Below are 44,634 nucleotides of genomic sequence, written 5' to 3' on the forward strand. Positions count from 1 at the left end.
TCGCACAGCCAGAGGTCGAAATCCTCGGCCAGCCGTTGCAGCAAGGGCGTATAGACCCGCCCGCAATAACCGTTGCCATGGAGGAAATGCAGCAGCGGCTTGCCCGAAGGCGGCGAATGCCAGCCGCGCAAGGTGAACCCGGCGGAACAGGCGTGGGACCAGGATTCGAGGTACATGCGGCGGCTCACTGTCGGCTGGCCGGCCAGTTTACTGCCAGGAGCGACCCGGTGCCGAGCGCCGCACACACAAAAAAGAGGGCACCCCGAGACGCCCCCAACGCTCAACTCCTGAATAAACCACAACTCTCGGATAAAACGCTCGAGCAAGGCGTTCAAGCGCTCGGGTTGATCCAGCGGCGTGGCATGCCCAGAATCGGCCACCACAGCCAGCTCGGCATGGCGGGGCGGGGCGAGCGGCGCTTGACGGAATCGGAATCCGGGTTTCACTTCAGTGCGTCCCGCCTGGGCAACTCCCTCCAGGTTCAGGAAGACGAAACGGAAAAAACCAACAACAAGACGGAGCACTGCCATGACTACTGTCACCCCGAGTGTCCGCTGGCTGGGCTTGCTCGCCCTGCTGGCCTGCCTGTTCGCGAGCCCGAGTTGGGCCGACTCGCCCTGCAGCGAGCGCAAGAAGACCTGGTTCCTGCCCGGCAAGATCAGCTGCAGTCATCAGTCAACCTGGATTGCCTCAGGCGCGCTGAGCAGCCGCCAGGTGATCTATCAGACGCCGGCCGGTACTCCACCCGCAGGCGGTTGGCCGGTGGCCATCCTCTATCAGGGCTCGTTCTTCGCGCTGGACGATTTCGTCTATTACAGCAACGAGTGGCTGGGTAAGTTGTACAACGAGGGCAAGACGATCAAGACCCTGCTCGACCACGGCTACGCGGTAATCGCCCCGAGCGCCCCGGCCGACCTGTTCTGGCAGACCAATATCCCCGGCCTGTCGGGGGAGCTGTACCCAACCAGCACGGACTTCACCTTTCTGAGCAACCTGTTCCAGGCCATCGACAACGGCCATTTCGGCCCGCTCAACGGCCAGCGCAAGTACGCCACCGGGATTTCCAGCGGCGGCTACAACAGCAGCCGCATGGCGGTGTCCTTCCCCGGCCAGTTCAAGGCCCTGGTGGTGCATTCCGGCTCCTACGCCAGCTGCAGCGGGCCGCTCTGCTCGGTGCCGGACAACCTGCCGGCCGATCACCCGCCGACCTACTTCATCCATGGCTTCGTCGACACGGTAGTGCCCTGGTGGAGCATGGATATGTACTACGACCGCCTGCTCCAGCAGGGCATCGCCACCGGCCGCTACACCGAGCCCCTGGGCAACCACGAATGGTTCGACGCCTCGCCGGGCAAGGTGCTCGCCTGGTTCAACGCCCATCCCTGAGCAAGCGGATCGGCAAGGCTGGCTGCTAGATCCGGCAGGCGGCCATGCCCTGCCGCAGCGACTCGACCACCTGGGGCTGATCGAAGATCAGTTCCAGCCGCGAGTCCTTGCGCCACTCGCTGTTCTGCCAGTGCAAAGGCTGGCCATCCAGGGCATTGGCCGCGAGCCAGCCGGCGTTGGTCTGCAGCACCAGCTTGGCGCGGCGCCAGGGCAAGCCGGCGAGCCACTGCTGCACCCGCATCAGTTCGAAACACTGGCTCGGGTGCCAGCGCCAGCCGATGCTCCAGCCTTCGGGCTGGGCCTGAATCTGGCAGATCGGCTCGGCAGGCGTGCGCCAGATCTGCGGCAGGGCTGCGGCGGCGCTGCTGGGCAGATCGTCCAGATCGGGCCCCGCCTCGGCACGGGCGGCAAAACCGGGCAGCTGCGCCAGCGTCAGTGCGCCCTGGCTGGTCCACAATAACGGACGCGTCGGCAGTTGCGCCTGAATCCGCGCCTTCGCCCCATCGTCCAGCGTCTCGGCCTTGTTCAGCAGCAGCAAGCCGGCGCTGCCCAGGGTGGCCTGCAGGCTGTCGGGCAAGCCTGCGCCGAGGGCCAGGGCCGCGGCATCCAGCACCAGCACCGGGTCCTGTACGGCCAGCACGCCGGCCCAGGGCGGCTCGCCCAGTTGCGCCAATAGTTGCAGCGGATGGCCCAGGCCGGACGGTTCGATCAGCAGGCGATCCGGCCTGGCCTTGCGCAGCAGCCGGCTCAAGCCGACCTGAAAGGGCACGCCATTGACGCAGCACAGACAACCGCCGGCCACCTCGCCCATGGCCACGCCGTCGGCGTCGCTGGTCAGCAGGGCGGCGTCCAGGCCGATCTGGCCGAACTCGTTGATCAGCACCGCCCAGCGTTCGTCGGCCGGGCGCTGGGCCAGCAGGTGGCGGATCAGGCTGGTCTTGCCGGCGCCCAAGGGGCCGGCGATCAGGTGGGTGGGGATATTCTTCAGCATGGGCCTATGGTGCAGGTTTGCCTGCCGGGAGAGAACCCCGAGCAGGGCGCAGACTGAATAAAAGCCGCATGCTAGAGTCGGCAGACTGTTTTATTGGCCATGTAACCGCTCCTACAGAATCCGGCCATTGCCTGTTTATCGAGGTGTTTAACGATGCGTGTGGTTCTGCTGCTTGGCTTGTACCTGTTATCCGGCCTGGCCTGGGGCGAGGCCTGCGTGGTGCATAGCCAGGCCGAGCGCCTGGACGTCAAGGTCTGCCAGCAGAACCGCAGCATCCCGCCCAACCTGTTTCGCAGCGGCTTCTGCCAGCCGCAACTGCAGGGCCAGAAGGTCGAAGTCGCCTTCGTCGAGCAATGCCCGCTCGGCGCCTACGGCGTCTGTCGCAACGCCCGGGTCGGCGGCACGCCCTATCAGCAGGACATTCACTACTATGGCGTGGCCAGCGACGCCGCCTACCTCAAGCCGTTCTGCGAACGGCAGAGTAGAGGCGTGTGGATGGCGCGCTGACAACTCGGCTGCCCCCTCGCCATCACGCCAACCAATCCAGGGTCAGCAACAGGCGTCGCGCGCCTGGTGGCGGTTGCGGCGAGCGGTGAATCAGCCCGCCACCCTCGTTACCGATCCATTTCTCGCCCTTGGCCAGCAGCACATGGCCGGCCGCGACGCGTTCGATCCGGGCCTCATCCGCGGGCTCTGCTGCCGGGTCGCCGAGGCGCTGACGCGCCATCACGCCCTCGCGCAGCCACTGGCTGCCGACCCCGGCATAGCTGCTGATCAGGCGTAGCGGCACATGGTCGACGTGAAAGCGCGGGCACATGGCCTTGTCCAGCACGCGCAGGCGCAGGCCGATGCGCCTGGCGTCGAGCAGGCAGGCGAAGGCACTGACCAGCCAGGCCACATCGGCGACAAAGGCCGCGTGGCCGGGCAACCCGCCATAGCCCTGGAGCAGGTCGCCAAGATCCACCGGGCTCTCCGCGTGCGCCAACTCCAGCACCCTGGACTCGGCCAGCGGTTCCCCCCCGGGCCAGTAACTGCTCGGCGAACGCATCGATCGCTGGCGGCAACTGGCGTTGCCAGAGGGCCAGATTGACCTCATCACGCAACACCTCGCCGAGCACCTCGATCTGCCCACCAACGACCTGCTGCAACGGCTGCCGCATTATTGGCGCAAGCATCAGGCCGCCTCCTCCTCGACCCAAGGGCCGAAGGGATCGGGCAGCGCCCGCCAGGCATCCACGCCCAGGGCCATTTCCGCATCATCCAACAGGCAGGCATCCAGCTCGGCGCTCAGCTTGGCGAAGTCGATGTTCTGGCCGATGAACACCAGCTCCTGGCGGCAGTCGCCGACCTCGGCGCTCCAGTGCTGCATGATCGCCTGCAGGTCTTCGTCATCGCTCGGCCACTGGCTTTTCGGCACGAAACGCCACCAGCGCCCGGCGAAACCATGGCGCATCAGGCCACCGGCCTGGGACCAGCTGCCGGCTTCCTGGTACTTGCTGGCCAGCCAGAAGAAGCCCTTGGAGCGCAGCAGGCGGCCATTGCTCCATTCGCGGTTGATGAAATTGAAGAAACGCTCGGGATGCAACGGCCGCCGTGCCCGGTAGGCGCTGGAGGCGATGCCGTACTCCTCGGTCTCGGGGATGTGCTCGCCGCGCAGCTCCTTGAGCCAGCCCGGCGCCTGGGCCGCACGCTCGAAGTCGAAGCGCCCGGTATCGAGGATCTTGGCCAGCGGCACCGCGCCCATGGCCATCGGCAGAATCTCGGCGTGGGTGTTGAGGCCGCGGAGGATGGCGATCAGCTCCTCGCGCTCATGGCTGCCGATCAGGTCGATCTTGCTCACCAGCAGCACATCGGCGAACTCCACCTGCTCGATCAGCAGGTCGGTGATGCTGCGCTCGTCCTCTTCGCCGAGGGTTTCGCCACGGCTGGCCAGACTCTCGGCCTCGTGGAAATCCCTGAGGAAGTTGACCCCGTCGACCACCGTGACCAGGGTGTCCAGGCGGGCCAGATCGGCCAGGCTCTGCCCCTGCTCATCGCGAAAGGTGAAGGTTTCCGCCACCGGCAGCGGCTCGGAGATGCCGGTGGATTCGATCAGCAGGTAGTCGAAGCGGCCATCGCGGGCCAGGCGACCGACCTCTTCCAGCAGGTCTTCGCGCAGGGTGCAGCAGATGCAGCCGTTGCTCATCTCGATGAGTTTTTCTTCGGCGCGGTTGAGGCTGACATCGCGCTGAACCTCGCCGCCATCGATATTGATCTCGCTCATATCGTTGACGATTACCGCGACCTTGAGGCCCTCGCGGTTCTTCAAAATGTAATTGAGCAGGGTGCTCTTGCCGGCACCGAGAAAGCCGGACAGCACGGTTACGGGAAGTCGTTCAGTCATTGCGTTGATCTCCATCATTGTTCAGCGTGGCGCAGATGCTTTTCGCGTTGTTCCTGGCGTTCCTTGGCTTCGACGCACAGGCTGGCGGTTGGCCGCAGCAGCAGGCGCTTGAGGCCGATGGCCTCGCCGGTTTCCCGGCACCAGCCGTATTCGCCGCGGGCCAGGCGATCCAGGGCCTCGTCGATCTTGTCGAGCAGCTTCTTTTCCCGCTCCAGCTGGCGCAGTTGCCACTGCCGCTGTTCTTCGGCGCTGCCGATATCGGCCGGGTCGCTGCTGGTTTCGCGCTCGCGCAGGGTCTCGAACTCCTCGGCGATGCGCGCCTGCAGGTCACTGCGCTGGCCCAGCAGCAGCTCGCGGAAAAATCGCTGCTGGGCATCGTTCATATAGTCATCGGCCGGCTGGGCAAGCAGCTCGGCTTGGGTAAGCAAGGTCAAGGTCATGATTCAAATTCACTGGAGTGGCGCTTTAATTGTTATAACATAACATTTATCGCCTCAGTCACCCCCTGGATTTCTGATGAACGCCCTGACTTTGCCGGATATCGCCGCCCAAGCGACTCTCTACCAACAAACCCTGGACTGGGTCGGCATGGGCGAAATCGCCCTGCCGCTGCTGTTTGCCGGGCAACGGATCAACGCCCGCGCCGATGCCGGGGTCAGCCTGGATGACGGCGGCGCGCGCGGCATCCATATGTCGCGCCTGTACCTGGCCCTGCAGGTCCTGGAGACCGACAACCTCAGTCCGCCGCTGTTGCGCCAACTGCTGGGCGAGTTTCTCGACAGCCATAAAGGCCTGTCGCGACAGGCCCATATCAGCCTGCGCGGTGAGGCCTTGCTCAGCCGACCGGCTCTGGTCAGCCCGCTATCGGGCTGGAAGGCCTACCCCTTCGAAGTGCGTGCACGCCAGGATTCATGGGGGTTCCACGTGGAACTGCAGGCTCAGCTCGACTATTCCTCGACCTGCCCCTGCTCCGCCGCCCTGGCCCGTCAGCTGATCCAGCAGCGCTTTATCGAGGACTTCGCCGACCAGTCCCTCGAGCATCAGCAACTGCTGACCTGGCTCGGCTCGACCCAGGGTATTCTGGCCACGCCGCATAGCCAGCGCAGCACCGCCACCCTGCAGGTGCGCCTGAGCCCGCAGGCCGATGAACTGCCCTTGATCGAGCTGATCGACCGCGCCGAGCAGGCCCTCGGCACTGCGGTGCAGACCGCGGTCAAGCGCGCCGACGAGCAGGCCTTCGCCCTGGCCAACGGGCAGAACCTGATGTTCTGCGAAGACGCCGCGCGGCGCCTGCACAGCGCCCTGTTGCTGCAGCCCGGGCTGAGCGCCTTCCACCTGCGCGTGGTCCATGCGGAAAGCCTGCACGCCCACGATGCCGTGGCCACCAGCAGCTGGAACTGGAGCCCGGCATGATCCGCTGCCAGCACCTGCAATGGGGGCCGAGCGGCCAGCCGCTGACCCCGCCGCTGGATCTGCAACTGCCCAGCGGCAGCCTGACCGGGCTGATCGGCAGCAACGGTTGCGGCAAGAGCAGCCTGCTCAAGGTGATCGCCGGGCTGCAACAACCGCTACGCGGACGCCTCGAACTGGGCGTGCCGCGCCTCGGCGGCGTGGCCTATCTGGTGCAGCAGCAGGCCCTAGACCGGCAATTCCCGATCAGCCTGCAGAGCCTGGTCAGCGCCGGCTTCTGGCGCAGCCCACTGAACCGCCGCGAACGCCAGGCGCGCCTGTGCCAGGTACTGGACGATTGGGGCCTGTACGGTTTGCAGCGACAGTCGCTGCAGGCGCTCTCCGGCGGCGAACTGCAGCGCGCGCTGCTGGCCCGCCTGAGCCTGACCGAGGCCCGGGTGTTGCTGCTGGATGAGCCCGAAGCCGCCCTGGACGATCACGGCCAGGCCCTGCTCTGGCAGCATATCCAGCGCTGGCAAGCGGAGGGCCGCACCCAGCTGCTGGTCAGCCATGACCTCGCCAGCCTCGGCCGGCGCCTGGACCACCCCCTGCAAGTGTCGCGCAGCGGTTGCCGCTTCGCGCCGATCCGCCAGCTGATCGGCCAGCGCCCGCCCTTGGAACAGGTGGCCTAGGGTGGAACTGCTGTGGACACCCTTCGTCGAATTCGCCTTCATGCGCCGCGCCTTGCTCGGCGGCGTGGTGCTGGCGCTGAGCGCCGCGCCGCTGGGGGTATTTCTGATCCTGCGCCGCCTGAGCCTGATCGGCGATGCCATCGCCCACGGCATCCTGCCCGGAGCCGCCATCGGCTTCTGGCTGTTCGGGTTGAGCCTGCCGGCGCTGACCCTCGGCGGCCTGGTCGCCGGCCTGGGCATGGCCGGTCTGGCCGCCTGGATCACCCGCCACACCGGCCTGCGCGAGGATGCCAGCCTGGCGGCGATCTACCCGATTTCCCTGGCCAGCGGCGTACTGTTGCTGGGCCTGGCCGGTCGCAAACTCGATCTGCTGCACCTGCTGTTCGGCTCGGTGCTGGCCGTCGATCCGCACACGCTCAACGGCATGCTGCTGGTCTCGCTCGGCAGCCTGTTGGCCCTGGCGCTGATTTACCGTTGGTTGCTGCTCGACAGCCTCGACCCGCTGTTTCTCGCCAGCGTCAGCCGCTTCGGGCCGCTGGCCTACGGGCTGTTCCTGACCCTGGTGGTGCTCAACCTGGTGATCGGCTTCCAGGCCATAGGCGCACTGATGGTGGTCGGCCTGATGATGCTGCCGGCCGCCGCCGCGCGCTTCTGGAGCTGCCAGCTACCCAGCCTGCTGCTGCTCGCCGCACTGACCGGCGCGACCTGCGTCTGGCTCGGCCTGTTGCTGTCCTACTACGCCAACCTGCCCAGCGGGCCCTGCATCGTGTTGCTGGCCGGCCTGGCCTATGCCCTTTCCGTGCTGTTCGGCCCGCTCAACGGCCTGCTGCGCGCCCAACCCTTACATTCACCCTGAGGAAACACTCATGCGCACTTTGGTCGCCCTGTTCACCCTGCTCGCCTCGTTATCGCTGTCAGCGGCGGAAAAGCTCCAGGTCATTACCAGTTTCAGTATTTTGGCCGACATTACTCTGCAAATCGGCGGTGATCGCATAGAACTACGCAACCTGGTTGGCGCCGACGCCGACGCTCATGTCTATGCACCGAGCCCAGAGGACGCCAAGGCCGTGCAGGGCGCCGACCTGATCATCGCCAATGGCCTGGGCTTCGAGCCCTGGCTGGATCGGCTGATCGCCAGCAGCGAGGCCGCCGGCACGCGCATCGACGCCAGCGCCGGGGTGCTGCCGCTGATGCTCGATGAATACGGTCACCAGGTTGCCGACCCGCATGCCTGGCAGAACCTGGCCAATGCCGAGATCTATGTGCAGAACATCGCCAAGGCCCTGAGCAAAGCTAACCCGGCCCACGCCGCCTACTACGGAGAACGACGCGACGCCTACCTGACGCAAATCCGCGCCCTGCTCGGCGAAGCCAAGGCAGGCCTGGGTCAACTGCCGCAGGCCCAACGCAGCATCATCACCAGTCACGACGCCTTCGCTTATCTGGGCCAGGCCTATGGCCTGAATTTCATCGCGCCCCAGGGGCTGTCCACCGAAGACGAGCCCTCGGCAGCCGAAGTGGCCGCCTTGATCCGACAGATCCGCGCCGACGGCGTGCGTGCGGTGTTCGTCGAAAATATCCGCGACCCGCGGCTGATCCAGCAGATCGCCGCGGAAGGCGGCGCCAAGGTCGGCGGCACCCTCTACTCCGATGCCCTGGCCAGCGCAGGCCCGGCCAGCAGCTACCTGGGCATGTTCAAGCACAACCTCGACACCCTGCTGGCGGCGCTCAAACCATGAACCTGTGGCTGCAACTGGAGCACGCCGGACTGGGCGACAGTCGCCCGCTGAGCGAGGCGCTGGATGCCGTGCCCTGGAATGCCGACGGCCTGATCGCCGCCATCGCCCAGCAGCACGACAGCGGCGATCCGCGCCGACGAGGTCGACGAAACCGGTGATATGCAGCCCATCGTCATCGGCGCCAACTCCAATATCCAGGACGGCGTGGTGATCCACTCCAAATCCGGCGCGGCAGTCACCATCGGTGAACACAGCTCCATCGCCCACCGTTCGATCATCCACGGCCCCTGTGCAGTGGGTGACCGGGTGTTTATCGGCTTCAACAGCGTGCTGTTCAACTGCACGGTGGGCGACGGCTGCGTGGTGCGGCACAACGCGGTGGTCGACGGCTGCGACCTGCCGGCGGGCTTTCATGTCACCTCGACCCAGCGCATCGGCCCGCGCACCGACTTGAGCCAACTGCCCAAGGTCAGCGTCTCGGCCGCCAAATTTTCCGAGGACGTGGCACGTACCAATATCGATCTGGTGCGCGGTTACAAAGCCCTGCAGAACGAGTTCTGAACATGAGCAACGTACTGATCCGCAACGCCCGCCTGGTCAACGAAGGCCGCGAGTTCGACGCCGATGTCTGGGTGCATAACGGCCGCATCGAACAGATCGCCAGCAGCATCGAAGGGGTGAACGCCGCCAGCGAGATCGATGCCGCCGGGCAGTTTCTGCTGCCTGGCATGATCGACGACCAGGTGCATTTCCGTGACCCCGGCGCGCCGCACAAGGGCAGCATCGCCAGCGAGTCGCGGGCCGCGGTGGCCGGTGGCATCACCAGTTTCATGGACATGCCCAATACCAACCCGGCGACCCTGACCCTGGAAGCGCTGGTGGCCAAGGAAAGTCGCGCGGCCGCCTGCTCGGTGGCCAACTATGGTTTTCACTTCGGCGTCAGCCAGGGCAACCTGGACACGGTCGCCGCCCTCGACCCCAGGCGCGTGGCCGGGGTCAAAGTGTTTATGGGTGCGTCCACCGGCGACATGCTGGTGGACGATATGCCTTCGCTGGAACGGCTGTTCGCCAATTGCCCGACGATTCTGCTGACCCACTGCGAGTACAGCCCGCGCATCCGCGAACGCGAGGCCGAGTTCCAGCAACGCTATGGCGCTGAGATTCCGCCGGTCATGCATCCGCTGATCCGCGATGCCGAGGCCTGCTACCAATCCTCCAGTCTGGCGGTGGCCCTGGCCAGGCGCTGCAACACCCGCCTGCATGTGCTGCACCTGACCACGGCGCGCGAACTGGCGTTGTTCGGCGCCGGCCCGTTAGCGGGCAAACGCATCACCGCCGAGGTCTGTGCCCACCATCTACTGTTCGATGACGGCGACTACGCGGCGCTCGGCCACCTGATCAAATGCAACCCGGCGATCAAGACCCGTGCCGACCGCGATGCCCTGCGTCAGGCCCTGCTCTGTGGTCGCCTGGATGTGATTGGCAGCGATCACGCGCCGCACACATTGGCTGAGAAGTCGCGTCCGTACGGACTGGCGCCGGCAGGCCTGCCGCTGGTGCAGCACGCCCTGCCGGCCCTGTTGGAACTGGTCGCCGATGGCCTGCTGCCGCTGACCACCCTGGTGCAGAAAACCAGTCATGCCGTGGCCGAGCTGTTCGCCATCGAGGAACGCGGCTTCCTGCGCGAAGGCTACTGGGCCGACCTCACGCTGATCGAGCGCCTGACGCAGCCGCGCGCCGTGGAAGCCGATGCAATTCTCGCCCACTGCGGCTGGACACCTTTCCAGGGCCGCAGCTTCCGTCATGCGGTGCGCAGCACCATCGTCTCCGGCCAGTTGGCCTGGCACGACGGCCAGGTGCAGGACGATTGTCAGGGGTTGCCGCTGCGCTACCAGCGCGGCTGACCCTTTTTCTATGGCTATGTCTGAATTAACTGCTGCACAGATTTATCCGCGAAATTCGCGGCTGAAGCCGCTCCCAGAGTGGCCAGATCGGAGCATCAACAGACAACGTGGACATAGCCTTTTCTATTGGCCGTGATTAGAGAACACACATGCCCAGCATTACCCTGCCCGATGGCAGCCAGCGTCACTATTCCCAGCCCCTGAGCGTGGCCCAGGTGGCCGCCGATATCGGCCCCGGCCTGGCCAAGGCCGCGCTGGCCGGCCGGCTCGATGGCCAGCTAGTCGACACCAGCGCGCTGATCAATAAAGACGCCAGTCTTAGCCTGATCACCGCCCGCAACCCCGAGGGTCTGGAGCTGCTGCGCCACTCCTGCGCGCACCTGCTGGCCATGGCGGTCAAGCAGCTCTATCCGAGTGCCCAGGTGACCATAGGCCCGGTGATCGATGATGGCTTCTTCTACGATTTCGCCTTCGAGCGCTCCTTTACCCCCGACGACCTCGAACGCATCGAGACGCGCATGCAGGAGCTGGCCGTCGCCGATCTGCCGGTCAGTCGCCGCGAGCTTCCCCGCGACCAGGCCATCACTTACTTCGAAGAACTGGGCGAGCACTACAAGGCCGCACTGATCCGCGATATCCCCCAGGGCGAAGTGCTGTCGCTGTATCGCCAGGGCGATTTCGAAGACCTCTGCCGCGGCCCGCATATCCCGCGCACCGGCCATCTGCTGGCCTTCAAGCTGACCAAGGTGGCCGGCGCCTACTGGCGTGGCGATGCCAGGAATGCCGCCTTGCAGCGCATCTACGGCACCTGTTGGGCCACACCGAAGGAGCTCAAGGCCTACCTGACCCGCCTGGTGGAAGCCGGCAAGCGCGACCACCGCAAGCTCGGTGCCCAGCTCGACCTGTTCCACTTCGACGACTGCGCCCCCGGCTCGGTGTTCTGGCACCCCAAGGGCTGGACCCTGTTCCAGCAGTTGATCAACTACATGCGCCAGCAGCAGGACGCCGCCGGCTACGTCGAGGTCAACACCCCGGACGTGATGGACCGCAGCCTGTGGGAAACCTCCGGGCACTGGTTCAACTACCGCGAGGCCATGTTCACCACCAGCACCGAGGACGAGCGCGTCTTCGCCCTCAAACCGATGAACTGCCCCGGCGCGGTGGCGCTGTACGCCCGCGGCCTGAAGAGCTACCGCGACCTGCCGCTGCGCATGGCCGAGTTCGGCAAGGTGCACCGCTACGAGCCGTCCGGCGCGCTGCACGGCCTGCTGCGCGTGCGCCACTTCACCCAGGACGACGCGCACATTTTCTGCACCACCGCGCAGATGGAACAGGAATGCGCCGACACCATCGCCCTGGTGTTCGCCATCTACCGCGACTTCGGCTTCGAGCAAGTGGCGGTCAAGCTGTCCACCCGCCCGGCCAACCGTATCGGCAGCGATGCCACCTGGGATCAACTGGAAGGCGCGCTGTCCGGTGCCCTGCAGGGCATGGCCATCGACTACCAATTGAATCCCGGCGAAGGCGCGTTCTACGGGCCAAAACTGGAGTTTGTGCTGCGCGACGCCATCGGCCGCGACTGGCAGTGCGGCACCCTGCAGGTCGACCTCAACCTGCCGGAACGCTTCGCCATCGACTACGTCAACGAACAGGGCGAACGCGAGCGCCCGGTGATGCTGCACCGCGCCCTGTTCGGCTCGCTGGAACGCTTTACCGGCATTCTGATCGAGCAGTACAGCGGCCTGTTCCCGCTGTGGCTGGCGCCGCAGCAGGCCGCCGTGCTGACCATCTCCGCAGGGCAGAACGACTACGCCCGCCGGGTGCTGACCGCACTGAAACGCGCCGGCCTGCGCGCCAGCTTGGATCTGCGCAACGAGAAGATCGGTTACAAGATCCGCGAGGCCACCCTGCAGAAGGTGCCCTACCTGCTGGTGATCGGCGAGCAGGAAAAGGCCGAGGGCCACGTCACCCTGCGCAGCCGCGCCGGCGACAACCTCGGCAGCCTAAGCCTGGCCGAACTGGTCGAGCGCCTGGGCGAGGAAGCACGTATGCCCGGCCTGGAGCCGCCATGCTGATCCGCAAGCTGTTCAAGTTCGAGAGCGCGCATATAGTGCGCGGCTGCAGCAGCCGGCGCTGTTCGCACTCGCTGCACGGCCATTCCTACAAGATCGAACTGCTGCAGGCCCACGCCCTGGACCAGGGCCAGATGGTCTACGACTTCGGCCTGCTCAAGGGCGATGTGCGCGACCTGATCGACGCCTTCGACCATGCCCTGACCTTCTGGGACGCTGACGATGCCGACTACATCGCCAGCTGCCTGCGCTTCTCCGAGCGCTGGATCAGCCTGCCGGTCTCGCCCAGCGCCGAACAGTTCTCGCGGGTGATCTTCCGTCTGGTGGATGCGCTACTGCAGCTGACCGAGATGATCAACGGCGAACAGGACGTGCGCATGCACTCGGTGATCGTCCACGAAACCGACACCGGCTACGCCCAGTGCTTCCGCGAGGATGCCTATAACCCGCGCATGGGCGCATTCGAGCTGGCGCAAATCGAGTTTTCCACACAGGTCAAACGCGAATGGAACGACCCGCAACTGTTCGACAGGCTGCTGACCGCACTCAAGCCATGAGCCTGTAGCGGCGCTAGTCGCCGATTTACCTGCCCTCGCCTACCGGGTAACCTGCCGGCCTTCTCCCCGTGCAGGACTTACCTGATGTTCATCGGACAACTGGCCAAGCTCACCGCCTGCACGCCCAAGGCGATCCGCCATTACGAAAAAATCGGCCTGCTTCCCGCGCCACTGCGCCAAGGCAGCTACCGCTGCTACGACCAGCACCACGTGACCCTGGTGCGCATGATCCGCCAAGCCCAGGCCGTGGGCTTCAAACTGACGGAGATACTCCCGCTGATTACAGAAAAACTGCGTAGCCAGCGCTTCCCCCTCGAGGCGGCCACCCTCGGTATCGAACAAAAGCGCGTGCAACTACAAGCCGAAATCCAGGCCTTGCAACGCCTCGACCAGCAACTGCTGCAGCTCGAGCAGGACATCAAGCGTCTATTCGCACCCCATTAAGGTTGTTCAACCAGCGAGAGCTTGACCCTGTCCCCAGGGGCAAGGTTTAGCCTGTCTCCCGACAAGACAACCGACGCCGTACAGGGAGATCGCAATGGCCACTTTATGTTTGGTAACAGGGGCCAATGGCCATTTGGGCAACAATCTGCTGCGGGCATTGTTGGCGCAAGGCCAGCGGGTGCGCGCCGGGGTACGCGACCCGAACAATACCCAGCCGTTCGCCGGGCTGGATTGCGAACTGGTATACGCCGAGCTTGAGGACAAGGCCGCACTGCTCAAGGCGATGGAGGGCGTCGATGTGCTCTATCAGGTGGCGGCGGTGTTCAAACACTGGTCAGCGGACCCTGAAGCGGAAATAGTCCGCGCCAATGTCGAAGGTACCCGCAACGTGCTGGAAGCTGCGGCGCAGGCTGGCGTCAAGCGCGTGGTCTACGTCAGCTCGGTCGCCGCCGTCGGCCACAACGGCCAAGCCTTGCACGAAGGCAGCTGGAACCAGGACCTGAGCAACCCCTACTACCGTTCCAAGATCCTCGCCGAGCAACTGGCCTGGGAAATCGCCAAAGCCCATGGTCTGTGGATGGTGGCGGTGCTGCCTGCCGCCATGATCGGCCCCAACGCCTATCGCCTGACCGACACCATGGCTTTTATCGAGCGCATCTACAAAAAATCCGTGCCCATGGACCCCAACTTTCATTTCAATTTCGTTGATGTGCGCGACGTCGCCCTGGCCTGCGTCGCGGCCGCCAACCGGGGCGAAACCGGGCAGCGCTATATCCTGGCGAACCAGCACAGCTCCTCATTCAGCGACATAGTGGCAGCCGCCAATGCCGTTGCTCCTGGCTACAAGCTGCCACCGCGCGCGCCACAATGGTTACTGCTGAGCCTTGCCTGGGGCGCCGAACTGCTTGCCAGGCTGACCGGCACACCAGCGAGCCTGACCCGCAGCCAGGTGCGCACCTTCTATGGCATCAAACAGGAATACGACATCCGCAAAGCCTGTGCGCAATTGGCTTACCAGCCCAACTCCCCCTTTGCGGCCTTGCGGGAAACCTTCGCGTATTTACAACGGCGACCATCTGCTTGAGGCTGTGAGCGACACCCACCGCAGCCGAACCTCACAGCCCATGCCCAGTCATCCATCCTTCACCTTGCGCGCTTACCACGCCCAGGATCTGCAGGCGTTAGTCGAACTGTTCAGTGCCTCGGTGCATCGACTCGGCGCCGCTGACTATGACCAGGCGCAGCGCCAGGCCTGGGCACCGGCGCAAGCGGACATGCCCGCCTGGCAGACTCGCCTGGCGGGCCTGGAGCTGCTGATCGCCGAGGAAAACCGGCAACTCGCCGGTTTTATCGGCTTCACCCGCGATGGTCATATCGACCTGCTGTTCACCGCCCCGCAGCATGCCCGCCAAGGCGTGGCCACGGCGCTGTATGCGGCCGCGCAAATGCGCATGCAAGCCGCGGGGGTGACATCGGCCTATACCGAGGCCAGCCTGACGGCGCGGCCATTCTTCGCCCGCCAGGGCTTTTCTGTGGAGCAGGCACAGACGGTGGCGCGCGGCGCTGTTACCTTGCAGCGCTTCGCCATGCGCAAGCCACTGCGCCCCTGAATGGCTGCGCGACAGCCGGAGTAGCCATGACTTATCTGATCTGGACAGGACTTGCGCTGCTACTGCTGGCAGTCGCGGCGCTGGCCTACTGGACTTGGCGCAGTAACCGCCGCCTCAGGCAGCTGGATCAACGTGTCCGCCGGCAAGGCGAATTGCTCGAGCAAATCGACATCGTGCTGGAAAACCCTCACCTCAGCGAAGAGGAACAATTGATCAGAAGCGAAGCCCTGCTGACCAAGCTGCGGGAAAGCGGCGAGTCCTGAGCGGCAGCCTGGACGCAGATATCTGGGCTGCCAGCGGATGGCTGCGCGATGCGCCATCTACGCCTTAAGAGATATGGTCAAAGACCGGCCATGCGTGGCAGTGTGGGCTATCGCTTCGCTCATTTTTGCCGTACGGATGGACTGTCATGGATATTGCCGAATTCGCCGACCTGCTGGCCGCTTCCAAGGCCCAGCCTGAACCGCAACGCTTGCTGTTGGTGTTCGTTAGCGCCGAACTGCCTGAAGATGCCACCGAAGAGGAACGCCAGCGCTATGCCGAGAACCAGGGCGGCTCGCTCCGACCGGTGCTGTGCGTCGACAAACTGCCGGACGAACTGGTGGATTTTGCCGGGCTGCTGGCCGAGTCCAGCCGTACCGGCGTGGCCTGGGATCTGGTGTTTGCCGCCGGTCTGGCCGGGCGCGCGGGCATGGTGCCGAGCAGCGACGAAGCCGAGCAACCGCTGAAGATGATGGTCGGGGCCATCGAATCCGGCAGCATCGGCAACTTCATCGCCTTCGACCGCGAGGGGCATGCGGTCAGTTTCTACTAGCAGGCGGGCCTGTGTAGGGCGCGCGGGGCCGCCTAGGCCGTGCACACCACCCACAACCGGGTGCCTGGTGCGCACGGCGCACCCTACGAGCCGGTGTCATCGAAACGATAATTCTGCGGCCGCACACCAACAGGCCGATCGAGTCGGACGTTCGCCTTGCTGCTGGCCGCGGATCTCGATGCCGGGGCTGCGCCTGGCGAACCAGCGACCCGCTGCGCAAGTAGCAACGACTTAGTGCCAAGGTCGCCTGGCTCGCCGCGCGCGCCCATGTGAACGTCCCTGTACTGGTAAACCAATACAGGGAGGTCCGGGTGAAAGACGCAGAATTGTGCCGCTGGTTGCTGGAGGTGAACGAACCCTGGGAGGTCAGCCGGGTCCGTGTCGATACCCACAGCCGCGAGGTGCATGCCTACCTGAGCAGCGGCAAGAGCTGGTTCGGTCGCTACCTCGGCGAACAGCCCCGCTCACGCTGGCGGCATACCAATATCGGCGCCTACAAGACCTACATCCACGCCAGCCTGCCGGAACAGGACGGCCAGGCGCCTCAAGCCTTCCTCGGTAAAGGCGCCAGCGACTTCACCCATGGCCTGGCCAGGCGAGTGATCCAGTGCCTGCAGGATGGCCTGCGCTATCGCCAGGTCTGCGCCCTGCTGGACATCGACATTCACCTCGCCTGGCAGATCAAGCATGCGATCGAATCCGGCCAGTTGGCCGCGACCGATACGGAGCTGCTGGCGCGCCTGCAACTGGACGACTCGGCGGGGCAAACCGCCAGCACCATTCCCGCCAGCGACGACCGGGCATGGCTGCGCCTGCTGGCGCCGGATTGCCCGCTCGAGATCCGTCTGTTGAGCCTGAAACTGCTGCTGGCCCGCGCCCGCCAGGATTTTGCCAGGGCGCATGACCCGGATATGCAGATCCTCAGGATCAATGAGCTGCGGCGCTTCTTCATCAAGCACGAAAAGCATCTGCAGCACGAGATCGCCCAACTGAACAACGACCGGCAGCAGGCCACGGAGGGTGACCAGCCATGAGCAACGGCACAGCGACAAGCGCACTGCTCGATCTGCGCCAGGCCGGCGCCTTGATCGAGCGCGGCGAAACCCTGGCCATCGCCGGCCATATCGACTGCCTGGCGACGCTGCCCAGGGGTAACTGGATCGGCGGCACCACCCCCTACTTCATGGCGAGCGAGGGTGGCACCTGTCGCCTCGACCGGGTGTTCGTCCAGCCGTTCGGCCAACCGGCCGGCGAGATCGTCTGCTATGACCGCGAGCGGCTGCCGCACATGCTCGAAGACGCCCCGGAAAATGGCTTCAGCATCGTCATTCTGCCGGCCGCCAGCGGCGTGCTCGAGGACTATGCCCGCGAGGCCCCCAACTACCCGGACATGTACATCAAGCCGATTGCCGGCTGGGTGGCGGGGGTGCACCTGGATCAGTTGGGCAGCGCCCAGGCCCAGGTGATCGACGGCCGCAGCGGGCGCTGTTACACCGACCAGGCCATCGTCCTGCACATCCCCCTGCCGCCCGAGCAGGCGGCGGTGGTGCATGCGGTGAACCTGTTCACCCCCGGCGCGGGACCGACGCTGAGCTTCGACGAGACCGGCTTTGCCGCCCGCGACTGCCTGATCGATGGCGTGCGCGGCAGCTTGCTCGAGCTGATCCGCGCGCGCGGCATCGACACCCGCCTGCCGCTGGTGGCCGACTACTGCGGCGCCATGATCAATGTCAGCATCCAGGCGCTGGAGCCCGAGCCGGGCCTGGTGTCCTTCTATGCGCCGGTGTTCGCCGGGGTCAACTACCGTTTCGCCGACGCTGTCGAGGACTACAGCGAGCGCTTCCTGCAGGCCATGCCCAGCGACGGCGGCCCCATCCTGTTCGGCTGCAACTGCATCCTCAACTACCTCTATTCGCAGTTGCAGGGACGCCAGACGGCGCGCCTCACCGGTCCCATCACCTTCGGCGAAGTCGCCTACCAGCTGCTCAACCAGACCGCGGTCTACCTGACGCTGGAGCCAAGCTGAACCAGCGACCTCGAACTGCCAGATCGCGACCCAGCAGCGAAACAGTCGTGCAGCCGCTGCAGGACACGTTATGGTAAGTGAGGGCCGACCCTTCACCCCAGCGGTGCGAAAAGTCGGTAGTCATGATCAACGTAGCGCGTCAGACCGAGCCTGGGCCAGTCCGGGTTCGGTCGTCGTCCGCCCGCTCTCAAGAGACCCGCATGCAGATCGAGTTGATCGAAATCCGCGACCACCTGAGTCGCTTCGCCCCTTTCGACGGGCTACCGGATGAGACCCTCGACGATATCGCCCAACAGGTCGAGGTCGGCTATTTCAAAGCCGGCAGCGATATCCTCTGTTACGGCGAGCCGATTCAGGATCTGCACTACATCCGCAGCGGCGCGGTGGAGATCTACCGGCGCAACGGCGAGTTGTATAACCGCCTGACCGAAGGCGACGTGTTTGGCCAGTTTGGCCTGCTGCGCGGCAAGAAAGTCCGGCTGCCGGCACGGGCGATCGAAGACAGCCTGATCTACTTCATCCCCGGCCCGCTGTTCGAGCAGCTGTGCGAGGCCCATGAAGCCTTTGCCGACTTCGTCGAGGCCGAAGGCCAGTCACGCCTGAAGTCGGTGGAGGAATCCCAGGGCAACGCCAGCGAGCTGATGAAGATCAAGGTGCGCAAGCTGATCACCAGGCGCACCGTCAGCGTGCCGCTGGGCACCTCGGTGCAGGATGCCGCACGGGTGATGACCGAGCATGGGGTGGCTTCCCTGGTGATCCTCGGGCCGCCATCCACCGCCGGAGCAACCCAAAACCAAGTGATGGCCGGCATCACCACCGACCGCGACCTGCGCACCCGGGTGCTGGCCGAGGGTCTGGCCCTGGACACCCCGGTCGACCGGGTGATGTCGCCCAACCCGATCACCATCCAGGCCGACGACTCGGTGTTCGAGGCCATGCTGTGCATGTTGCGCCACAACATCCACCACCTGCCGGTGGTGCACCGTCAGCGGCCGATCGGGGTGATCAACCTGTCGGACATCATCAAGTACGAATCGCAGAGCAGCCTGTACCTGGTCAACAGCATCTTCAACCGGCAGTCGGTGACGGAGTTGCAGGCCCTGCTGCCGGACCTGCGCGCCACCTTCCTGCGCATGGTCAACGAGCAGGCCACCGCGCACATGATCGGCAGCGCCATGTCGGGCATCGGCCGTAGCCTGACTCAGCGCCTGCTGGAACTGGCCGAGGCCGAACTGGGTCCACCACCGGTACCCTACTGCTTCATGGCCCTGGGCTCGATGGCGCGTGACGAGCAGCTGATCGTCACCGATCAGGACAATGCCCTGGTCCTCGACAACAACTTCGATCCGCGGGTCCACGACGACTATTTCCTCAAGCTGGCGACCTTCGTCAGCGACGGCCTGGCGGCCTGCGGCTTCAGCTACTGCAAGGGCGGGATCATGGCCACCAACCCCCAGTGGCGCCAGCCGCTGCGGGTGTGGAAGAGCTACTTCACCCGCTGGATCGAACAGCCCAATCCGGAAACCCTGCTCAACGCCTGCATCTTCTTCGACCTGGACAGCGTCTACGGCGAAACCGAGCTGGTCGAAAGCCTCAAGGATCTGCTCGCGCAGAAGGCCAGCCAGAGCCCGCTGTTTCTCGCTAGCCTGGCACGCAACGCGCTCAACCGCACCCCGCCGCTGGGCTTCTTCCGTACCTTCGTGATGGAGAAGGACGGCCAGCAGAACAACATCATCAACCTCAAGGGCCGCGGCACGGCGCCCCTGACCGACCTGATCCGCGTGCATGCCCTGGCCGCCGGCTCCAAGGCACAGAACTCGCTGGAGCGCCTGGACGCCATCGCCACCACCAAGCTGCTCACCGAGGAGGCCATCACCCAGCTGCGCTACGCCCTGGAGTTCCTCTCCATCGTGCGCATCCGCCATCAGGCCATGGACCTGCAGGAAGGCCGCGAGCCGGACAACTACATCGAGCCGGAAAAGGTCTCCGCCAGCGAACGGCACAACCTCAAGTCGGCCTTCCAGGTGCTGAGCAATGCGCAGAAGTTTCTGCGCTTCCGCTACCCCGGACAGCTGCAAAACCGACCGCTATGAGACGCCTGCGCACTGGCGCGCCAGCCGACTGGCCGGCGCTGTTCGCCCAGCTGGCGCAGAGCGCCCGCGACCCTCGACTGGCTCGCTTCTACCGGGCCGGCACGGTAAGCGCCGACACGCCCCTGGAGCAGGCACCGCTGCTGGCCCTGGATGTCGAGACCACCGGCCTGGACAGCCGCCGCGACTCGATCGTCAGCCTCGGCCTGGTGCCCTTCGACCTACGGCGCATTCGCTGCCGCGAAGCCAGCTATTGGGTGGTCAAACCGCTGTGCGAACTGAACAGCCAGTCGGTCACCTTCCACCACATCACCCACTCGGACATCCTCAGCGCACCGGCCCTGGACGCTGTGCTCGAGCCATTGCTGACGGCCATGGCCGGCAAGATCATGGTGGTGCATTACCGCAACATCGAACGCGGTTTTCTCGACCAGGCCGTGCGTCATCTACTCGGTGAAGGGCTGCATTTCCCGGTGATCGACACCATGCAGCTGGAAGCCCGGCTGCACCCGCGCCAGCGCCGACCCGGCTGGCTACGGCAGATGCTCGGCAAACAGTCGGTATCCATCCGCCTGGCCGACAGCCGCCTGCGCTACGGCCTGCCGCTGTACCAGGCGCACCACGCCCTGACCGACGCCCTGGCGACCGCGGAATTGCTGCAGGCACAGACCGCCACCCACTATCCGGCCACCACGCCGGTGGGCGACTTGTGGAATTGAGCGGCACTCCGCGCTAGCTGCGGGAGGGGCTTTAGCCGCGAACTCTTAGCCAGAGGGTCAAAAGCATCGCGGCTAAAGCCCCTCCCACAAAAAACGCGCCCGAAGGCGCGTTTTTTGTATTAGCCAGCGGCGGCGGTCAGCGTGGCTCGCTCAACAAGCCTTTGACGATCGACACACAGCCCACCAGCAACACGATGGTGAACGGCAGGCCGGTGGATACCGCCATGGCCTGCAGGGCCACCAGGCCACCGCCGAGCAGCAGGGCGATGGCCACCGCGCCTTCCATGATCGCCCAGAACGCCCGTTGCGGCACCGGCGCATTGACCTTGCCGCCCGCGGTGATGGTGTCGATCACCAGCGAACCGGAGTCCGACGAGGTGACGAAGAACACGATCACCAGCACGATGCCGATAAAGGAGCTGATCTCGCTCAACGGCAGCTGGCCGAGCATGGCGAACAACTTCAGCTCCAGGGCCGCCTCCTGCACCCCGGTGAAACCGTCGCCGAGCAGTTGGCCGATGGCGGTGCCACCAAAGGCGGTCATCCACAACACCGACACCAGCGACGGCACCAGCAGCACGGCGATGAGGAACTCGCGTACCGTGCGGCCACGGCTGACCCGGGCGATGAACATGCCGACAAAGGGCGACCAGCTGATCCACCAGGCCCAGTAGAAGGCGGTCCAGCCCTGGCTGAAGTTGGCGTCCTCGCGTCCGATGGGGTTGGACAGCTCGGGCAGATAGGCCAGGTAACTGCCCAGGTTGCTGAAGAAGCCGGTGACGATCGCCAGGGTCGGCCCCACCAGAATGATGAAGCCGAGCAACAGGATGGCCAGCACCATGTTGATTTCCGACAGGCGCTTGACCCCCTTGTCCAGGCCGGCCAGCACCGACATCAGGGCGATCGCGGTAATGCCGATAATCAGCAGCACCTTGCTGGTATCGTTCGCGGTAATACCGAACAGATGATCGAGGCCGGCAGCCGCCTGCTCGGCGCCCAGGCCCAGGGAGGTGGCCAGGCCGAACAGGGTGGCGAACACCGCGAGGATGTCGACCACATGCCCCGGCCAGCCCCACACCCGCTCGCCGAGCAGCGGGTAGAAGATCGAGCGGATGCTCAGCGGCAGGCCCTTGTTGAAGGAAAACAGCGCCAGGGCCAGGGCGACGATGGCGTAGATCGCCCAGGGATGCAGGCCCCAATGAAAGATGGTGGCCGCCATCGCCAGGCTCGCGGCCTCCTGCGCATTACCGGCGGCCGCGCCCAGCGGCGCCCAGTCGCTGCGCAGGCCATCTTCGCCGACGCTGACCCCGGCGATGGCCGAGTCCAGATGCGACATCGGCTCCCCCACGCCGTAGAACATCAGGCCGATGCCCATGCCGGCGGCGAACAGCATGGAAAACCAACCGGTATAGGAATAGTCGGGCGTCGCCTCCTTGCCGCCCAGGCGTACCTTGCCCAGCGGCGAAACAATCAGAAACAGGCACAGCAGCACGAAGATGTTGGCCGCGCCGATAAAGAACCAGGCCAGGTTGCTGGTCAGCCAGCCGCGAATGGCGCTGAACAGCGGTTCGACTTCGGCCTGCAGGGCCAGGGTCAGGATCACGAACAGGAGGATGGTCAGCGCGGAAATACTGAACACCTTGCCGTGGATATCCAGGTTGAAGAGGAACCTGCCCTTGATGTTGTCCTGACCGACCACATAGTCGGTATCGATCAGGTTGGCGGCCCCGCTCGGGGCCGGAATGCCACCCGGTATTTCCGCTTCTGGCTGTGGCGTCGTGTCATGCAAAGGGGTTTTTTCCATGTGGAGTGCTCCTTGAGGCATTTAACTCGCTGGCAAGCACAAGAAGGACGGTTTCGCCCGACTTACAACTCATCGCGCCCGAAAAACGTTTCGGGTAGCGGCTAAGGGTAACAGGCAAATCCCAGGTTTTCCGGCCACGGGGCGTCACTCGCAGGCCAAATGCCGCCATCTGCAGACTCGGAACTTGGCGAATGCACCGCTGTTGGTGCCACACTGCAGGGGTAACAGATTCGCCGCCAGCCCGGCTTCAGCGCACAGGAACCCGCATGTCCCTGGATTTCGGCATCCCCCATCTGCTCGCCTACCTGATCGCCGCGATCCATGCCCTCGGCATGCTCGCCGCCGTGCATGCGGTGCTGACCGTACGCACCGCCCAGGGTGCCCTGGCCTGGGCGATGTCGCTGTTCTTCATGCCCTACCTGACCCTGCTGCCTTACCTGGTGTTCGGCCGCAGCCGCTTCGATGCCTATATCAAGGCCCGGCGCCACGCCGACAGGCAGATGCACCAGGCCATGGCCGCGCTGAACTGGCGGCCCTGGGTCGACGAAGCCCTGAGCGCCAGCGCCTCGCCGATCTACCAGCAACTGCGCGCCCTGCCCCGGCTGGGCCGGATGCCCTGCCTGGCGAACAATCAGGTGCAGCTGCTGATCGATGGCGAGGCGGCCTTCGCCGCGATCTTCGCCGCCCTGGCCAGCGCACGCCGGGTGATCCTGCTGCAGTTCTTCATCGTCCGCGACGACCGGCTCGGCCGGCGCCTGCAAGACCTGCTGCTGCAGCGCGCGGCCGCCGGCGTGCAGGTTTTCGTGCTCTATGACGGCATCGGCAGCCACGCCCTGCCGCGCCATTTCAGCGAGAAAATGCGCGCCGGCGGCATCCAGGTCCATGCCTTCACCACCGGCGGCGGACTGCTCAACCGCTTCCAGCTGAATTTTCGCAACCACCGCAAGATAGTGGTGGTCGATGGCGAATGCGGCTTTCTCGGCGGGCTCAACGTCGGCGACGAATACCTCGGGCACAAACCGCCCCTGGCACCCTGGCGCGACACCCATGTCGAAGTGCGCGGGCCAGTGGTCGCCTGCCTGCAGGAGTCCTTCGCCGAAGACTGGTTCTGGGCCACCCGCCAATTGCCGCCGCTGTTGCTGCCCGAGGCCTACCCGGGCGACGGCATGCTCTGCCAACTGATCGCCAGCGGCCCGGCTGATCCGCAGGAAACCTGCGCGCTGCTGTTCGTCGAGGCGATTCATAGCGCCCGCGAGCGGCTGTGGATCAGCAGCCCCTATTTCATCCCCGACGAGGCGCTGTTCGCCGCCTTGCGCCTGGCCGTGCTGCGCGGCGTCGATGTACGCATCCTGCTGCCGGCGCGGCCCGACCACCGGGTGGTCTACGCCGCCTCCAGCCTGTACGCCTTCGAGGCCCTGCGCGCCGGAATCCGGGTGTTCCGCTACCAGCCGGGCTTCCTGCACCAGAAGGTCATGCTGGTCGATCGGGAGGTCGCCGGCATCGGCAGTGCCAACCTGGACAATCGCTCGTTCCGCCTGAACTTCGAGATCACCCTGCTGACCCTCGATCGGCGCTTCGCCGACGAGGTCGCCCACATGCTCGAGCAGGACTTCGAGCAATCGCGCGAACTGCTCGCCAGCGACTACAAGAACCTGCGCCGCCTGCAGCAACTGGCCATGCGCGTGGCCCGCCTGATCTCGCCGATCCTCTAGCAGCCAGCTGAAGCCCGGGACATGAGCTGCCGGCTGCGCTGCTCGCCAAGTACCCGCGAACGACGCTTCCTGATCCAGATCACCACCCCGGTCAGCGACAGCATGGCCACCGCCAGCCCCAGCAGCGACACCAGGATTCGCCCCGACAGGCCGAGGATGCGTCCGGAATGCAGCGGGAACTGCGCCTGCATGAAGATATCCCCGGCGCTGCCACTGCCCGGAATCAAGCTGCCCGCCAGCGCGCCGCTCTGGCCGTCGAGGTAGAGCCAGGGATTGCCCAGGCCGCCGTCGCCGTGGTCGTTTTCCGCGGTGTAGAAACCCACGCCGTAGACATCGAACTCCGGTGAGTAGAACAACCCGCCGGGCGGTTTATCGAGGCCCAGGCGTCGCGCCTCGGCTTGCGCCAAGTGCAGTGCGTCGGCCCGGCTGATGGCCGGCACAGGCTGCTGATCGAGGCTGACCGGGGTACGGCTGGCGAAGGGGCTGGGGGTCAGCGGCGAGAACAGTTCGACCAGCGGCCGGGTCACCTGCACATTGAGGTTCATCGATACCGAGGACACCGCCAGGATCAGCAGCAGGCCCCAGATCCACACGCCGCCGGAGCGGTGCAGGTCGAAGTTGAGCTTGTAGCCGCCCTGCTGCCAGCGAAAGGCGAACGACTTGCGCCAGGCGCGCCAGCTGGGGAAGGACAGCCACAGGGCGATGAAGCAATCCAGGGTCCAGACGATGGCGACTAGGCCGAACAACAGAATGCCCAGCTCGATGCCGAAACCATCGGGGATATGCAGGCTGTAGTGCAGCTTGTAGAGGAACGGCATGAGGTTCTCGCGGCTCAGCGACAGCGCGCCCCACAGGCGCCGGCCCTGCTCCTCGCCGGTCACCGGATCGAGGGCCAGCTGGTTGAAGTCCAACTCATAAGCCTTGCCGGTGGCCGGGTCGATGCGCGGGTTGACGCTGACACCGAAGGCATGGCCCGGCTCGGTATACAGCGGCATGAAACCGACCTGCACCCGCGGGTCACGCGCCTCCAGCTGGGCGGCCAGCGCCTGCGGCGTTTGCGCCGGCCCCTCGCTGCGGGATTCGAACAGCTGCGGATTGAGCCACTCGTCGATCTCGTGATCCCAGGAGATCACCGCCCCGGTCAGGCCGGAGACGAACAGGAACACCGCGATAAACAGGCCGAACCAGCGGTGCAGAACAACAAAGGTGGGACGCATGGGCTTTCTCGTGACGGTAGGCGGCTATGCCTGCCGCAGCCGCGGCAGGCGCCGGTTTGCTAGTAGTTCCAGCTGACGGTCATGCTGGCGTTGCGCGGGGCAGCGTAATAGGCCTGGGTCCAGTACAGGCTGCTCAGGTACTTCTCGTCGGTGAGGTTGTTGAGGTTGGCCGAGACCGTCCAGTTGCGGTCGATCTCGTAGCTGGCCATCAGGTTGACCACCGCGTAGGCGTCCTGCTCGGCGATGCCGTTGCGCACCTCGTCCTGCCAGTTCAGGCTGGCGCCGACCTTGAGCTGCTCCAGAGCCGGAATACGGTAGGTGCCGGCGGCCTTGAACAGGTGCTTGGGCGAGTAGGTCACCGCATGCTGGTCGTTGGCGTCGGTGATGTCGACGAAGGTGTAGCCGGCGTTGGCCTGCAGGCCGGGCAGCAGCTCGCCGGACACCTCCAGCTCGTAGCCCTCGCTGCTGATACCCTCGACCCCCCTGTAGAAGGTCTTGCCGGCATCAAAGCCGGCCGCTTCCGCCACGTTGTCCTGCTCGGTGCGGAACAGCGCCAGGGACAGGTTGACGCGCTCGTCCAGCAGCTCGCCCTTGATCCCCGCCTCGTAGTTGACCCCTTCCACCGGTGCCAGACGCGAACCGCTCCGGTCGGTCTCGGTCTGCGGATCGAAGATCTCGGTGTAGCTGGCGTAGACCGAGTACTGCTCGCTGAGATCGAAGACCAGGCCGGCATAGGGCACCACCTCGCCGCTGTACTTGGTGGTCTTGTCGCTGCCGTAGTTGCCGCCGCTGCTCTGCACATCGACCACCCGCGCCCCGCTGATCAGGCTCAGGCGGTCGCTCAGGCTCCAGCGCGCGGCGCCGTAGTAGCTCTGCATGCGGTCGGTGAAATCGCTGCCATTGCTGCCGGCATCGTTCAACGGCTTGCCGATATTGCCGTTCCACTGCTCCAGCGGCGGCAGGGCGGTGCCGGTGCTGGAGTCGTACCAGGAGATGTCCTCCAGCTCGGAACGCGACCAGCTGGCGCCGAGCACCGCGTCGTGCTGGCGACCAGCCAGGGCGAAGGCGCCGTTGAGCTGCAGGTCGCCGATCAGCTGGCGGTTCTCGTCCTGGTATTCGGACGGAAAGCTGAACAGCCCCAGGTCGGTGTCGCGATCCGGGGTGCCGTAGACGTAGAACAGCGAACCGTCGCCCTCTTTCTTCACATGGGTGACCACGGCCTTGGCCTGCCAGCCGTTGCCCAGGTCGTGGGCCAGTTCGGCGAAGCTGCGGTTCTCCTGGTTATCCCAGTAGGCCCAATCGGCGGCGGTACTGGTGGAGCGCGAGTAGTCGGTGGCCGAGCCATCGCTGTAGTTGAGCGGCAGGGCGCCCCACAGCGGCGAATTGGCATCGCTCTTCTGCAGGGTATGGCCGAGGGTGAACAGGGTGCTGTCGTTCAGGTCGAACTCCAGCACGCCGTGGAAGACGTTCTTCTCCCGCGCGTAACGGTCCAGGTAGGAGTTCTTGTTCTCGTGGGCGTAGACCACCCGGCCGCGGATGGTGCCTGCATCGGTCAGCGCGCCCGAGACGTCGGTGTCGATGCGGCGCTTGTCCCAGGAGCCCGCGGTCAGGTCGATGCGCGCCTGGGGTGCCAGCGTCGGGCGCTTGCGTACGAAGTTGATGGTAGCCGAGGGGTTGCCGGTGCCGGACATCAGGCCGTTGGCGCCGCGGATCACCTCGACCCGCTCGAACACCGCGGTGTCGAGGTCGCCCTCGACGTTGCCATAGACGAAGGGAATGCCGATGCCGTCGTACTGGAAGTTGGTGATGTCGAAGCCGCGGGCGCTGTAGTAGGTGCGGTCGGTCTCGACCTCCTGCACCTGAATGCCGGTGGCCATCTTCAGCGCATCGTTGACACTGTCGAGCTGGAAGTCATCGAGCTGGCCGCGGCTGATGGTGGAGATCGACTGCGGGGTCTGCCGCGGGGTCAGGTCCAGCTTGGTGGCGGCGCTGCTGGGCGTCGACTTGTAGCTGTCGGCCTCGGCCGCTTCGGCGTTGCCGACCACGGTCTGGGCATCGAGTTGTACCGCCGCGCCGTCGGCGGCCAGGGCATGGTTGAAACTACAAGCGGCGGCGATGGCCACGGCCAGGCGGGTCTTTCTGCACAACACAAGGACTCTCCCCAATGCGAATATCGAATGTCCTGCAGGGTCGTCCTTGCTTGCAGGAGGCGCTTACCAGCACGCGCGCATCGGCTGCCAAAGCACACCGATGCAAATGCTAATAATTAGCGATTGAATTTTCGCAACAGTTCGCCGCTCTCGTCAATGCAATTGCACTTCATTATCACTTGTTAATCATTGCCGATTGGCAGCCTCCAAAGAGTAGGAGCCAGCTTGCTGCGGTCCGGCGTCCTGGCGATTCGGCGGACCACAGATCAACGCGGTTGCAAGCCGCCACAATCGGCCGCAATCCAACGCGCATGGCTGTTCATGCTGCCGCTCTGACCGCCGTAGGTACCCTGCACCTGGGTGGTGAACTCCTTGTCGCTGAGAAAGCGCGTCTCGCCCTCGCCCTGGCCATCCGGGCAGCTGAAGCGGAACTTCCACAGCTCGGCACTACGCTCCGTGATCTCGTGACTGCAACCTGATTTGGGATCTTGCAGGGGGATGTCCTGGGCCTCGATCTGCGCCTCGCTCATGCAGATACGCACCCCCTGGTCACCCAGTTGCACACCCTGCTTGGCCATCATTTGCTCCATCATCTGGCGCTGTTCGGGCGGCAGGTTTTTCAACTGCTCCAGCATTTGTTGCATGTCCGGCAGTGCCTGGCCATCGACCTGCATAGCACTCGAGCTGATTTCCCACAGACCGGGCTGGATAGCCTGCGCGCCTGCCAGGGCCGGCAGCAGGCAGAGGGCCAAGGACAGGCCTTTCAATACTGAGATGCGCATGGCAAGACTCCATAGGTTCGCTATCGACCCTGCAAGCGTAGGTTGAGTTAGCGACGCTGGCCGGCGATTGATCAAAACCCGGTGCGCACGGCCTACCCTACGGGGTCACTTCTTCGCGATAGACCTGCAGCCCGCGGGCCCGGTAGTTGGCCAGGGCGCTGGGGTGATCGAGGCTGCAGGTGTGCACCCAGACCCTTGTGGTGCCCGGCCAGGCCCAGGCGGATTGCAAGGCATGGCTCAGCAACGGGCCGCCGAAGCCCCGGCCGAAAAAGGCCTCGACCAGGCCGAAGTAGAGGATTTCCACCGCGCCCCCGGCATCGCGCAGCAGCTCGTAGTAACCGGCGATCGCCCCCTGGTGATAGGCCACCCAGGTGCGATGATCGGCCTGCTCGACCAGCTCGCGCCACTGCGCATCGGACCAGCCGAGCTTGTCCGTCCAGCCCCAGGGCGTGCCGACCAGTTGGTAGAGAAAACGGTTGAGCTGGAACTGCTTGTGTCGGCATTCGACCACGCTCAAGTCGCCCGGCAGCGGTTTGCCAAGAATCTGCTCGGGGTGCTGCATGTCCAGGTAATAGGTGGTGGTGCTCATCGGTTTCCTGCTCTGTAATCACGAAAATCGGGAAACTGGCCCGCCAGACGAGCCAAGATAACCAACCCCGCACCATAAACAAGACTCTGTGCCAGGACTGGATTGCCCGTAGGGTGCGCCCTGCACACCAGCGCAGGTTGCGAAATATTGGTGCGCACGGCGCACCCTACGGGCAGGAATCCGCGCCTAACGAACAAAACCCCCACCGGCCTGCGCCAAATGGGGGTTCTCCTCTACGACGACCAGGGCTTGTGGCCTTGGGAGCAGACGCGGCCTTAACCGTCGTCCTGGCCTGGATCCACGGAGGATCCGGGGGAGCCCAGCTCACAGCTCCAGAGTTCCAACGCCGGCCGGGTCGCTTGTGGCGGGCCGAGCCAGTCGCTCATCGAGCGACAACGCTGGTTGAAACACAGTTGGTAATCCCCTGCTTCGGGGGTTCGCCCCAAGCGCAGTGGTTGCAGGGGCGCAAGCTGGCGTTGGTAATGCCAGCTGCCCTCACGCAGTTCGGCATCGGCAGGAATTTCCATGCCGGCACCAGACCCCTTGACCCGCGCCTCGCCGAGCAACAAGCCCTCTGGCGTAACGCGGTAATCCTCTTCCCAACGGATCTTTTCGATCGTGTGTTGCCAGGCCAGGGTAAACCCCGGCACCGGCAGCTCGGCCCACACCGCCCCGGCCAGGCCCATGCACAATCCGATCACGCCGTCGTCGCCTGGGCACGCCGGCCACGCCAGAAGTGCTGGGCGAGGAACAGCGCCGCCAGGGCGAAGCCGATCTCATCGCTCATCGGCGTGGCCAGGATCAGGCTGGCGCCAGCGGCGAAGCCCAGTGCCCGCTCCCACCAGGCCATCTTGCAGTGCAGGAAGCCGGTGAAAATCGCGCCCCAGATACCGATCGCCACGGCCGCCTTGAACAGCACATAAACGGTGGCCAGCCAGCTATCGCCTTGCAGCATCAGCGCCGGTTCATACACCGCCATGAAGGGGACGACGAAACCGGCGATGGCGATACGTATGGCCCACAAACTGATCTTCAATCCGGTTTCCTTGGCGATCGGCGCCGCCGCGAAACAGGCCAGCGCCACCGGCGGGGTGAGGTCGGCCATGATGCCGAAGTAGAAGACGAACATGTGCGAGACGATCAGCGGCACGCCCAGTTCCAGCAGCGCCGGCGCGGCAATCGAGCTGGTGATGATGTAGTTGGGAATGGTCGGGATGCCCATGCCCAGCACCAGGCAGGTGAGCATGGTGAGGATCAGCGAGAGGAACAGGTTGTCCTGGCCGATGGCGAGGATATAGCCGGCGAAGGTCGAGGCCACTCCGGTCAGCGAGACCACGCCGATGATCACCCCGACCAGGGCGCAGGCGATACCCACCGGCACCGCGTGGCGCGCGCCTTCGACCAGCGCATGCAGGCAGATCACCAGGGTGTCGCGCCCGCCCCGGATGAACCAGCAGATCGCCACCAGCAGCCCGACCACGGCGAACACCACGCCGATACCGAGCTGGAAGAAACCGGCGCAGAGCAGGCCGAGGGCGATCCAGAAGACCATGCGCAGCACGGTCGAGGAAACCCGCAGGATGATCGCCGAGCCGAGGATGACGATGGCGGTCAAGCACAGGCCGACCATCCCGGAAAACAGCGGCGTGCGCCCGGAGAACAGCAGGTAGATGAGGATGAACAGCGGGATCAACAGGTACCAGCGCTCCTTCACCGCCGCCCAGGGATTGGGGCACTGGTCTTTCGGCAGGCCTTTCAGGTTGGCCCGTTTGGCTTCCAGATGGACCATCCAGAACACCGAACTGAAGTACAGCAGTGCCGGAATCAGGGCGGCCTTGGCCACCTCGATGAAGGGCACATTGATGGTCTCGGCCATGATGAACGCCACGGCGCCCATGATCGGCGGCATGATCTGGCTGCCCATGCTCGAGGTGGCCTCGACGCCGCCGGCAAATGCCGGTTTGTAGCCGAAGCGCTTCATCAACGGAATGGTGAACTGGCCGGTGGTGACCACGTTGGCCACGCCCGAGCCGGTGATGGTGCCCATCAGCGCCGAGGACACCACCGAGACCTTGGCCGGGCCGCCGAGCTTGTGGCCGAACAGGCCCATGGCGAAGTCGGTGAACAGCTTGATCATGCCCGCCTGCTCGAGGAAGGAGCCGAACAGGATGAACAGGAAGATATAGGTGGCCGACACATAGGTCGGGGTGCCGTAGAAGCCCTCGGTGCCGAAGGCCAGCTGATTGACGATCTGGTCCAGGCCATAGCCGCGGTGGGCCAGATCCCCGGGCAGGTACTGGCCGAGCAGGCCGTAGGCGAGAAACAGCCCGCAGATCAGCGGCAGGGCGATGCCCATCACCCGCCGCGCCGCCTCGAACACCAGCACCATCAGCACCAGGCCGACCACCATGTCGGCGCTGGTCAGGTCGCCGGAGCGCTGGATCAGGTCCGCCTCGAACACCCACTGGTAGATGGCCGTGCCCATGCCGGCCAGGCCGAGCAGCCAGGCCAGCGGTTGCCAGGGCCTGTGCGTGCCGACCAGCGGAATGCTGAGAAATACCGTCAGCAGCAGGAAGCCGACGTGCACCGCCCGCAGGATCTGGCTGGACACCGGATGGAAGGCCGCCGTGGTGATCTGGAAGACCGAGAACAGCAGCGCCACGTAAAACAGCGCTTTCGGCCAATCGCCCGGACCCGCCGCAAGGCCGTGATTTTGTTCAGTCATGGAGCTTATGCCCTCATTACAACGTCGATAAGGTGCAAGAGTCGCCAACAAAACCTGCCGTGGTCCGTACGCTGGTTTTATTTGCAACTCTACCTACAGGATGGCGCATGGCTGGGGGATGGGTTAGCCGCGCGACGGCATAACCCATCGGGCCGCGGTGATGGGTAGCGCTGCGCTCAACCCATCCTACGGCCGCCAAGACCCAGGACTCAGAGTGCGCCGACTTCCTTGTAGAAGCGCTCGGCACCCGGATGCAGCGGGATCGGCAGGTTCTTCGCCGCACCTTCCAGCTTGATGTCCTTGGCCGCGGAATGGGCGTTGCCCAGGCGCTCGAGGTTGTCGAACATCAGTTTGGTCATCTGGTAGGCCACTTCCTCGGACACGCCGTCATGGCTGACCAGGATGTTCTGGATCGCCACTGTCGCGATCTCGGTATCCTGACCGTCGTAGGTGCCGGCGGGAATCACGGCCGGCAGATAGGCCGCGTTGTCGATCTTGCCGGTGACGTCGGCCGGAATGGCGACGAAGTTGATCGGCAGGGTGGCGGCCAGATCGCGGATCGCCGCCATGCCCAGCCCCGAGGATTGCAGGGTGGCATCCAGCTGACGGTTCTTGATCAGCTCGACCGACTCGGCGTACGGCAGGAACTCGACCTTGCCCATGTCTTCATAGCTCAGACCCGCCGCGGCGAAGATCGCCCGGGCATTCAGCTCGGTGCCGGACTTCGGCGCGCCGACCGAGATGCGCTTGCCCTTGAGGTCGGCCAGGGTGGTGATGCCGGATTCCTTGTTGGCGACGATCTGGATGTAGTTCGGGTAGGTGCCGGCGATGGCCCGCAGCTTCTTCAGCGGCGCCTTGAAGCCGGCGTCTTCCACGCCGTTCCAGGCGTCGGCCACCGAATCGCCGAGGGCCAGGGCCAGTTCGCCACGGCCGCTCTGCAGCAGGTTGAGGTTTTCCACCGAGGCCTTGGTCGCCTGCACCGAGGTTTTCGCATCGGCGATGCCATTGCTGTAGAGCTGCGACAGGCCCACACCGATCGGGTAGTAGACGCCGCTGGTGCCGCCGGTGAGGATGTTGATGAAGGTCGGCGCGGCAAATGCCGCGGTGCTGGCGGTCAGGGCCGCGGCAGCGGCGAGCAGGCTGAAACGCTTGGTCAATCGCATGGAGTTTCTCCGTCGTTGTTATGGCTTTATGCAGCGTTTTTTCACTGTAGACGATGCACGGCCGCCGCAGCGGATATGCAAGCCCGGGGTTCGATCAGACTGGACGAAAGTGGCGAATGCCCGCACCCGGCCGAGGCCTGGCACGCCAGAGGCGGCATAGCGGAGCTGGGCGAGACAGGCTCGCGGGGGACGTATGGCAGTGCATAGGCTCACCTCTGGTCTTTCTTATAATCGCCGACGCAAGCAACACGTCTGGCGTAACAGAGCTATAGCAGATGCCGTGCCAAGGGCTGAAACCACCGCAATAGAGCGGTTCATCCGGTAGATAGGCCGGTCATCGAGCGGGAAACCGCCGACATCTGCGCAGCGCTCGGCAAGAATCCGCTTATCGCATCCGGCAAACGGGCCGTAGGGTGCGCCGTGCGCACCAGGCTCCACGCCGATCAATTCCTATAAGGCGGCCCCGCGCACCCTACCCTCGTTATTCCTCGCCACCGGGCAGGTAGTCGGTGCGCTGCAGGCCGTGGCGCTGCATCTTCTCGTTGAGGGTGCGCCGCGGCAGCTGCAACAGCGCCATGACCTCGGCGATATTGCCCTGGCAGTGTTGCAAGGCGCGGTGCAGGCAGTGCGCCTCGAAGGTTTCCATCTGCTCGGCGAGCGATTGCACCGGCAACTCGCCCGCGCTGTCGAGCGGGGCACTCAGGCCCAGGGCATGGCGCTCGGCGGCGTTGATCAGCTCGCGCACATTGCCCGGCCAGTCGTGACCGAACAGCCGCGCCAGTTCGCTCGGCGACAGCGGCGGCATGTCCCGGCCGTGGCGCTCGGCGGCCTCGCGGGCGAAGTGCTCGAACAGCAGGGGAATGTCCTCGCGGCGTTCGCGCAACGGCGCAATGCGCAGGCTGGCGACGTTCAAGCGGTAGTACAGGTCCTCGCGGAAACGCCCGGCGCGCACCTCATCGAGCAGGTCCGGCTTGACCGCGCTGATCACCCGCAAGTCGACCTGGATGCTGCGGTTGGAACCGAGCCGCTCCAGGGTCCGCTCCTGCAGCACCCGCAGCAGCTTGACCTGCTGCGCCAGCGGCAGGCTTTCCACCTCGTCGAGGAACAGGGTGCCGCCGTCGGCGTGTTCGATGCGGCCGATGCGCTTGCCCTGGGCGCCGGTGAAGGCGCCGCTTTCGTGGCCGAACAGCTCGCTCTCGAACAGCTGTTCGGGGATCGCCGCGCAGTTGAGGGCGACGAAGGGCTTGCCGGCACGCGGACTGAAATCATGCAGGCAACGGGCGACCCGCTCCTTGCCGCTGCCGGTGTCGCCGCGAATCAGGATATTCACCGAGGTGCCGGCCAGTTCGAGGATCTGCCGGCGCAGGTTTTCCATCGGCCGCGAGACGCCGAGCAACTGCGCCTCGATATGGTCCTTGAGGGCGAACTGCTGGCGCAGCTGGCGGTTCTCGCAAACCAGCCGGCGCTTGTCCAGGGCACGACGCACGCTGTCGAGCAGGCGCTCGGGGGTGAAGGGCTTCTCGATGAAGTCGTAGGCGCCCTGGCGCAGCGCCTGCACCGCCATGGGCACGTCGCCATGGCCGGTGACCAGGATCACCGGCAGGTCGCGATCCAGTTCCAGCAGCTTGTCCAGCAGTTGCAGGCCATCGGTACCGGGCATGCGCACGTCGCTGACCACCACCCCGGGAAAATCGCGGTCGATCAGCGCCAGAGCCTGGGCCGCACTGGCGCAGGTCTGCGCCTGCAGGCCAGACAACTCCAGCCACTGCTGCACCGCCTCGCGGATCGCCGCCTCGTCATCGACCACTATCACCTGACCACTCATAGCACCTCCTGATCAACCGGCGGCAGTGTAACTGCCTTGATATTTTGTAGGGTGCGCCGTGCGCACCAGCAGGCTGGTGGTATGCGTTAGCTGGTGCGCACAGCGCACCCTACGCGACCGAGCACGCTTACGACGCCGCCGGCAGGCGCAGGGTAAACACCGCGCCCCGTTCGCCATTGCTCGCCTCCAGGCTGCCGCCCAGCTCGCGGACGATGCCGTAGGACACCGCCAGCCCCAGGCCCAGGCCCTGGCCCACCGGCTTGGTGGTGAAGAACGGTTCGAACACCCGCGGCAGGTCTTCGGCGGCAATGCCGCCGCCGCTGTCCGCCACGCTCAGCAGGCACTGCTCGCCCTGGCGCTGGATCGACACGCTGAGCACCCGCCGCTCGACCCCGGCCATGGCATCCAGGGCATTGTTCAGCAGGTTGAGCAGCACCTGCTCGAGGCGAATCGCATCGCCCAGCACCAGCGCATCGCTGTCGATTGCGCAGTCCAGCTCCACCTGCTCGCTGCGCAGGCGCGGCGCCAGCAGTTGCAGCGCCTGCTCCAGCACATCGCCCAGACGCAAGCGTTCGCTGAGGCCGGCCGGGCTCTTGCGGGCGAAGGTCTTCAGGTGCCCGGTGAGCCCGGCCATGCGTTGCAGCAGGCCATCGATGCGGCGCAGGCCTTCGTGCACGTCGGCCTGGCGACCGCTGTCGAGCAGCAGGCGCAGACTGCCCAGTTGCATCTGCATGGCGGTCAGCGGCTGGTTGATCTCGTGGGCCATGGCCGCCGACATCTGCCCCAGGGCGGCCATCTTCGCCGCATGCACCAGGCCATCCTGGGCCTCGCGCAACTCGGCGGTGCGCAGCGCCACCTCGCGTTCCAGGCGCTCGCGAATGCCTGCCTGCAGACGCTGGTTCTTGCGCCGCTGGGCGAGAAACAACAACAGAAACGCCAGGGTCATCCACACCCCGGCGGCCGCCAGGCGGTAGCTGCGTACGCTGTCGACCAGCGCCTGCGGCTCGACCAGCAGGTGCAGGGTCCAGTCTTCCTCGGGCAGCGCCAGGCGTTGCCAGAGGTAGTCGCGGCGCCCGTCCGGGCCATCGACCCGGCGCCACTCGCTGTCCTCGCCGATGCGCCGACGCAGCTCGCTGGCCAGCGGTTGCAGCGCCTGCTCGGCGTACTTGCGCACCTCCACCAGCTCGCCGCGGGCCTGTTCGCTCAGCGCCTGCAGGGCGAGAAAGCGCCAGGCCGGGCGGCTGCTGAGAATCACCACCGAGTAGCTGTCGGCCACCAGCAACACCCCGGACTGCCCGGCCCACTCGCGCTGCAACTCCTCCAGTTCGAGCTTGGCCACCAGCACGCCGAGCACGCTGCCGTCAGCGTCACGCACCACATGGGAGAGGAAATAACCGGGAACTCCGGTGGTCACGCCCACCGCGAAATAGCGCCCGGAAGACTGACGCACGGCATCCTGAAAGTACGGGCGGAAGGCGTAGTTGTTGCCGACGAAGCTGCTCCAGTCGCGCCAGTTGCTCGCCACCAGCGTCTCGCCCCGGCTGTCGAGCAGGTAGAGCACGGTGGAGCCGGCCGCGGCATTCAGCTGTTCCAGGCGCTGATTGAGCTTCTCGCGCAGCAGGCGATCGTTCGGCGCATGCAGCAGCGACTTGATATCGCTGTCCAGCGCCAGCACCTCGGGCACCGAGCGGAAGCGCTCGACCAGGGTGTGGATCGACTGGGCATAGAGTTGCAACTGGCCACGCGCCTCGACGCTGCGCTCCTGCCAGGCGTGCTGCTCGGCATAACGCCCGGCCAGCCAGACGCTGGCGAGCAGGCCGAGGAGGATCAGCAGCACGATCAGGATGACGCGAAAACGCGGAAACAAAGCAGACATGCACGGCTCGACTCGACCCAATCCCGGCATGGTAAGGCAAAGTGCGACCCATTGCAGGTCAGGGCTTGTGCCGCTGACGCAGCCGGCTATAGTCGGACGAGATTCAGTCAGCGGACAGGCAACATGGCCACAGAGGATCAGGCGACCACCCCACGTTTCTGGCGCGACCCGGCCCTGCCATTCGTGGAAGCGCGCGATGTGCTGGATGGGCGCCAGCTGTGCTACGCGCCGCACTCTCACGAGTTTTTCTCGATCGGCGCCATCACCCGCGGACGCAGCACCTACCTCAACGAGAAGGCCCGCGAGCGGATCGGTGCCGGCAGCGTGGTGCTGATGAATCCGGGCGACGTGCATGCCTGCAATCCCCTGGACGGCCAGCCCTGGTCCTACCGCATGTTCTATGTCGACGTGGCCTGGCTGACCGAGTTGCAGCAGCAACTGGGCTTCAGCCGCAACCAGCCGCTGCGCGCCTTCGCCACCATCCTCAGCCAGGATGTCCAGCTCTACGCCGGATTGAATCGCCTGTATGACCTGCTCAGCGACCCGCAGGCCGACAGCCTGCACAAGCACTGCGCGTTGCTGGATTTTTTCGCCGAGCTGCAGCAACGCCTCGACCCCGCACCGGCCAAGCCGCGCAAGGACAACCCGCGCCTGCGCCTGGCCGCCGAATTGATCCGCGAACGCTGCACCGAGGCGCTGAAGCTGGAGGACATCTGCGCCGCGGCCGGGCTGTCGCCGTCCTACCTGACCCGCAGCTTCCGCCGCTGCTATGGCATGACCCCGCATGCCTACCTGATCAACAGCCGCATCCAGTACGCCCAGGCCCGGCTCAGGCGCGGTGAAGCGATCGCCGAGGTGGCCCTGACGGCCGGTTTCGCCGACCAGGCGCACTTGCAGCGCACCTTCAAGCAACTGCTCGCCGCCACTCCCGGCCAATACCGCCGCTCGGCCTGATCACGGCCACAGCAGATAGAGCGCAGACGCCACCAGCAGCAGCGCCAGGCCGCGGTTGAACAGGCGCATGCGCCACGCTTGCAGCAGGTACTGGCGCAGGAACGCGCCGGCATAGGCCCAGCAGGCCAGGGACAGGTAGCAGATGACGAAATACAGCGCCGCGAACTGGCCGACCACGTCGAGTTCGCCGTCCGCCGCATAGGCGCCCATGCCGGCCAAGGCCGCCAGCCAGGCCTTGGGATTGAGCCACTGCATCACCGCGCCGGTGAGCAGGCTGGGTGGCAGTTGCGCCTTGCCGCCATCCAGGCGGCCATCGTCCCGCGCCAGGCCGTAGGCCATGTAGAGCAGAAAGGCCACACCGGACCAGCGGATCAGGCTCGCCAGCATCGGCCACTGGTTCAGCAGCCGGTGCAGCCCCAGGCCCATGGCCAACAGCAACAGGGTGAAGCCCAGGGTCGCGCCGGTCACATGCCGCAGGCTGGCGCGCAGGCCGTAGCGGGCAGCGGCACTCAGTGCCACCAGGTTGACCGGGCCGGGGGAGATCGAGGAGGCCAGGGCAAAGGCCGCCATGGAAAGCAGAAGAGTCATCGCACACCTGTCGGCATCGCCAGAAAGAAGGCGAAGACTGACAGGCGGGCACATCGCGGTATTGAAGGAAACTGCCCTGTTCCGGGGCGGCGCCTGGTGAAAACGGCGCCGCTGCCGCAGACGGAACCCCGCGTGGCCCTTGTGTGGGGGGTGGCTGGGCGGCGATCCGCTTTATCCACAACTACAGTGGTGGCCGGAAGATCCTATCGCGGGCATGGCCCGCTCTCATCAAACAAAAAATAACTCATTGTTTTATATATAGAAATTTAATCTACACGGAGTCTTGCAGGAACCGATAACCGTAGGATGGGTTGAGCGCAGCGATACCCATCGAGCGATCTATACCTGTCCCCGATTGTCGTGGCTGAAATCCATGATGGGTTACGGCGCTCTTGTTCTGCTGGCAGCAGGTCGACTTGCGGGCGCCTAACCCATCCTACGATCTCGGTCCTTGAGCACCCCGGTTTGCTGCGCGACAGCGCGGCGTCTGGACGACGGGGGATCTCTTATCAAACAACCTGTATGTCATTGATTTTATGGGTTATTACGTTCCTTGAGATGGGGCTTTATGTGGGAGGGGCTTTAGCCGCGACTGGACTGGCACATTCTCGCGGCTAAAGCGGAACGCCGCCCGGCCCCTCCCACAGGTATCCACAAGCCGCTAGGCACAATTGCCCCCAGTTTGCTGCGCGACAGCGCGGCGTATGGACGACGGGGGATCTCCTACAAGGGACCTTGGCAGGCCGCAGCGCGGGCTTGCTCAGCGATACAGATCGGCGCGGGTCCAGGGCAGCTCGTGGCTGCCGTCGGCACGCGGCTTGACCGCGAGTATCTGGTGCAGGCTCATCCAGCCGCGGGCGAAGCCGTAGGCGCAACCGGCCAGGTACAGGCGCCAGATGCGCAGGGCCTGCTCGGGCACCAGCCGGGCGGCCTGCTCCAGTTGCGCTTCCAGGCGTGCGCTCCAGTGCTCGAGGGTGCGCGCGTAGTGCAGGCGCAGGTTTTCCACGTCGACCACTTCCAGGCCGGCATCGCTGAGCTGGGTGGTCATGGTCGCCAGGTGCGGCAGTTCGCCGTGGGGGAACACGTAGCGGCCGATGAACTCGCCGCCGCCGCGCGCGACCGGACGGCCGTCGGTGTGTTTCGCGGTGATGCCATGGTTCAGCACCAGGCCGCCGCTCTTCACCGCGCCGAACAGGCGCTGGCAGTACAGCGGCAGGTTGGCGTGGCCGACGTGCTCGAACATGCCGACGCTGACCACCTTGTCGAAACGGCCGTCCTGCGGCAGGTCGCGGTAGTCCTGCAATTCCAGCCGCACCTGCTGGCCCAGCCCTTCGTCCTTGAGCCGTTGCCGGGCCAGTCGCAGTTGCGCGCGGCTGAGGGTGATGCCATAGACCTCGACGCCGAATTCGCGGGCGGCGAAGCGCGCCAGCCCGCCCCAGCCGCAACCGACATCGAGCAGGCGCTCGCCCGGCTGCAGGCGCAGCTTGCGGCACAGGTGGCGCAACTTGGCCTGCTGGGCCTGTTCGAGGTCTTCGCTGCCGGTCTCGAAATAGGCGCAGGAATAGACCATCTCGCGGTCCAGCCAGAGCGCATAGAAGTCGTTGGACAGGTCGTAGTGGTAGCTGATGGCCGCCGCGTCGGTGTCTTTGTCGTGGGTGCTGTGCTGCAGTTCGGCAACCGGCTCGTCCTCGATCAGCGCCTGACTGAGGGCATCGCCGAGTTCGATCACCGCACTCATCGGCCCCTCCAGCTCCAGGCGCCCCTCGACATAGGCGCCACCCAGGGCAGCCAGGCTCGGATGTGCCAGTTGCGCCACCAGACTCGGGTCTTTCACCACCATGGTGACCCGCGGCTCGGGGCCCAGGTCGATCTGCTTGCCGTCCCACAGCCGTAGCCGCAAGGGCAATTGCAGATCACGCAGGGTAGGCGGCAGATACGCGAGCATAGGAACCTCCAGCTAGCAGAAATCACTGAAAGACTAGTTCAGATGACTCGCTTGTCAGGCTATCGGTTCCATAGAAGATGGCTATCCGCCATACCGCTGCAGCAGGCCGTCGCACAGCCACTGGCGCAGCCAGGTCGCGGCTTGCAGCGGTGCATTGTCGCCCAGCTCACTCAACTGCACGCAGAGTTCGGCGAAGTTCCAGCCGGCCACCGCCATGCCGTGCAAGGCCTCCGCTTCGTCGGGTTGCAGGCTGCGGTACTGGCTGATCAGGCCCTGGCGCCAGATCAGACAGACCTGCGGCTGCTCCAGCGCCAGGCTGCCGGGAAAGGCGTCCTGCGCCTTGTTCGCGCGCCAGAGCGCCAGGCTGTTGTAGCGGCAGAGCTGCCATTGCACGCTGGGCAGCAGGCGCACCTGCAGGTTCGGCCAGTCCTCGGCGGGCAGATCGGCCATCTGCTCCAGGCTCAGGGCGTCAGCCTCGGCCGCGTCGAAGGCCAGGCCGAAGGCCCATTCCAGCCGCGCCAGTTCGCCGAGCGGCGCCGCCTGAGCCGGCACCAGGTAGGCATCGATGAAGTCCGCCAAGCCGGCGCCGAGCCAGCGCAGGCTGAAGTGTTGCGAGGGGTGCGCGGCGATATAGGCGCCGGCCAGGGCGTCGAACTCCGCGTCGCCGAGCCAGCCGTGCACGGCCGGGTAATCGCCGCGCAAGGCTTCCAGCAGGCGCGCGCGGTAGGCGTTGTGGTAGATCGCCAGACCCTGTTCGGCACTCAGTGCCGAGCTGCCGAGCAGGCTGGCGCGCAACGCCGGGTTGGCCGTCGGGTCGCTGCCGAGCAGGTAGGCCTCGAGCTCACGCTGCCAGTCGTTCAGGCGCATGGCTGGTACTCCTGCAGGGCCACGGCGGCATGGGCGCGCGCCTGCTCCAGTTCGCCGAGCAAGTCCTCCAGCGGCGGGTAGTGGTCGTCACGCTCGAGCAGGGTGGCCACCGGGCCGAGGTGGCGCAGGGTGCGCTGATAGAGCTGCCAGACCGGATCGCTGACCGGCTGGTCGTGGGTATCGATCAGGTAGCTGCCGTAATCGCTGTGCCCGGCCAGGTGCAGTTGGCGGATCCGCTGCGCCGGCAGGCCGCTGATGAAGTCCCAGGGCTCGAAACCATGGTTGCGCGCACTGACATAAACGTTGTTGACGTCGAGCAGCAGCTCGCAGCCGCTGAGCTCGCTGAGCGCGGCGAGGAACTGCCATTCGCTGAACTGGTCGTCGGCGCTGCGCAGGTAGCTGGATACGTTCTCCAGCACCAGCGGCCGTTCGAGCACCTCCTGCACCTGGCGCACCCGCGCGGCGACATGCTGCAGGCTTTCCTCGGTGAAGGGCAGCGGCAACAGGTCGTGCAGCTGGTGGGCGTTGCCGCGGCTCCAGCACAGGTGATCGGAGATCCATTGCGGCTGCACCCGCTGCGCCAACCGTTTGAGGCGCTGCAGGTAGTCGCGGTCCAGCTCGTGCGGGCCGCCGATCGACAGCGACACGCCATGCATCACCAGCGGGTAGTGCTCGCCGATGGCGTCCAGGTAGTAGAGCGGCTTGCCGCCCTCGACCAGATAGTTTTCCGAGATGATCTCGAACCAGTCGACGGCCGGCCGCTGCTCGAGAATCGCCTGGTAATAGGGGGTGCGCAGGCCCAGGCCATAGCCCAGGCTGGATGATTCGGCGGACATGCCAGGCTCCTTGAACAACCGCGGGAGCGGAGTGGCCGTGCGGCCACTCCGTGTGCCGTCACTCGCCGACAGTACCCTTGGCCGCATTGCACTCGGCCAGAGTCATGCTCTTGAAGCCCTGGCCCTTGCAGGCACCCTGGCCCTTGCAGGCGTTGTTCGCGGTCTTGCAATCGTTCTGGCCCTTGCAGCCGTTGACGCCATAACAGTGCACCTTGGCTTCTTCGGCCACGGCCATGGTGCTGGTCAGGCCGGCGAACAGGGTAGCGGCGGCAAATGCCAGGGCGGCACCGGTAGCAGCAGTCTTGGTAGTCATGGGGTAATCCTCGATTGGTCTGGGAGTGCCGGTCGCCGCAGGTTTTTGCGTGCCGGCATTCAACTAGAGCGAGGACGGGTGCTGGCGTTACAGGGCAGGTCGAGATTTTTCTCCGATTGGCGGCTCGCTGGCAAACGGCAATGCCGTGACCGCGAGCCAACACAGCCAGACCATCGGCGGGATACTCGCGGTGATCCGCGGCATCGCCGAGCAGACCAACCTGCTCGCCCTGAATGCCGCCATCGAGGCGGCCCGAGCCGGCGACAACGGCCGCGGCTTCGCCGTGGTGGCCGACGAGGTACGCTCCCTGGCCCAGCGCACCCAGGCCTCCACCGACGAAATCCAGGCCATGATCGAAGCCCTGCGTCAGGGCACGGCGCAGGTGGTCAAGGCCATGCAGCAGGGGCTGCAACAGTCGCGGACCAGCGTCGAGCAGGTCGACGCCACCGCCCAGACCCTGGCGCACATCACCCTGCGCATCGGCGAGATCGCCGACAGCAGCAGCCAGATCGCCGCCGCCGGCCACCAGCAGAGCCAGGCCGCCGAGGAGATCAACCAGAAGATCCACGCCCTGCAAGGCTTGGCCAGCCACAGCCTGCAACTGCAGCGCGACACCCTCGAGCTCGCCGACCAGGTCAGCAGCCAGGCCAGCCGCCAGCGCGCCCTGATCGAGCATATGCACGGGCATTGATGCCGGGGCGGCGCACTGATCCCGGCGGCAGGCGCCAGTCTGCTGGCCGGTCAGTGCGTGGGAACATAGCCAGCGCCATCGCGAGAGCGTCTCCAGGCGTTCGCGGCAAGGCGCACTGCGTTCGGCTCGGCCGCGGATCCAGCCAGACCTGCCGCTTGCCCCGCATAGTTATCCACAACCGTAGGATGGGTTGAGCCTGCGATACCCATGCCGCTGGCACACCGGCTACGCACAGGGGGTAGGCGAAAGGCGACTTGCCGTTTAACCGCCGAGTGCTTAAGGTCGAGCTATCTTTGCTGGCCCGGTGCCAGCCTCCGCGTCTGCCGTTGCCAAAAGGATGTTTGGTATGCGTTGCCCATCACCCGAATGGCCCAGGCTTGCCATGCCAGCGGCCCGGCACAACGCCCCGCTTCGTCGTCGCGCACTGCGCTCGGGGCACGGCAGCGGGAAGCTGGGCAGGCAGCACTTATCCACAGCGTATTGGTTGTGGGAAAAGACGCGCCCAGGCGATTACCCACTGCTGACTGCCGTTACAGGTGATGGCTTGAACTGTGAGGCTTTTACGATAGGCGTCGTTGACGGGCGGGCGGATTTATCTGAAATGCTGGGTTATTCAATAACGAAGGATTCCGTCTAAGGTGAGAAAAGACTTCTGGGTTGCAAGTGATAGACCAGTTTTTAAGACACCACTTTTCCGGTTGTCTTTGCTGTTACCTATAACTATTGGTTCATTGCTTGCAATGTATATTGGAAAGGCTGAGTCGCTAATTTTTTCTCTTTCGGAAGGGGCTAAATCGGCAGAGCTATTTTGGCATTATCTCAAAGTGCCGATTGCAATAGCATCATTAAGCATTCCTCTTACGTCTTGGGTGATCGCTAACCACCGTTCGGCTCAATTAGTTGAAACTATCAACAAACAAGAAGAGAAACGTTTTCATGATCTATTTTATGATCACTCGAATTACTTTGTGAAAATATTTGGCAGACTTATCAAAACTCACAAATGGAGTTATCTTGAAGAAGACGATCTACCTTTAATTCATCGGCAGCTATTTTTTCATAACATCCTTAAAAATTCTGGAAAGCTTGAACCAAATCCGATTCAAGATTCTATCAAATTGTATTTAAGAAACATGGCTGACTCATTCAATCATTTTGTTGATGGCTTTGATTCTTTATCTGCTGAAGGAAAAAATGAGGCTCTAGATACGCACTGTTGGAACTTTACAGTTTTCGCCAGAGATCGCCTGATGACTTTAGTGAAAAATCTTGGCTCTCGCCCCATTTTTCCTGATGATTCATTACAGAGCTCTCTCTCCGCAACAATAGAAGTAGCTAGCTTATACAAGTGGGTAATTCCAGAATATGAGACAAAAGATGACTTTGTAGATGTAGAAGAACTTAAGGTTAGTGAAGTATGTCGCCTAATCATGACTCACTTTGATATTAGTCGCCCTGAAGATTTTAAGCCTTCTATTATAGAAGGGCACTTGATTATTAGCGAGTTAAAGTCTATGCAGCCAGAAATAGTGGAGAAGTAATAGGGGGCTTGGCTTTTCGCTTCTGCTTGATAATTCAAGGGGAACCGTGGTTTCCCCGCTCTTTTGTCTCCATTTATCGTATTAGGGGTCAGACCACGATTAACCTGATCTCGTCTACTCTTCTGGCGTCATTTCATGGAAAAGGAGTTTCCATATGCCGCGTCGAGCGCGTGTGCTGCTGCCGGGAGTCCCGTTGCACCTGATTCAGCGGGGGAACAATCATTCGGCCTGTTTCTTTGC

The 44,634-nt window shown here is 64.7% G+C and carries 40 protein-coding genes and 4 pseudogenes (1 of these 44 only partly in view); 24 read left to right on the forward strand and 20 right to left on the reverse strand.

Annotated elements, in window-relative coordinates:
- Nucleotides 1-176 carry the start of an alpha/beta fold hydrolase gene (locus BM315_RS11230; protein WP_090500895.1) on the reverse strand. 703 nt of this gene lie to the left of the window's left edge, so only the first 176 of its 879 coding nucleotides appear in the window; it begins with the start codon at nt 174-176; the stop codon falls past the left edge of the window.
- 352 nt (nt 177-528) lie between these two features.
- Between BM315_RS11230 and BM315_RS11235 the strand changes: the two genes are divergently transcribed.
- The gene (locus tag BM315_RS11235; protein ID WP_244527290.1) at nt 529-1,386 is read left to right on the forward strand and encodes an extracellular medium-chain-length polyhydroxyalkanoate depolymerase; all 858 of its coding nucleotides are present in this window, start codon (nt 529-531) and stop codon (nt 1,384-1,386) included.
- Between the two features lie 25 nt (nt 1,387-1,411).
- Here BM315_RS11235 and BM315_RS11240 read toward each other — a convergent pair whose 3' ends face one another.
- Entirely contained in the window at nt 1,412-2,377 is a 966-nt protein-coding gene (locus BM315_RS11240; RefSeq protein ID WP_090500897.1) for a CobW family GTP-binding protein, read from the reverse strand.
- Nucleotides 2,378-2,530: 153 nt separating this feature from the next.
- On the opposite strand from BM315_RS11240, the gene BM315_RS11245 reads away from it, so the two are divergent.
- Nucleotides 2,531-2,884: an NADH:ubiquinone oxidoreductase gene (locus BM315_RS11245; RefSeq protein WP_090500899.1), complete on the forward strand. Its 354-nt coding sequence runs from the start codon at nt 2,531-2,533 to the stop codon at nt 2,882-2,884.
- A gap of 22 nt (nt 2,885-2,906) precedes the next feature.
- Here BM315_RS11245 and BM315_RS11250 read toward each other — a convergent pair.
- The 3 genes and pseudogenes from BM315_RS11250 to dksA form a co-directional block, all read right to left on the reverse strand.
- Nucleotides 2,907-3,552, reverse strand: a pseudogene (locus BM315_RS11250) (DUF1826 domain-containing protein).
- Nucleotides 3,552-4,760 carry a zinc metallochaperone GTPase ZigA gene (gene zigA, locus BM315_RS11255; protein ID WP_090500983.1) on the reverse strand — a complete coding sequence of 403 codons (1,209 nt, stop codon included), beginning with the start codon at nt 4,758-4,760 and terminating at the stop codon, nt 3,552-3,554. The pseudogene BM315_RS11250 and the gene zigA overlap by 1 nt, the downstream one beginning before the upstream one ends.
- Nucleotides 4,761-4,774: 14 nt before the next feature.
- On the reverse strand, nt 4,775-5,200 hold the full coding sequence (dksA, locus tag BM315_RS11260; protein WP_090500900.1) for an RNA polymerase-binding protein DksA: 426 nt from the start codon (nt 5,198-5,200) through the stop codon (nt 4,775-4,777).
- Nucleotides 5,201-5,276: 76 nt separating this feature from the next.
- Between dksA and folE2 the strand changes: the two genes are divergently transcribed.
- From folE2 to BM315_RS11350, 18 genes and pseudogenes are all read left to right on the forward strand, one after another.
- On the forward strand, nt 5,277-6,173 hold the full coding sequence (folE2, locus tag BM315_RS11265; RefSeq protein WP_090500902.1) for a GTP cyclohydrolase FolE2: 897 nt from the start codon (nt 5,277-5,279) through the stop codon (nt 6,171-6,173).
- Nucleotides 6,170-6,841, forward strand: coding sequence for a metal ABC transporter ATP-binding protein (locus BM315_RS11270; protein WP_090500904.1), 672 nt, complete (start codon nt 6,170-6,172; stop codon nt 6,839-6,841). Before folE2 ends, BM315_RS11270 begins: the two co-directional genes overlap by 4 nt.
- A gap of 40 nt (nt 6,842-6,881) precedes the next feature.
- The gene (locus BM315_RS11275) at nt 6,882-7,697 is read left to right on the forward strand and encodes a metal ABC transporter permease (RefSeq protein ID WP_090500985.1); all 816 of its coding nucleotides are present in this window, start codon (nt 6,882-6,884) and stop codon (nt 7,695-7,697) included.
- A 10-nt stretch (nt 7,698-7,707) separates the two neighbouring features.
- On the forward strand, nt 7,708-8,580 hold the full coding sequence (locus BM315_RS11280) for a metal ABC transporter substrate-binding protein (protein ID WP_090500906.1): 873 nt from the start codon (nt 7,708-7,710) through the stop codon (nt 8,578-8,580).
- Nucleotides 8,577-8,708 (forward strand): annotated as a pseudogene (locus tag BM315_RS11285) (phosphoribosyl-AMP cyclohydrolase); the annotation flags it as partial. The gene BM315_RS11280 and the pseudogene BM315_RS11285, both read left to right, overlap by 4 nt.
- Nucleotides 8,701-9,141 (forward strand): annotated as a pseudogene (locus BM315_RS11290) (LbetaH domain-containing protein); the annotation flags it as partial. The pseudogenes BM315_RS11285 and BM315_RS11290, both read left to right, overlap by 8 nt.
- A gap of 2 nt (nt 9,142-9,143) precedes the next feature.
- On the forward strand, nt 9,144-10,484 hold the full coding sequence (locus BM315_RS11295; protein ID WP_090500910.1) for a dihydroorotase: 1,341 nt from the start codon (nt 9,144-9,146) through the stop codon (nt 10,482-10,484).
- 149 nt (nt 10,485-10,633) lie between these two features.
- Nucleotides 10,634-12,559: a threonine--tRNA ligase gene (gene thrS, locus BM315_RS11300; protein ID WP_090500912.1), complete on the forward strand. Its 1,926-nt coding sequence runs from the start codon at nt 10,634-10,636 to the stop codon at nt 12,557-12,559.
- Nucleotides 12,553-13,113 carry a 6-pyruvoyl trahydropterin synthase family protein gene (locus BM315_RS11305; RefSeq protein ID WP_090500914.1) on the forward strand — a complete coding sequence of 187 codons (561 nt, stop codon included), beginning with the start codon at nt 12,553-12,555 and terminating at the stop codon, nt 13,111-13,113. The genes thrS and BM315_RS11305 overlap by 7 nt, the downstream gene beginning before the upstream one ends.
- Before the next feature lie 84 nt (nt 13,114-13,197).
- Entirely contained in the window at nt 13,198-13,557 is a 360-nt protein-coding gene (locus tag BM315_RS11310) for a MerR family transcriptional regulator (protein ID WP_090500916.1), read from the forward strand.
- A 94-nt stretch (nt 13,558-13,651) separates the two neighbouring features.
- Nucleotides 13,652-14,641, forward strand: a complete 990-nt coding sequence (locus BM315_RS11315; RefSeq protein WP_170862204.1) for an NAD-dependent epimerase/dehydratase family protein — start codon at nt 13,652-13,654, stop codon at nt 14,639-14,641.
- A 40-nt stretch (nt 14,642-14,681) separates the two neighbouring features.
- On the forward strand, nt 14,682-15,167 hold the full coding sequence (locus tag BM315_RS11320; protein WP_090500918.1) for a GNAT family N-acetyltransferase: 486 nt from the start codon (nt 14,682-14,684) through the stop codon (nt 15,165-15,167).
- A 26-nt stretch (nt 15,168-15,193) separates the two neighbouring features.
- A complete protein-coding gene (locus BM315_RS11325; protein ID WP_090500920.1) occupies nt 15,194-15,430 on the forward strand; it encodes a hypothetical protein in 237 nt (78 codons plus the stop codon).
- Nucleotides 15,431-15,576: 146 nt separating this feature from the next.
- Nucleotides 15,577-15,981: a ribonucleotide reductase subunit alpha gene (locus tag BM315_RS11330; RefSeq protein ID WP_090500922.1), complete on the forward strand. Its 405-nt coding sequence runs from the start codon at nt 15,577-15,579 to the stop codon at nt 15,979-15,981.
- Nucleotides 15,982-16,292: 311 nt separating this feature from the next.
- Nucleotides 16,293-17,015: a hypothetical protein gene (locus tag BM315_RS11335; RefSeq protein WP_090500924.1), complete on the forward strand. Its 723-nt coding sequence runs from the start codon at nt 16,293-16,295 to the stop codon at nt 17,013-17,015.
- Nucleotides 17,012-18,007, forward strand: a complete 996-nt coding sequence (locus BM315_RS11340; RefSeq protein ID WP_212632950.1) for a DUF6976 family protein — start codon at nt 17,012-17,014, stop codon at nt 18,005-18,007. Before BM315_RS11335 ends, BM315_RS11340 begins: the two co-directional genes overlap by 4 nt.
- Nucleotides 18,008-18,207: 200 nt before the next feature.
- On the forward strand, nt 18,208-20,100 hold the full coding sequence (locus BM315_RS11345; RefSeq protein ID WP_090500926.1) for a DUF294 nucleotidyltransferase-like domain-containing protein: 1,893 nt from the start codon (nt 18,208-18,210) through the stop codon (nt 20,098-20,100).
- Nucleotides 20,097-20,816: a 3'-5' exonuclease gene (locus BM315_RS11350; RefSeq protein WP_090500928.1), complete on the forward strand. Its 720-nt coding sequence runs from the start codon at nt 20,097-20,099 to the stop codon at nt 20,814-20,816. The genes BM315_RS11345 and BM315_RS11350 overlap by 4 nt, the downstream gene beginning before the upstream one ends.
- A gap of 136 nt (nt 20,817-20,952) precedes the next feature.
- Here the strand turns inward: BM315_RS11350 and BM315_RS11355 are convergent, their stop codons facing one another.
- The gene (locus tag BM315_RS11355) at nt 20,953-22,620 is read right to left on the reverse strand and encodes a BCCT family transporter (RefSeq protein WP_090500930.1); all 1,668 of its coding nucleotides are present in this window, start codon (nt 22,618-22,620) and stop codon (nt 20,953-20,955) included.
- A gap of 266 nt (nt 22,621-22,886) precedes the next feature.
- Here BM315_RS11355 and cls point away from each other — a divergent pair, with 266 nt between their 5' ends.
- On the forward strand, nt 22,887-24,332 hold the full coding sequence (cls, locus tag BM315_RS11360) for a cardiolipin synthase (protein WP_425287779.1): 1,446 nt from the start codon (nt 22,887-22,889) through the stop codon (nt 24,330-24,332).
- Here cls and BM315_RS11365 read toward each other — a convergent pair.
- The 9 genes from BM315_RS11365 to BM315_RS11405 form a co-directional block, all read right to left on the reverse strand.
- A complete protein-coding gene (locus BM315_RS11365) occupies nt 24,329-25,549 on the reverse strand; it encodes a PepSY-associated TM helix domain-containing protein (RefSeq protein WP_090500932.1) in 1,221 nt (406 codons plus the stop codon). The two genes, cls and BM315_RS11365, sit on opposite strands and share 4 nt — an antisense overlap.
- 59 nt (nt 25,550-25,608) lie before the next feature.
- Entirely contained in the window at nt 25,609-27,699 is a 2,091-nt protein-coding gene (locus BM315_RS11370) for a TonB-dependent siderophore receptor (protein ID WP_090500934.1), read from the reverse strand.
- A 266-nt stretch (nt 27,700-27,965) separates the two neighbouring features.
- Nucleotides 27,966-28,481, reverse strand: a complete 516-nt coding sequence (locus BM315_RS11375; protein ID WP_090500935.1) for a DUF3617 domain-containing protein — start codon at nt 28,479-28,481, stop codon at nt 27,966-27,968.
- A 97-nt stretch (nt 28,482-28,578) separates the two neighbouring features.
- A complete protein-coding gene (locus tag BM315_RS11380; RefSeq protein ID WP_090500937.1) occupies nt 28,579-29,070 on the reverse strand; it encodes a GNAT family N-acetyltransferase in 492 nt (163 codons plus the stop codon).
- A gap of 275 nt (nt 29,071-29,345) precedes the next feature.
- Complete coding sequence (locus BM315_RS11385) at nt 29,346-29,771, reverse strand: DUF1850 domain-containing protein (protein ID WP_090500939.1); 426 nt, start codon at nt 29,769-29,771, stop codon at nt 29,346-29,348.
- Nucleotides 29,768-31,795, reverse strand: coding sequence for a TRAP transporter permease (locus BM315_RS11390; RefSeq protein ID WP_090500942.1), 2,028 nt, complete (start codon nt 31,793-31,795; stop codon nt 29,768-29,770). The genes BM315_RS11385 and BM315_RS11390 overlap by 4 nt, the downstream gene beginning before the upstream one ends.
- Nucleotides 31,796-32,004: 209 nt before the next feature.
- Nucleotides 32,005-32,958 carry a TAXI family TRAP transporter solute-binding subunit gene (locus BM315_RS11395; protein ID WP_090500944.1) on the reverse strand — a complete coding sequence of 318 codons (954 nt, stop codon included), beginning with the start codon at nt 32,956-32,958 and terminating at the stop codon, nt 32,005-32,007.
- A gap of 481 nt (nt 32,959-33,439) precedes the next feature.
- On the reverse strand, nt 33,440-34,783 hold the full coding sequence (locus tag BM315_RS11400; RefSeq protein ID WP_090500946.1) for a sigma-54-dependent transcriptional regulator: 1,344 nt from the start codon (nt 34,781-34,783) through the stop codon (nt 33,440-33,442).
- Between the two features lie 127 nt (nt 34,784-34,910).
- Nucleotides 34,911-36,659, reverse strand: a complete 1,749-nt coding sequence (locus tag BM315_RS11405; protein ID WP_090500948.1) for a sensor histidine kinase — start codon at nt 36,657-36,659, stop codon at nt 34,911-34,913.
- 123 nt (nt 36,660-36,782) lie between these two features.
- Here BM315_RS11405 and BM315_RS11410 point away from each other — a divergent pair, with 123 nt between their 5' ends.
- Entirely contained in the window at nt 36,783-37,613 is an 831-nt protein-coding gene (locus BM315_RS11410) for an AraC family transcriptional regulator (RefSeq protein ID WP_090500950.1), read from the forward strand.
- On the opposite strand, the gene BM315_RS11415 is transcribed toward BM315_RS11410, so the two are convergent.
- The 5 genes from BM315_RS11415 to bufA2 all read right to left on the reverse strand — a co-directional run bounded on the left by BM315_RS11415 (nt 37,614) and on the right by bufA2 (nt 42,162).
- Nucleotides 37,614-38,201 (reverse strand): LysE family translocator, encoded by a 588-nt coding sequence (locus BM315_RS11415; RefSeq protein WP_090500952.1) that lies wholly within the window; start codon nt 38,199-38,201, stop codon nt 37,614-37,616.
- A gap of 760 nt (nt 38,202-38,961) precedes the next feature.
- Nucleotides 38,962-40,146, reverse strand: coding sequence for a C17 cyclopropane fatty acid synthase CfaB (gene cfaB, locus BM315_RS11420; protein WP_090500954.1), 1,185 nt, complete (start codon nt 40,144-40,146; stop codon nt 38,962-38,964).
- 81 nt (nt 40,147-40,227) lie between these two features.
- Nucleotides 40,228-41,013, reverse strand: coding sequence for an HvfC/BufC N-terminal domain-containing protein (locus BM315_RS11425; protein WP_090500958.1), 786 nt, complete (start codon nt 41,011-41,013; stop codon nt 40,228-40,230).
- A complete protein-coding gene (bufB, locus tag BM315_RS11430; protein ID WP_090500959.1) occupies nt 41,004-41,849 on the reverse strand; it encodes an MNIO family bufferin maturase in 846 nt (281 codons plus the stop codon). Before bufB ends, BM315_RS11425 begins: the two co-directional genes overlap by 10 nt.
- A gap of 58 nt (nt 41,850-41,907) precedes the next feature.
- Complete coding sequence (bufA2, locus tag BM315_RS11435) at nt 41,908-42,162, reverse strand: BufA2 family periplasmic bufferin-type metallophore (protein WP_090500961.1); 255 nt, start codon at nt 42,160-42,162, stop codon at nt 41,908-41,910.
- A 199-nt stretch (nt 42,163-42,361) separates the two neighbouring features.
- On the opposite strand from bufA2, the pseudogene BM315_RS11440 reads away from it, so the two are divergent.
- Both BM315_RS11440 and BM315_RS24290 read left to right on the forward strand, forming a co-directional pair.
- A pseudogene (locus tag BM315_RS11440) lies at nt 42,362-42,853 on the forward strand (methyl-accepting chemotaxis protein); the annotation flags it as partial.
- A gap of 638 nt (nt 42,854-43,491) precedes the next feature.
- The gene (locus tag BM315_RS24290; protein WP_141123938.1) at nt 43,492-44,394 is read left to right on the forward strand and encodes a hypothetical protein; all 903 of its coding nucleotides are present in this window, start codon (nt 43,492-43,494) and stop codon (nt 44,392-44,394) included.
- The last annotated feature ends 240 nt before the right edge of the window (nt 44,395-44,634 follow it).

The organism is Pseudomonas borbori (genome assembly GCF_900115555.1).
GTDB classification, from domain to species: Bacteria; Pseudomonadota; Gammaproteobacteria; order Pseudomonadales; family Pseudomonadaceae; genus Aquipseudomonas; species Aquipseudomonas borbori.

What these genes read in the sequence shown, in the direction of transcription:
- BM315_RS11380 (WP_090500937.1), bottom strand. Translation starts at nt 29,070, where the DNA reads ATGAGCACCACCACCTATTACCTGGACATGCAGCACCCCGAGCAGATT.
- BM315_RS11415 (WP_090500952.1), bottom strand. Translation starts at nt 38,201, where the DNA reads ATGACTCTTCTGCTTTCCATGGCGGCCTTTGCCCTGGCCTCCTCGATC.
- BM315_RS11320 (WP_090500918.1), top strand. Translation starts at nt 14,682, where the DNA reads ATGCCCAGTCATCCATCCTTCACCTTGCGCGCTTACCACGCCCAGGAT.
- BM315_RS11350 (WP_090500928.1), top strand. Translation starts at nt 20,097, where the DNA reads ATGAGACGCCTGCGCACTGGCGCGCCAGCCGACTGGCCGGCGCTGTTC.
- BM315_RS11305 (WP_090500914.1), top strand. Translation starts at nt 12,553, where the DNA reads ATGCTGATCCGCAAGCTGTTCAAGTTCGAGAGCGCGCATATAGTGCGC.
- BM315_RS11410 (WP_090500950.1), top strand. Translation starts at nt 36,783, where the DNA reads ATGGCCACAGAGGATCAGGCGACCACCCCACGTTTCTGGCGCGACCCG.
- BM315_RS11395 (WP_090500944.1), bottom strand. Translation starts at nt 32,958, where the DNA reads ATGCGATTGACCAAGCGTTTCAGCCTGCTCGCCGCTGCCGCGGCCCTG.
- dksA (WP_090500900.1), bottom strand. Translation starts at nt 5,200, where the DNA reads ATGACCTTGACCTTGCTTACCCAAGCCGAGCTGCTTGCCCAGCCGGCC.
- BM315_RS11345 (WP_090500926.1), top strand. Translation starts at nt 18,208, where the DNA reads ATGCAGATCGAGTTGATCGAAATCCGCGACCACCTGAGTCGCTTCGCC.
- thrS (WP_090500912.1), top strand. Translation starts at nt 10,634, where the DNA reads ATGCCCAGCATTACCCTGCCCGATGGCAGCCAGCGTCACTATTCCCAG.
- BM315_RS11405 (WP_090500948.1), bottom strand. Translation starts at nt 36,659, where the DNA reads ATGTCTGCTTTGTTTCCGCGTTTTCGCGTCATCCTGATCGTGCTGCTG.
- BM315_RS11280 (WP_090500906.1), top strand. Translation starts at nt 7,708, where the DNA reads ATGCGCACTTTGGTCGCCCTGTTCACCCTGCTCGCCTCGTTATCGCTG.
- BM315_RS11275 (WP_090500985.1), top strand. Translation starts at nt 6,882, where the DNA reads ATGCGCCGCGCCTTGCTCGGCGGCGTGGTGCTGGCGCTGAGCGCCGCG.
- BM315_RS11375 (WP_090500935.1), bottom strand. Translation starts at nt 28,481, where the DNA reads ATGCGCATCTCAGTATTGAAAGGCCTGTCCTTGGCCCTCTGCCTGCTG.
- zigA (WP_090500983.1), bottom strand. Translation starts at nt 4,760, where the DNA reads ATGACTGAACGACTTCCCGTAACCGTGCTGTCCGGCTTTCTCGGTGCC.
- BM315_RS11330 (WP_090500922.1), top strand. Translation starts at nt 15,577, where the DNA reads ATGGATATTGCCGAATTCGCCGACCTGCTGGCCGCTTCCAAGGCCCAG.
- BM315_RS11425 (WP_090500958.1), bottom strand. Translation starts at nt 41,013, where the DNA reads ATGCGCCTGAACGACTGGCAGCGTGAGCTCGAGGCCTACCTGCTCGGC.
- BM315_RS11325 (WP_090500920.1), top strand. Translation starts at nt 15,194, where the DNA reads ATGACTTATCTGATCTGGACAGGACTTGCGCTGCTACTGCTGGCAGTC.
- BM315_RS11315 (WP_170862204.1), top strand. Translation starts at nt 13,652, where the DNA reads ATGGCCACTTTATGTTTGGTAACAGGGGCCAATGGCCATTTGGGCAAC.
- BM315_RS11390 (WP_090500942.1), bottom strand. Translation starts at nt 31,795, where the DNA reads ATGACTGAACAAAATCACGGCCTTGCGGCGGGTCCGGGCGATTGGCCG.
- BM315_RS11355 (WP_090500930.1), bottom strand. Translation starts at nt 22,620, where the DNA reads ATGGAAAAAACCCCTTTGCATGACACGACGCCACAGCCAGAAGCGGAA.
- bufB (WP_090500959.1), bottom strand. Translation starts at nt 41,849, where the DNA reads ATGTCCGCCGAATCATCCAGCCTGGGCTATGGCCTGGGCCTGCGCACC.
- BM315_RS11245 (WP_090500899.1), top strand. Translation starts at nt 2,531, where the DNA reads ATGCGTGTGGTTCTGCTGCTTGGCTTGTACCTGTTATCCGGCCTGGCC.
- BM315_RS11340 (WP_212632950.1), top strand. Translation starts at nt 17,012, where the DNA reads ATGAGCAACGGCACAGCGACAAGCGCACTGCTCGATCTGCGCCAGGCC.
- BM315_RS11365 (WP_090500932.1), bottom strand. Translation starts at nt 25,549, where the DNA reads ATGCGTCCCACCTTTGTTGTTCTGCACCGCTGGTTCGGCCTGTTTATC.
- folE2 (WP_090500902.1), top strand. Translation starts at nt 5,277, where the DNA reads ATGAACGCCCTGACTTTGCCGGATATCGCCGCCCAAGCGACTCTCTAC.
- BM315_RS11240 (WP_090500897.1), bottom strand. Translation starts at nt 2,377, where the DNA reads ATGCTGAAGAATATCCCCACCCACCTGATCGCCGGCCCCTTGGGCGCC.
- bufA2 (WP_090500961.1), bottom strand. Translation starts at nt 42,162, where the DNA reads ATGACTACCAAGACTGCTGCTACCGGTGCCGCCCTGGCATTTGCCGCC.
- BM315_RS11310 (WP_090500916.1), top strand. Translation starts at nt 13,198, where the DNA reads ATGTTCATCGGACAACTGGCCAAGCTCACCGCCTGCACGCCCAAGGCG.
- BM315_RS11270 (WP_090500904.1), top strand. Translation starts at nt 6,170, where the DNA reads ATGATCCGCTGCCAGCACCTGCAATGGGGGCCGAGCGGCCAGCCGCTG.
- cls (WP_425287779.1), top strand. Translation starts at nt 22,887, where the DNA reads ATGTCCCTGGATTTCGGCATCCCCCATCTGCTCGCCTACCTGATCGCC.
- BM315_RS11295 (WP_090500910.1), top strand. Translation starts at nt 9,144, where the DNA reads ATGAGCAACGTACTGATCCGCAACGCCCGCCTGGTCAACGAAGGCCGC.
- cfaB (WP_090500954.1), bottom strand. Translation starts at nt 40,146, where the DNA reads ATGCTCGCGTATCTGCCGCCTACCCTGCGTGATCTGCAATTGCCCTTG.
- BM315_RS11235 (WP_244527290.1), top strand. Translation starts at nt 529, where the DNA reads ATGACTACTGTCACCCCGAGTGTCCGCTGGCTGGGCTTGCTCGCCCTG.
- BM315_RS11400 (WP_090500946.1), bottom strand. Translation starts at nt 34,783, where the DNA reads ATGAGTGGTCAGGTGATAGTGGTCGATGACGAGGCGGCGATCCGCGAG.